The sequence below is a fragment of the Streptomyces sp. NPDC005775 genome (assembly GCF_042871565.1).
In the GTDB taxonomy this organism is placed as follows: domain Bacteria; phylum Actinomycetota; class Actinomycetes; order Streptomycetales; family Streptomycetaceae; genus Streptomyces.
Genome location: NZ_JBIAIU010000011.1, coordinates 1 through 56,635, shown reverse-complemented (window position 1 = coordinate 56,635; position 56,635 = coordinate 1). Strand labels below are relative to the sequence as shown.

Below are 56,635 nucleotides of genomic sequence, written 5' to 3'. Positions count from 1 at the left end.
TGAGCAGCAGTTCGTTGCCGCGCCGGACCAGTTGGAGGTCCTTCTTGACGGCGCCGGGCAGGGGCAGGCACCAGACGAGTACGCCGTCGGCGCCGTCCTGTCCGCCGTGGGCGCCGGTCTCCTCGATCCACCAGGCGTCCTCGGCCCGGCCCGTGTCCCGGCTGTCCGGGGTCAGGGCCGGCACGTCGTCCGCGAGAGGCGCGAGGTCCTCGGGGCCCTGCGGATCGCGGCCCAGGTGGGGCACGAGCAGCGGCGGGGCCTCGGCGGACCGTTCCTCGTGCCAGTGTTCGAGGCACTTGTCCTGCTGCGCGGAGAGCGCGGCGAACCAGGGGTCGGACGAGTGCCGGGGCAGCACCTTGTTGGCCACCAGCGCGTCGACCCTCAGCCCGTGCAGGGCGAGCCCGGTGCGGGCCGCGCGCAGGGCGTCCTCGGCGGCCGGGCCCGGTTCGGCGACGAGCCGGAGGGTCGTCGCGCGGTCCTCGATCAGCGCCTGGACCTCGGCGAGCTCGGCGTCGCGCCGGGCGGCGGCCTCGTACAGCCACTGGGCGGGCATGGGCACACCGGCGAGCTGCGCGAGCATCGGGCGCAGGGCCCGCGCGGCCTGGCGTTCCCGGGGCAGCAGCCGGCGCAGGTAGCGGCGCAGTTGTCCGGGCAGGGCCAGCACGGCGAGGGCGTCGCGCAGCGGCGGCAGGTCGACGACGAGGAGGTCGTAGCCGGCGCGGGACCAGTCGCCCCGCGCGGCGCGGCGCAGGGAGTGCAGCAGGGCGAGTTCGGCGCTGCCCGGGAGTTCGGTGAGTTCCTCGCCGTCCATGCGGTTGCCGCCGAGCAGGTCGAGCATGCCGGACAACTGGTCCTGGAGCGCGAGCAGTTCGCTGCGGAAGTGGGCGCCGGAGTCGATCCGGACGGACCACAGCCCGTCGGTGACCCCGGTGGGTTCGGTGGCCGACGGGAAGCCGGGTATGGCGTCGGCGGTGATCAGCAGGGTGCGCGCGCCGCCGCGGGCGCCGGCCAGTGCGGTGGCCGCCGCGACGGTGCTGCGGCCGGCGCCGCCGAGGCCGGTGACCAGGACCGTACGCACCGGGTCAGTCCTTCGGGACGGACTCGACACGCTTCTTGAGACCGGCCAGGGCGCGGTCGATGATGACCTTCTCCGCCTTGCGCTTGATCATGCCGAGCATCGGGATCTTGACGTCGACGGTCAGCCGGTAGGTGACCTCCGTGCGGTCGCCGTCACCGAGCGGCGCGAGGGCGTACGAGCCGTCGATGGCGCGCAGCATCTGGGACTTCACCAGGGTCCAGCTGACCTCGTAGTCGCCGGTCCAGGTGTAGGCGAGGGTGTGGTCGTCCTTGATCGCTCCGGCGTCCAGGACGAGGCGGACCTTCTCGGCGCGGCCGCGGTCGTCGGTGCCGAGCACCTCGGCCTCCTTGACCTCGCCGGTCCATTCCGGGTAGCGGTCGAAGTCGGCGATCACACCCATGACGTCGGCCGGCGCCGCCTCGATCGTGATGCTCGAGCTGGTGTGTTCAGCCATCGCTGTGGCCCTCCAGTGCGGTGTACCGGTCGGTCGGCAGAGGCCTGCCGCCAGAAGGCTATCGCGTGAGCGTCGCGCCTCGTCCCAGGCCCCGGGCGAGCGCGGCCCCGGTCACCACTCCAGCGCCCAGGGCCGGCCGGTCGAGGCGAAGTGGCCGACGTTCACGCACTCGGTGTCGCCGATCCGCATCCGGCGTACCAGCGGCTGGTGGACGTGGCCGAACACGGCGTACCGGGGGCGGGTGCGGCGGATGGCGGCGAGCAGCGCCCGGCTGCCGCGCTCGAAGCGGCGCGCCACGGTGTCGTACGTCAGCTCCGGGACCTCGGGCGGGATGTGCGTGCAGAGCACGTCGACTTCGCCGACCGCCTCGATCTTGGCCGCGTACTCCTCGTCGCTGATCTCGTACGGGGTGCGCATCGGGGTCCGCAGGCCGCCGCCGACGAAGCCGAAGACGCGGCCGCCGATCTCGACCCGGTCGCCGTCCAGGACGGTGGTTCCGGGGCCCGCGTACTCGGGCCACAGGCCGGGGATGTCGACGTTGCCGTAGGTGGCGTACGTCGGAGTGGGCAGCGCGGCGAACATCTCGGCGTACTGCTTGCGTACCGCACCGATGATCGCGGCGTTGCGGTCCATCCCCGCCCACAGCTCCCGGCCGAAGTCCCGGGCCTCCTCGAAGCGGCGTTCGGTGCGCAGGGCGACGATCCGGTCGGCGTTCTCGACGCCGAAGAGATCGGGGAAGATGCCGCGCGAGTGGTCCGCGTAGTCGAGGAAGAGCACCAGGTCACCCAGGCAGATGAGGGCGTCGGCGCCGTCCCCGGCGCGGGCCAGCGCCTCGGTGTTCCCGTGCACGTCGCTGACCACGTGGACACGGGTGCGCTGTCCGGCGGACGCGCCCCGGCTGTTCCGTCCTGCTCGCATGACGATCACCCTAGGACCCCGGCGTCCAGGTGGGTAGAGCCACCCGGACCTGCGGTTACCTCCGGGTGTGCGAAGAGGTGCACTATCGTGCGGCTGAGGCCCACCGATATGTGTGACGCATGAGACATCTGGCCTGAACCCCCTATCCGGAACCGAGTACCGGTGGGTAACGTCCGGGCAGTCCAGTCGTGCTCACCCCACTGAGCACCCCCGATCTTGGACCGCAGCCGGTGCGTCACACAGAGCCGTGGCACCGGAGCCCGATGAGGAGCAGCAGTCTTGCGCGAGTTCAGCCTTCCGGCCCTGTACGAGGTCCCCTCGGACGGCAACCTGACGGATCTCATCCGCCGCAATGCCGCTCAGCATGCCGACGTCGCGGTGATGAGCCGCAAAGTGGCCGGCGCCTGGACGGACGTCACCGCCGCCCAGTTCCTGACCGAGGTCAGAGCCGCCGCCAAGGGGCTGATCGCCGCCGGTGTCGAGCCCGGCGACCGGGTCGCCCTGATGTCCCGCACCCGCTACGAGTGGGTGCAGCTGGACTTCGCGATCTGGAGCGCGGGGGCCGTCACCGTGCCGGTGTACGAGACGAGCTCCCCCGAGCAGGTGCAGTGGATACTCGGCGACTCCGGCGCGGTCGCGGTCCTGGTGGAGAGCGACGCGCACGCGGAGGCCGTGGCCTCGGTGCGCGACCGGCTGCCGGAACTGCGTCATGTCTGGCAGATCGACAAGGGCGCGGTCGACGCGCTGACGGCGTCGGGTGCGGAGATCTCGGAGGAGACCGTCGATCTGCGCAGCGTGAGCGCCAAGGCCGACGATCCGGCCACCATCGTCTACACCTCGGGCACCACCGGCCGCCCCAAGGGCTGTGTGCTGACGCACCGCAGCTTCTTCGCGGAGTGCGGCAACGTGGTGGAGCGGCTGAAGCCGCTGTTCCGTACGGGCGAGTGCTCCGTGCTGCTGTTCCTGCCCGCCGCGCACGTCTTCGGCCGGCTGGTCGAGGTCGCTTCCGTGATGGCACCGATCAAGCTCGGCTGCGTACCGGACATCAAGAACCTCACCGATGAACTGGCCGCGTTCCGGCCGACGCTGATACTCGGAGTGCCGCGGGTCTTCGAGAAGGTCTACAACTCGGCCCGTGCCAAGGCCCAGGCCGACGGCAAGGGCAAGATCTTCGACAAGGCCGCGACCACCGCGATCGCCTACAGCCGCGCGCTGAGCACCCCGCAGGGCCCGTCCATGGGCCTGAAGTTCAAGCACAGGGTCTTCGACCGGCTGGTCTACAGCAAGCTGCGGGCCGTGCTCGGCGGACGCGGTGAGTACGCGATCTCCGGCGGCGCCCCGCTGGGCGAGCGGCTCGGCCACTTCTACCGCGGTATCGGCTTCACCGTCCTGGAGGGCTACGGCCTGACCGAGACGTGTGCGGCCACCGCCTTCAACCCGTGGGACCGGCAGAAGATCGGTACGGTCGGCCAGCCGCTGCCCGGCTCCGTCGTGCGCATCGCCGACGACGGCGAGGTGCTGCTGCACGGCGAGCACCTGTTCGCCGGCTACTGGAACAACGAGACGGCCACGGCCGAGGCGCTGGCCGACGGCTGGTTCCACACCGGCGACATCGGCACCCTCGACGAGGACGGCTACCTCGCCATCACCGGCCGCAAGAAGGAGATCATCGTCACGGCGGGCGGCAAGAACGTCGCTCCCGCCGTCATCGAGGACCGCATCCGCGGGCACGCCCTGGTGGCGGAGTGCATGGTGGTCGGCGACGGCCGCCCGTTCGTGGGCGCGCTGGTGACGCTGGACGAGGAGTTCCTGGGCCACTGGGCCGAGGAGCACGGCAAGCCCGTCGGCTCGACCGCCCTGTCGCTGCGCGAGGACCCGGAGCTGCTGGCCGAGGTGCAGCGCGCGATCGACGACGGCAACGCCGCCGTGTCCAAGGCCGAGTCCGTACGCAAGTTCCGCATCCTGGCCGCCCAGTTCACCGAGGAGGCGGGCCACATCACGCCGTCGCTGAAGCTGAAGCGGAACGTGGTGGCGAAGGACTTCGCGGACGAGGTGGAGTCGATCTACCGCGGCTGACCGTCCGCATGCCGCGAGGGGCCCGTGCACACCGTGCGGGCCCCTCGCGCGTACCCGTCAGAGCAGTTCCCGCAGCCGTTCCGCCAGCAGGTCCCAGCGCCACTTCTCCTCGACCCAGGCCCGGCCCCGCTCCCCCATGCGCCGGCGCAGCTCCGCGTCGCCGAGCAGCGCGATGATCCGCTCCGCCGACTCCTCGGCCGAGCCGCCGCGCACCACCCATCCGGTCTCGCCGTCGAGCACGGCGTCCGGGGCTCCGCCCGAGTCGCCCGCCACGACCGGCAGCCCGGTCGCGGACGCCTCCAGGTAGACGATGCCGAGGCCCTCCACGTCGAGCCCGCCGCGCCGGGTGCGGCACGGCATCGCGAAGACGTCACCGGCCCCGTAGTGCGCGGGCAGCTCCTCCCACGGCACCGCCCCGGTGAACCGCACCGAGTCCCGCACCCCGGTCTCGGCGGCCAGCTTCTTCAACGCGTCGGCGTACGGTCCGCCGCCGACGATCAGCAGGACGGCGTCCGGCACCGCGGCCAGGATCGCGGGCATCGCGAGGATCAGGGTGTCCTGGCCCTTGCGGGGCACCAGCCGGGACACACAGACGACGACGGGCCGGTCCGTGAGCCCGAGCCCGGCCCGGACGCGGTCGCCGCCGGAGTCCGGGTGGAAGGTCTTCTCGTCGACGCCCGGCGGCAGCTGGACCATGCGCTCGGCGGCGGCCGGGGTGAGCGCGGCGGCGATCCGGGAGCGGGTGTACTCGCCGAGGTAGGTGATCGTGTCCGTGCCCTCGCCGATCCGCCGCAGCAGTTGCCGGGAGGCGGGCAGCTGGGCCCAGCCGGCCTCGTGCCCATGGGTGGTGGCGACCAGCCGGCGGGCGCCTGCCCGGCGCAACGCCGGTGCCATCAGCCCGAGCGGGGCGGCGGCGCCGAACCAGACGGAGGAACAGCCGTGGGTGCGCAGCAGCTGAGCGGCACGCCGGGTCACCCGCGGGGTCGGCAGCAGCATCGTCGTACGGTCGCGGACGACGGTGAAGGGCTGGTCGGCGTCGAAGGCGGCGGTGGCCGCCGCTCCCTCGGCGCCGCGCTTCCAGGTGGAGGCGTAGACGACGACCTGTTCCGGGTCCAGCCGGAGCGCCATGTTGTGCAGGAACGCCTGGATGCCACCGGGGCGGGGCGGGAAGTCATTGGTCACGATCAAGGTCTTGTCCATCGCCGCCGACAGTACCGGGCGGCCCTGCTTGATGGCTCCCGCAGGGACCGGACGGGCATCATGGCTCCTCGTACGACGAACGGAACGGACGAGGGCGGGTCATGACGGGTTCGAGCGGCACACGGCCGGCAGCCTTCACGGTGTGGGCGCTCACCAGGGCCCTGCTCCTGCTCTGGGTCACGAAGGTCATCACACCGCCGGGGCTCGACGTGACGAGCGATGTGTCGGTGATCTACCACGGCTGGTACGACGTGCTGAGGTCGGGCAGCTACCCACAGTCCGACCTCACCTGGCAGTACCCGCCCGTCGCGGCGCTCGCGATCCTCTCCCCCGCCCTGCTGCCCTTCCTGGACTACGCGTCGGCCTTCTTCGTCCTGGCGTTCCTGTGCGACGCGCTGGTGCTGGGCCTGCTGCTGTACGCGGGCCGGGGCGCCGCCCGGCGGACCACCGGAGCGTGGGTGTGGGTGGCGGGGGTGCCCCTGCTGGGCACGACCGCGTACGCCCGGTACGACGTGATGGTGACGGCCGTCGCGGTGGCGGCGCTCCTGGCGGGGATCCGGCATCCGCGGGTGCTGGGGGCGCTGGCGGCGTTCGGGGCGCTGCTGAAGGTGTGGCCGGTGCTGCTGCTCGCCGGGACCGCCCGCGGCCGACGGACCCGCCTGGCGTGGACGACGGCGGGCGGGGTGGCGCTCGGGCTGCTGGTGCTGTGCACCGCGGCGGCGCCCGGCGCGCTGGCGTTCCTGGGCTTCCAGCGGGACCGGGGCACCGAGGTCGAGTCGCTGGGGGCGCTGGTCTTCCACGTGGCGCGGCAGTTCGGCTGGCAGGGCCGGGTGGAGCTGCACTACGGCTCGCTGGAGTTCCTGGGGCCGCACGTGCCGCTGGTGAGCACCCTCGCGCTGGGGCTGAGCGTGGCCGCGTTCGGCTGGCTGCTGGTGTGGCGGCTGCGGGCGAGGACGTTCGGGGTGAGTACGACGGCGGACGCGGCGTTCACCGCCGTGCTGCTGTTCACCACCACGAGCCGGGTGATCAGCCCCCAGTACATGCTGTGGCTGGTCGGTCTGGCCGCGGTGTGCCTGGTCTTCCGGGAGAGCCGCATGGCCTGGCCGGCGGCCCTGGTGCTGGTGGCGACCGGCGTCACCCAGCTGGAGTTCCCGCTCGGCTTCGGTCATGTGGTGACCAGCGACGCGACGGGCGTGGCCCTGATGTTCCTGCGCAACGGGCTACTGGTCGCGGCGTCCCTGCTCGCGTGCGCGCGGCTGTGGCGGGACACGGTGCGCACCCCGGCCGACGGCGTTCCCGCGGCGGGTACGGGATCCGCCGGGCGCCCGCTCAGCCGAGCCGGCTCACCAGATACTCCCGCCAGCGCACCGTGAAGTCCTGCTCGGTGGTGCCGAGCACCTCGTGCAGGGCCTGCTCCACCGCCCCGTCCCGCCCCGAGTGCCCCCCGACGGCCCGGTAGAAGGCGAACAGCTTCTGCTCGCCCCAGCGCTCGGCGATGAGCTCGCAGGCCAGCCAGCCGCCCTCGTACGCCCTCGCGAGCCGGTCCGCGTCGCCCGCGAAGCCGAAGTCCTCGTCGGTGGGCAGTGCGGCGGGCAGGTCGCCGCCTCGGACGGCGTCACCCAGTTCGGGGGCGACCTCGGCGGCGGTGCGCCCGCCGCCCCGGTAGGCGGCCCAGTCCGCGAAGCCCTCGGAGAGCCAGGCCGGGGTGGCGGCGGAGGTGTCGGTGCGGGTGGCCACATGGGTGGTCTCGTGGGTGAGGACGACGCGCTGTCCGAAGGCGCCGAGCATGGCGTACGCCTCGGGGTTGACGATCACCCGGTCGGCGGGGGCCTTGCCCGAGCCACCGGTCTCGCCGGTCGTGACGGCCGCTATGCCCCGGTAGTTCGCGGCGGGCGATCCGAGCAGCTCGGCCATGTCCGTCACGGTGCCGGGCACCAGCACCACCACGCGCCCGGCCCAGTGTTCCGGCCAGGCCGCGGAGACGTCGGGCACGGCCCGGTCCGCGGTGGCGGCGATCCCCTCGAGCTCGTCCCGGGACCGGCCGACGCCCAGCACCAGGCTGTACGCGCCGCGCACCACGTCGACGTCGCCCTGCTCCCAGAGCTGTTCGCCCCCGCCGTCCGCGGCCCGGTCGGCGGTCAGGTACCAGCGGCCGTCGGCGGGGTCGCGCTCCAGGTCGAGCACCCGGTCGACGGAGACGGGCGCGCTGTCGTACCCCTCGATCCGGTACCCGAGCCGTACGTCGGCGGTGGCCCGGTCGGCGCCGTGCGCGGCGAGGTCCGTCACCCGGTACGTCCAGGTGTCGAGCGGCACGTCCGCGAGATGGGCGAACTCCTTGCGCTGCGCCCCCCGCAGCGCGGTGGCGTCCGGGTCCACGACCGCGACGTAGGCCTCCGCGTCGTGGTGCAGCACGGCGGCGGCCCGGCGGTCCAGTGTGGCCCGGATGTCGCGGGCCGTGGTGCCGGGGGCCTTGTCGGCCGGGGCCGTACAGGCGGCCGCGCACAGGAGCGCGGCGAGCACGGCGCCCGCCGCCCGCCTTCGTCCGCCGCGCGCCCGCCCCGCGGTGCGCCCCTGATCAGCCACATGACCGAGGGTACGGTCAGACCCGGGTGACCGAGGAGACGGGCATCATGCCGACGGGGTCGTAGCGGACCGGGGCGCCCGGGTACGGGGCGTGGATCACCTGGCCGTTGCCCACGTACATCCCGATGTGACTGGCGTCCGCGCGGTAGGCGACGAGGTCGCCCGGACGGGCCTCCGCGAGCGGCACCATCCGGCCGGCGTACCGCTGGGCCTGCGAGGTCCGCGGCAGGCTCACCCCGGCCTGGGCGTACGCCCACTGCATCAGCCCGGAGCAGTCGAATCCGGAAGGCCCGCTCGCACCCCAGACGTACGGGAGGCCGAGCGCCCGCTGGACGGCCATGACGGCGGCCGCCGCCCGGGCCGACCCCGCCGGCAGTCCGGCCACCGGCCCGGCGGCCCCACCGTCGCGGCCGGAGCGCGAGGCCCGGTCGAAGGCGGACCGCTCGGCCCCGGGCAGCTCCTCCAGCAGGTCCCTGGCCTGGTGGAGCTTGCGCTCGATGGTGCGCTTGTGGCGGCTGACGGCCGCCCGGTCGCGCTCCAGGCCGGCGAGCGAGCGAGCCGCCTCCGCACGGGTCTGGGCGAGCGCCTGCTGGGCCTTGCGCAGGCCGGCCAGGGCCGTGGCACGACGGTGATCGGCCCGGTCCAGGGTGGCGGCCCGGTCGAGGTAGCTGTCGGGGTCGGAGGAGAGCAGCAGCGCGAGCGAGGGGTCGATCCCGCCGGCCCGGTACTGCTCACGGGCGGCCGTGCCGATCTCCGTACGCATCCGGTTGACGCGCTCCTGGCCCCGGGCCGCCCGGTCCTGGGCCCGGCGCACCTCACCGCGCAGCCGTGCGACGCTCTCACCGGCCCTGTTGTACTGCTCGGTCGCCTGTTCGGCCTCGGTGAAGAGGCGGTCGACCCGGGCTCCGGCGGTCCGCGGCGTGTCCTGCGGCTCGGCGTTCGCGGTGGCTCCGCCGAACGCCGCGGCGGCGGTCGCCGCCGCGGCCGACAGGACGGTCACCCGGGCACTCCGGCTCGTGCCGGGCTGTGTGGGACGGCGATGGGACACCACAGGACGCCGCACTCCCTTCCGCTGTACGCAACGCGCGCAGCCCCTGCCACCCGGGGCGGGCGGACCGACGCACGGGAGCTGCACAGCAGGCAGACAGTAGTCGCGTGATCACGCAGCGGACAAAGACCACGCCGGTCGGGCGGGGGGCACACACAGTGACGCCCCGCCGGTGACCTGTGGTCTCCGGCGGGGCGGCTGTCAGTACGGGGCGCGGGAATTCGCCCGTTCGGGCGTGGTCAGATGCGCACCGCGCCGTAGAAGCTGCCGATGGTGCTCATCGACTCGTAGCGGACGAAGGCGCCCGAGTGCGGGGCGTGCAGCACGGTGCCGTTGCCGGCGTAGAGGCCCACGTGCTGGTTGCCGTTGAAGAAGACGAGGTCGCCCGGCTTCAGCTGGCTCTGGCCGATCCGGGTGCCCTGGTTGATCTGGGTGTACGTGGTGCGGGTGATGTTGGCACCGGCCTGGCCGTAGGCCCACATGGTCAGGCCCGAGCAGTCGTAGGAACCGGGGCCGGACTGGCCGGGGGCATACGGCTTGCCGATCTGGCTGGCGGCCGCCTGCAGCGCGGCCGCTCCCAGGCCGGAGGCGGGGGCCTCGTTGCCGAGGTCCACCCGGGTACCGGCGTCGCGGCTGGCGCGCTGGTCGTCCGCGCGCATCTTGTCGCGCTCGGCCTGGGTGAGGGTGTTGAGCAGTTCGCGCGCCTCGGCGAGCTTGGCCTGCTGCTTCTTCTTCTTCTCGCCGAGCGTCTTGCGGACGTCCGCGAGGTCGCTCAGCTTGTCCTGCGCCTCCTTGCGCTCCTGCGCGAGGGACCGCTGCTTCTCCTGGATCTTCGACAGCGACTCGGCCTGCTTGGCCGTCAACTGGTCGAGCGCGGAGGCCTGGTCGAGGAAGCTGTCCGGGTCGGACGCGAGGAAGAGCTGCACGGAGGGGTCGATGCCTCCGGAGCGGTACTGCGCGGCGGCCAGGGAACCGAGGCCGGAACGGAGGTTGTTGAGCTCCTGCTGACCGCGGGCGACCTTGTCCTGGATCGCGTCGATCTGCTTCTGGAGCTTGTCCTGCTTCTCCTTGGCCAGGCTGTGCTGCTCGGTGGCGCTCTCCGCCTCCTCGTACAGCTTGTCGACCTTCTCCTTGACCTCGCTCTTGGTCGGCTTGGGGTCGGCGTGGGCCGCCTGGGAGGTCAGGGCCACGGCCGCGGCGGCGGTCGCGGTGAGCACGGTCACGCGGGCGCGGCTCGGTTGCTTGGGACGACGGTGGGACCCCACGAAGGCGAGCTCCTTCTTCCTCGAGCCGCCTACCGGGCTCCGGAGGAGGTGAACTCCCCCAGCTCCGTGCACGTCACGGCCTCGGCGGTTCCTTCACTGCCACCCCGGGTGGGTGATCAACCGTGCGAAGGTTCGAGGCCCGACCTTAGTGACCATCTTGTGATCAGTTCAAATCCTCACGGGCAAAATCTCGTCACAGGAGGTACTTCTTTGCCCACACCGCACAGGGTGTAGCGGTGACTTGACGGTCCGTTCCCTGATTTCCGGCAAGTCACACCAACACACCTTAGACGCGCGAAAGCCGCTTCAGGAGCAAGACGGACGCAACGGGCCTGGCCCCCGCCTTCGCCACCCCGTCGGCCACTTCGCGGTCGGTCGAGACCACCACCACGGGCCGCCCGGGCGGTTCGGCACGGGCCAGTTGACGGATGACCTCGTCCGCGGTGACACCCGGCTTGCTGAACAGCACCCGCACCCCGCGCGGCGGCGCGAGCAGTACCGGCGCGGCAAGTTCGGCGCCGTCGAAGACACAGGTCATCTCGGCGCCCGTCTGGGCCGCGAGCAAGGACAGCCCGCCCAGCAGCCGCAGCCGCTGCTTCTCCAGCGGCATCTGCGGATAGCCGGTCTTGGTGACGTTGTAGCCGTCCACGATCAGATGGGCCTGCGGCAGCGCGAGCAGTTGGTCGAGCAGCGCCGGATCGGTCTCCGAAAGGGCCCTGGCGGCGATGTCCTTGGGTGACATCCGGCCGGGCTCGACCGCGTCCACACTGTCCGCGGGACGCATCGAGGAGGGCGGCAGCGCCAGTTCGCGGCGCAGTCCCCCGGCGGCTTCGAGCACGGTGTCGAGCAGCAGCCGCAGCCGCATGTCCTCGACCGAGCGTCCTTCCCTGGCGGCCCTGCGGCCCGCCTCGACGGACGCCTCCGCCTCTCCGAGCCTCGTCCGCAGTCTCCGGGTCTCGCTCTCCGCCGCGGACACCTGAGCGGCCGCCTCGGCCCGCAGGGCATCGCTCTCGGCCCTGCCGCGGCGCATCGCCGCCTCGCCGCGCTTCACCTCGTTGGCCGCGCTGCGCAGCTTGCGCTGGAGCGAGTCGGCCTCCTTGCGCGCGGCGTCCAGCTCGGCGCGGAGCCGCTCCGTCTCGCTCTTCGTCTGGGCGCGGGCGCGGACGAGTTCCTCGCGCAGCCGTTCCAGTTCGAGCCTGATCTCCTCGTCGGCCCGCTCGGCGCCGGCCCGCTCGGCCTCCTCGCCCGCGGCGGCGACCAGCTTGACCCAGCCGGCCGGCCTCAGCACATAGGCAGCGGCGGCCACGTCCATGGGATCCGCGGCGGCGGGCGGGGAGCCCGCCACCAGCGCGGCGGCCAGCTCCGGCTGGGCCTCCTTCAGCCGTTCGCCGATGCGGCGGCGGAAGGACGCGTCGCCCTCCAGCGCGGCCGCCATCGCGTTCCCCGCGAACTTGGCGCGCCGGGACGGCGTGAAGCGGGCGTACTGCCGGAGCTGGGCGGGGAGTTCGGTGACCGTGAGGCCGCCGAACGCGTCCGAGACCAGCGCGACGACCCGGCGCCGCACGCCTTCGGGCAGCGGGCGGTCGAGCACCTCCACGGCGTCGCCGGCCTCATCGGCCGGCGTGGCACCGCCATCGGGCTGCTCCACCTTCCGTCACCTCATTTTTGTGTCCGCACGGCCCCGTCAGGAGTCGGCACCCGGCCTGTCGACTAGTTCGATCTGGTCCACCGCGTTGCACCAACGACAGCGCACCGACTCGATGGTCTCACTGACCACCTCGCGTTCTTCGACGCTGGACTCACCGGCCAGGTCGAGGTGCACGTACTCGACGACCTTGGACGAGCGCGTCACGTCGAACCTCGTCAGGTTTCCGCAGAGCGTGCAGCGCCAGCGAGTTCCGTCGGTCGGCTGGGGAACCGTCGTCATCGTTGTGTCCTCTTATCTCGAGCCGTGAGCTGCCGGACAAGGATCGCGCGGTGCGCCGTCGAACTGCGGATGCCCTCCGTCAACCCTACGGCCTCGGTGCTTCCCACCGGCACGGCGAGGCGGTCTGTCCTGTTCCCTCCGCTTGCGTCATGCTCTGTTCATGATCGATCGACGGGCTGCGGCCGGCAGGATCCTGCGGGCGGCGACTTCGGGCGGGCCTCCGGTGACGTACGCCCTCATCGCCCTGTGCTGCGTGGTCTTCGTGATCAGCCCGCTGTCGGGGTTCAACCCGGTCTACGGCACCGCCGACGCCCTGCTCGCGGCCCAGGCCGGGTACTTCGAGCGCTGGGGCGTGATCCCGAGCGAACTGTGGGACGGGTCGGCGCACGCCGTGCTCACCCCGCTCACCGCCCTGTTCGTGCACGGCAGCTGGCTCCACCTGCTCGGCAACATACTGTTCCTGTACGTGTTCGGGGCGATGGCCGAGGAGCGCATGGGCCACACCGAGTTCGCGTTCTTCTACCTCGGCTGCGGTTATCTCGCCCTGCTCGCCTACGCGGCCGCGCACTCCACCTCCGACCAGACCCTCGTCGGCGCGTCGGGGGCGATCTCGGCGGTCCTGGGCGCCTTCCTCTACCTCTTCCCCCGGGCCCGGGTCACCAGCCTGTTCCCGTTCCTGCTGTTCCTGCCGCTGCGCTTCCCCGCGTGGATCGTGCTGGTCTTCTGGTTCGTCCTGCAGTGGCTGGCGGCCGAGGGCGCCGGAAGCGGCCCCGGGGTGGCCTACCTCGCTCACGTGGTCGGCTTCGCCACGGGCTTCCTCTACGCCTGGGGGCGGTATCGGCGTGACGCCGGACCCGTGCCCCGGGCGCGAGCCCGGCATGATCCCGACGCGAGGCTCTAGAGTGAAGTCTCCAGCCACGGCCACCGAGGGAGAAAGCCAGCCGTGATCACCGCGATCGTGCTCATCAAAACCAGCGTGGACCGGATTCCCGAGATCGCCGAGGCCATCGCCGCGCTGGACAGCGTCAGCGAGGTCTTCTCGGTCACCGGTACCTACGACCTGATCGCCATGGTCCGGGTGTCCAAGCACGACGACCTCGCCGATGTCATCCCCGGCCGGATCAGCAAGATCCCCGGCGTCGAGGGAACCGACACCCACGTGGCGTTCCGTACGTACTCGCAGCACGACCTGGAGGCGGCCTTCGCCATCGGGCTGGACGCGTAGCCACGTCAACACGTTCGGCCGGGTACGGACAGCTGTCCGTACCCGGCCGAACGTGTTGAGGAGCCTCAGACCCGGGTGGCCGTACCCCGGTCGGGGACGCAACGGCCGCCCTCGGTGCGGTACTTCCACTGGGCGCCCTCGCTGACGAGCTCCTTGACCGCGCGCAGGAAGCGCTCGATGTGCTCGTCCGGCGTACCGGCGCCGAAGCTGACCCGGATCGCGTTGAGGGACTTCTGGCCCGGCTCGGCCTCCGGCGCGCCGCACTCGCCGACGTCCTGAGGGTCGCTGCCGAGCAGGGTGCGCACGAGGGGGTGGGCGCAGAACAGTCCGTCGCGGACCCCGATGCCGTACTCGGCCGAGAGCGCGGCGGCGAAGTGCGAGCTGTTCCAGCCCTCCACCACGAAGGAGATGACGCCGACCCGCGGGGCGTCGTCGCCGAACAGCGAGAGCACCTTGACCGCGGGGACCTCGGCGAGTCCTGCGCGGACGTCGGCGACGAGCCGCTGCTCCCGGGCGACCAGGCTGTCGAACCCGGCCTCGGTGAGCGCCTTGCAGGCGGAGGCGATGGAGTAGACGCCGATGACGTTGGGCGAGCCGGCCTCGTGGCGGGCGGCGGTGGTGTGCCATTCGACGTCCACCCCGCCGTCGGCGCGCCGGGCGACCTGGCGGGAGGCGCCGCCGCCGGCCAGGTAGGGCTCGGCCGCGGTCAGCCAGTCGGAGCGGCCGGCGAGGACGCCGGAGCCGAAGGGCGCGTACAGCTTGTGACCGGAGAAGGCGACCCAGTCGACGTCCAGCTCGGCGATGTCGACGGGGTGGTGCGGGGCGAGCTGGGCGGCGTCCAGCACGATCCGGGCGCCGTGGGCGTGCGCGGCGGCCGCGAGCTCCTTGACGGGCCACAGCTCGCCGGTGACGTTGGACGCGCCGGTGACGCAGACCAGGGCGGGGCCGTAGGGGTCACGGCCGGCGAGCGCCCGCTCCAGGGTCTCGACGGCCTGGGCGGGGGTGCGCGGGGCGTTCAGGTACGTCACCCGGGCGTCGCGCCAGGGCAGCAGCGAGGCGTGGTGCTCGGTCTCGAAGACGAACACCTGGCAGTCGGCGGGCAGAGCGGCGGCGAGCAGGTTGAGCGAGTCGGTCGTGGACCGGGTGAAGACCACCTGGTCGTCGGCGCGGCAGCCGAGGAACTCCGCCACGGTCTCGCGGCTGCTCTCGAAGAGGTCCGTGGAGAGCTGCGAGAGGTAGCCGGCACCGCGGTGGACGCTGCCGTAGTACGGCGCGTACGCGGCCACGTCGTCCCACACCCGCTGCAGGGCCGGGGCGCTGGCGGCGTAGTCCAGCGCGGCGTAGGTGACCTCACCGCCGGTGACCAGCGGAACCGTTACATCCTTGCCCAGAACCGGCAGCGGGGTACAAATCGACTGGTCGGTGGCAGCAGTGAGGACAGACATGACGAACTCCCGTAACAGGCAGGCGAATCCCGCGTGCCCGCGGATACGCGACAGCACGGAGGGAAGAAAGAAGGGTGTGCGGAGAAGGGCCGAAAAGCCCTAGCGCATTCGCGTGCTCACAAGAGGCTCCCTGAGGACCAGGACCCCACGGGTGGACATCTCACGATGTCGAGGGGTCCGCGCTTGCCGCAGACCTCGCTGCCTGCGGCCTGGTCTTCACCCGGGGCACCCCGCCACGGACGGAGGGTTGCCGGACAGCGGGCCGGGGCCGTAGTCGCTGTCACTCATGACCTGCGCAGCATCTTGCCACACCTGCGAAAAGGCGCAAGGCGCGGTCCATGATCTGGACCGCGCCCTGCCTCGTCTTCCGTGCGCCCCGCCTCAGGCGTTGCTGGCCACGACCCATCTCTCCAGCGTCCGGCCCGCCGCGCCCGAGTCGATGGACTCGGCGGCCTTCGCGATCCCCGCGGTGAGCTGCTCGGCGAGCGTGCCCTGCCCCGGGTCGAGCGCGACGAGCGCCGCCGCCGAGTTGAGCAGGACGGCGTCCCGTACGGGCCCCGTCTCCCCCGCGAGCAGCCGGCGGGCCACATCGGCGTTGTACGAGGCGTCGGCGCCGCGCAGCGCGTCCACCGGCACCAGGTCCAGGCCGACGTCGCGCGGGTCGAAGGCCTCCTCGCGCACCGCGCCGTCCTTGGCGATCCAGACCCGGGAGGTCGCGGTGGTGGTCAGCTCGTCCAGACCGTCGTCGCCCCGGAAGACCAGGGCCGAGTTGCCACGCTCGGCGAGGACGCCCGCGACGATGGGCGCCATCCGCAGGTCGGCGACGCCGATCGCCTGCGCGCGCACCTTGGCCGGATTGGTGAGCGGCCCGAGGATGTTGAAGGTGGTCGGCGCGCCGAGCTCCGCCCGGGCCTTCGCCGCGTACCTCAGGGCGGGGTGGAACTTCACGGCGAAGCAGAACGTGATGCCCGCTTCCTCGGCGACCTCGACGACGCGCTGCGGGGGCAGTTCCAGATTGACGCCGAGCTTCCCCAGGACGTCGGAGGAACCACTGGCCGACGACGAGGCGCGGTTGCCGTGCTTGACGACCTTGGCGCCCGTCCCGGCCACGACGATCGCCGACATGGTGGAGATGTTGACCGTCTTGGCCATGTCTCCGCCGGTGCCCACGATGTCGACCGTACGGCCGGGCACATGGATGGTCGTGGCGTGCTCGTACATCGCGCGGACCAGACCGGAGACCTCCGTGACCGTCTCGCCCTTGGCGCGCAGCGCCACGGCGAAGCCGGCGATCTGCACGTCGGTCGCCTCGCCGCTCATGATGCGGTCCATCGCCCAGGCGGTGTCGTCCTCCGTCAGGTCCTGGCCGCGCAGCAGGGGGGTCAGCACGCCGGGCCAGGTACGAGCCGCCACGCTGTCGCCGCCTGCCGGGGTCACAACGTTCATGGTCCGCTCCTGGGGTCCACAGCCGATAAAGGGGATGGGACCACCCTATCGAGCCCCGGGGACAGCGAAGAGCCCCGTCCATCGGATGGACGGGGCTCCTGCTGTGGCGATCAGTTCAGGTGATCAGTGGTGGCCGTGGCCGCTGGTGATCTCCTTGTACTCCTCGGCGGTGGGCTTGGGGATCTGCGTGTGCTCGCCGTAGAAGCCCTTGCTGAGCTTGGCCCGCAGCTTCTGCACCGGGGAGATCTTGCGCTTGACGCCGTTCTCGTCGACCTCGGGGCCGAGTTCGACCGGCTTGTACTGCTCGTGCGCGGTGAGCGTGTGCAGCTGCGCGGGTGCGAGCGGCTCGTGCACCTCGACGAACTCACCGTGCGGCAGGCGCTTGATGAGACCGGACTCACGCCCGTGCAGCACCTTCTCCTTGTCCCGGCGCTGAAGGCCGAGACAGATCCGCTTGGTGATGACGAACGCGATGACCGGTGCGACGAAGAACGCGATCCGCACGAACCAGGTGATCGAGTTGATCGACAGGTGGAAGTGCGTGGCCCAGAGGTCGTTCCCACCGCCCATCAGCAGCACCATGTACCAGGTGATCCACGCGACACCGAAGGCGGTACGGGTCGGGACGTTGCGCGGACGGTCCAGGATGTGGTGCTCGCGCTTGTCCCCGGTGACCCAGGACTCGATGAACGGGTAGACCGCGATCGCGGCCAGGACCAGCGGGAAGATCACCAGCGGGACGAACACGCCCAGGACCAGGGTGTGGCCCCAGAGGTTGATCTCCCAGCCCGGCATCACACGGATCAGGCCCTCGGAGAAGCCCATGTACCAGTCGGGCTGCGCACCGGTGGACACCTGGTCCGGACGGTACGGCCCGATGGCCCAGATGGGGTTGATCGAGGCGATGCCCGCGATGATCGCGATGACACCGAAGACGAGGAAGAAGAAGCCTCCCGCCTTCGCCATGTAGACCGGCAGCAGCGGCATGCCGACGACGTTCTTGTTCGTCCGGCCGGGACCCGCGAACTGCGTGTGCTTGTGGTAGAAGACCAGGATCAGGTGGGCCACCAGCAGTCCGAGCATGATGCCCGGCAGCAGCAGGATGTGCACCGAGTAGAACCTGGCGACGAAGTCCCCGCCAGGGAACTCCCCACCGAAGAGGAACATCGACAGGTACGTACCGACGATCGGTACGGACAGGATCGCGCCCTCCATGAAGCGGACACCGGTGCCGGAGAGCAGGTCGTCCGGGAGCGAGTAACCGGTGAAACCGGTGAACATGCCCAGGACGAACAGCAGGAAGCCGAACAGCCAGTTGATCTCACGCGGCTTGCGGAAGGCACCCGTGAAGAAGACACGCATCATGTGCACGAACATGCCGGCCAGGAAGATCAGCGCGGCCCAGTGGTGGATCTGCCGGACCAGCAGACCGCCACGGACGTCGAAGCTGATGTTCAGGGTCGAGGCGTAGGCCTCGGACATCCGGATGCCCTGCATGGGCTCGTACGGGCCGTGGTACACGACCTCGTTCATGCTCGGGTGGAAGAACAGCGTCAGGTACACACCCGTGAGGATGATGATGATGAAGCTGTAGAGGCAGATCTCACCGAGCATGAAGGACCAGTGGTCCGGGAAGATCTTGCGCATGTTGGCCTTGGCCAGGGAGTAGATCCCCAGTCGGCCGTCCGCCCAGTCGGCAACCTTCTCACCGGCGGGCGCTTTGCGCTTCGTATCGGTCGCAGTACTCATCCGCGCTCCCAGAATGCAGGACCGACGGGCTCTTCGAAGTCACCGAGCGCCTCGAGGTTGCCCTCGCTGTTCACGCCGATCCGCAGCTGCGGAAGGGCGTGACCGGCCGGACCGAAGATGACGCGGGCGCCGTCGGAGAGGTCGAAGGTGGACTGGTGGCACGGGCAGAGCACGTGGTGCGTCTGCTGCTCGTACAGGCTGATCGGGCAGCCGACGTGGGTGCAGATCTTCGAGAAGGCCACGATTCCCTCGTGGGCCCACTCGCGCTCGCGCTTGTCCTTGATGTTGTCCGGCTCGATGCGGACGATCATCAGAGCGGCCTTGGCGATCTGCTTCTGGAAGTCGTGCGCGTCCTCCTCCAGGCCCTCGGGCATGGCGAAGGTCAGCGAACCGACGATGACGTCCTCGGGACGCAGCGGCTCCATCGTGTTCATGTTGACGAGCTGCTTGCCCTTGGCCCACAGGGTCGAGCGGAGCTTCTTCTCCGGCAGCGGACCGAGGTCGCGCAGCAGCACCACACCGGCGAGCGGCACCAGGGCCAGCGCGCCGAACATGGTGTTACGGATCAGCTTGCGCCGGCCGAACGCGGACTCCTCGGCGCCTGCCGCGAAGTCGGCCAGAACCTTCGCCTTGACCTCGGGCTCGGCCGCGATCGCGTGACGGTCGTCCGCGACCTCGACGTCCGACATCAGGGTGCGCGCCCAGTGGACGGCACCCGCGCCGATCGCGAAGAGCGCCACGCCCAGGGTCAGCCCCAGGGAGAAGTTGAGCGCACTCACATGACCGAACGGGAAGATGTAGACGATCTTGTCGACCGGGAAGATGACGTAGGAGGCGATGAAGCCCACCGTCGCCAGCATGGACAGCGTGAACATGAACGCGACCGCGCGCTCGGACCGCTTGGCGGCCCGTTCGTCGATGTCCTGGATGCGCGGCCTGTGGGCCGGCAGCCCCGGGTCGGCGAACGGGTCGCCCGCACCCTCTACCGCGCCGTGCGCGGCGTCCTGCTCTGCGGGCAGGTTCTCTTCTGGAATCTCTTGGCTACTCATGACTTCTTGGCCTTAGCGGTGTGGGCCGCGACCCAGATGGCAACTGCGATCAGTGCGCCCAGACCGAAGATCCAGCCGAACAGGCCTTCGCTGACCGGACCGAGGCCACCCAGCTTGAGGCCACCCGGGCTCTCGGCCTGCGCGCTGTTCACGGTCTGGATGTACTTGATGATGTCCTTCTTCTGCTGCTCGGGCATCGTCGAGTCAGGGAAGGACGGCATGCTCTGCGGGCCGGTCTGCATGGCCTCGTAGATGTGCTTCGGGCTTGTGCCTTCGAGGTTGGGGGCGTACTTGCCGTTCGTCAGGGCACCGCCCTCGCCCGTGAAGTTGTGACACTGGGCGCAGTTGGTACGGAACAGGTCGCCGCCCTTGGCCACGTCCGCGCCCTCGGGGCTGACCTGGCTCTTGGTCGGGACGATCGGACCGGCGCCGAGCGACGCGACGTACGCCGCGAGCTGGTCGATCTCGGCCTGGTTGTAGATGACCTTCTTCTTCGGTACCTGGGCGCCCGGCTGCTGCGCCGGCATACGGCCGGTACCGACCTGGAAGTCCACGGCGGCCGAGCCCACGCCGACAAGCTGGGGCCCGTCGGTGGTGCCCTCACCGCCGGTTCCGTGGCAGCTGGCGCAACCGACGGAGTACAGCTTCTTGCCCTCGTCGATGGCGAGGGACTGGGCGGTTTCGTCGGCCTGCGCCTTACTCGCGGGCGCAAACGCGGCGTACAGCCCCCCAGTAGCCGCAAGCGCGAGGAGTAGTACGACGACCGCCGCCAACGGATGGCGTCGTCGTGCGGAGAGCTTTTTCACGGATTACCCCGGTGTCAGGATCTTCTGCGTCGATGATGTGGGTCGGGTACGAGCCCGGTTACTTGATCATGTAGATCGTGGCGAACAGGCCGATCCACACGACATCGACGAAGTGCCAGTAATAGGACACGACGATGGCTGCGGTCGCCTGTTCATGGGTGAACCTCTTGGCTGCGTATGTCCTGCCCAGAACGAGCAGGAAGGCGATGAGACCGCCTGTCACGTGCAGACCGTGGAAGCCGGTGGTCAGGTAGAACACCGAGCCGTACGGATCCGAGGACAGCGAGAGGCCGTCCTTCTTCACCAGCTCCGTGTACTCGAAGACCTGGCCTCCGATGAAGATCGAACCCATCACGAAAGTGATCACGAACCAGGCGCGGAGCTTCTTCACATCGCCCCGCTCCGCGGCGAAGACGCCGAGCTGGCAGGTGAGTGAGGAGAGCACCAGGATCGTGGTGTTCGTCGCCGAGAACGGGAAGTTCAGGGCTGACGCCATTTCCTTCCAGTGATCCGGTCCGGTCACCGATCGCAGGGTGAAGTACATCGCGAAGAGGGCCGCGAAGAACATCAGCTCGGAACTCAACCAGATGATGGTTCCGACGCTGGTGAGGTTCGGCCGATTGACCGACGGGTGCGCGTGCCCGGTTTCTACTGTCGTTGCTGTCGCCACGACCGACATTATGTCGGTCGCTTATCCCGCCCTCACTCCGGGGGGTGCCGTTCGGTGTGTCAGAGGGGTATGTCCTCCCCGAACGGCCCATGGATCGGCTGCCCCGGTCGGTGCTGACAGCCCGTCGGTCGGAGTACGATCCGCGCATCGGTCCATGCCCCGACAGCCCCGAAGACACAGACGTCACGGAGGAACAATGCAGCCGACGGCCACGGTCCTGGTCTACAGCGACAACGCACACACCCGTGAGCAGGTGAGGCTGGCAGCCGGGCGCAGGCCTGCTGCGGACGTACCGCAGGTGGAGTTCCTGGAGTGCGCCACCCTGCCCGCCGTCCTGGACGCGCTGGGGCACGGGGGCGTCGACGTCTGCGTGTTGGACGGCGAGACGGCCCCCGCGGGCGGCATGGGCGTCTGCCGGCAGATCAAGGACGAGATCTTCCGCTGCCCGCCCGTGCTGCTCCTGATGGGCCGCCCCCAGGACGCCTGGCTGGCCACCTGGAGCCGCGCGGAGGCCGCGGTGACCCTTCCGGTCGAGCCGGTCGAGTTCGCGGACGCCCTGGCCGCCCTGCTGCGCAGCCGGCTGTCCGTGGGGGCCTGAGGCCCCTCGCTCACGCCTCCGCTCCGGGGTGCGGCGCACCCGGCCGTCAGACCCTGGGGCGCAGCCGCGCCGCCCGGACCGTGTCGACGCGGTCCGGCGTGGCGTCGTTGCTGAGGGCGCTGCCCTTCTGCCACTTGGCCCAGGAGAGGTTCCAGTCGCCGTAGCCGTTGTCGAACGGGGTCATGGTCTCGCCCTCACTGCCGACGACCGTGACGATGTCACCCTCGCGGACGGTGTTGAAGAACCACTCGGCCTCGCTGGTGCTCATGCCCGTGCAGCCGTGGCTGACGTTCGCGTACCCCTGCGATCCGGTGGACCACGGGGCCGCGTGCACGTACTCACCGCTCCAGGTGACCCGCGTCGCGTAGTAGACCGGCAGGTCGTACGAGTCCGCCGAGCCCTCCGCGATGCCGATGGACTCCCCGCGCATACGTACGTAGTACTCCTTGCCCAGCACGACCTTGACGCCGTTGCGGGTGGAGAAGCCCGGCTTGCCGGTCGTCACCGGAATGGTGTTGATCACTTCTCCGTTGCGCTTGACCGTCATGGAGTGCTCCGAGGCGTCGGTGATGGCCTCGATGCGGTCTCCGATAGTGATCTTCAACGCTTTCGCGGGAGCGCCGTACAGCGCGTTGGTCACCTTGATGCCCGTCAGACCGCTGCTGACCTCGACGGTGGCCTTCGCCGGCCAGTAGTCCCGCGGCCGGTAGTGCAGCGTCTTGTCGTCGACCCAGTACCAGGAGCCGGTCACCGCGGGCGTCGAGCGCACCTTCAGGGCGCGCTCCACGGTGGCGCGTGAGGCCTTGTCGGTGACCGGAGCGCTGAGTTGCGCCGTGACGGGCTGTCCGACGCCGTAGGTGCCCGCCTGCGGGCCGAAGGTGACCTGCAGGAGCTTCTTGGCCGCGGCGGTCCCGAAGGAGAGCGTACGGCTGCCTGGGGCGCCGTCGTCGTCCTCCATGCTGACCTTGACGGTGTACCGCGTTCCCGCGGCGAGCGGGGCGGTGGAGTGCCAGCGGTGGCCGTCGGCGGCGAGTTCGCCCGCCAGGTGGCGCCCCTCGGTGTCCACGGCCGTCACATCGGTGATCCGGCCGTCGTCACTGTCGACGGTGACTTCGAGGGGCTTGTCCGGGTCGACCTTCTCACCGCCGTCGGGGGCGTTGGAGGAGATCTCGTCCGCCGCGTCGTACGGCTGTGCCGAGAGCGGATGGCTGTCGGAATCCCCGCAGGCGGTCGCCCCCGCGACCAGGGTCGCGACCAGCAGAGCGCAGCTCATGACGGGACGGGTACGCGGCGTGTGGTTCATGAACCCACGCTAAGAAGATTCATCCGTTTCAGCGCGCCGGGTGACTGCAAACGGGGGGCCCGCACTTCTCGGAGAAGTGCGGGCCCCCCGTCAGGTGGAGCGGTGTCACGGGTGGAGCGGTGTCACTGGGTGCGGTTCTCACCGCGGTAGTACTCGAAGACCCAGCCGAACAGACCGATCAGGAGCATCGGGGCCGAGAAGAAGAGCAGCCACCAGCCGAAGACGACTCCCATGAAGGCGAGCGCGCCGCCGATCGCCAGGGAGAGCGGCTGCCAGCTGTGCGGGGAGAAGAACCCCACGTCGCCGGCCTCGTCCGCCACATCGGCTTCCTTGTTGTCCTGCGCCAGCGCGTCGACCCGCCGGGCCGTGAAGGCCAGGTAGAAGCCGATCATGAGGCTCAGGCCGAAGGCCAGGACGAGGGCGGTGGTGCCGACCGGCTCCTTGGACCACACGCCGTAGGTGATGGCGACGACGAGGATGAACACCGCCAGACCGAGGAACATCTTGCCCTGGATCTTCACTTGCCCGCCTCCTTGCCGCCCGCGAGGGCCTTGTCACCCTCGGAGAGGTGATCCAGCTGCTCGAGCGCGGTGATCTCGGGGTGGTGCAGGTCGAACGCCGGGGATTCGGAACGGATCCGGGGCAGCGTGATGAAGTTGTGCCGCGGCGGCGGGCAGGAGGTCGCCCACTCCAGCGAACGGCCGTAACCCCACGGGTCGTCGACCTCGATCTTCTTGCCGTACTTGGCGGTCTTCCACACGTTGTAGAGGAACGGCAGGATCGACAGGCCGAGCAGGAACGAGGAGATCGTCGAGATCGTGTTCAGCGCGGTGAAACCGTCCGCGGCCAGGTAGTCCGCGTAACGACGCGGCATGCCCTCGGCGCCCAGCCAGTGCTGCACCAGGAACGTGCCGTGGAAACCGATGAACAGCGTCCAGAAGGTGATCTTCCCGAGCCGCTCGTCCAGCATCTTGCCGGTGAACTTCGGCCACCAGAAGTGGAATCCGGAGAACATCGCGAACACCACGGTGCCGAAGACGACGTAGTGGAAGTGCGCGACCACGAAGTACGAGTCCGAGACGTGGAAGTCCATCGGCGGCGAGGCCAGGATGACGCCGGTCAGACCACCGAAGGTGAAGGTGATCAGGAAGCCGACCGCCCAGAGCATCGGTGTCTCGAAGGACAGCGAGCCCTTCCACATCGTGCCGATCCAGTTGAAGAACTTCACCCCGGTGGGCACCGCGATGAGGAACGTCATGAAGGAGAAGAACGGCAGGAGCACGCCTCCGGTGACGTACATGTGGTGCGCCCACACGGTCACGGAAAGGCCGGCGATGGAAATCGTCGCGGCCACGAGGCCGATGTATCCGAACATCGGCTTGCGGCTGAACACCGGGATCACTTCCGAAATGATCCCGAAGAAGGGCAAGGCGATGATGTACACCTCTGGATGGCCGAAGAACCAGAAGAGGTGTTGCCATAGCAATGCGCCGCCGTTGGACGCGTCGAAGACATGCGCACCGAATTTTCGGTCCGCCTCCAGCGCGAAGAGCGCCGCCGCGAGCACCGGGAAGGCCAGCAGGACCAGAACACCGGTCAGCAGGACGTTCCAGACGAAGATCGGCATGCGGAACATCGTCATGCCGGGTGCGCGCATGCAGATGATCGTAGTGATGAAGTTGACCGAACCGAGGATCGTGCCGAAGCCGGAGAAGGCCAGACCCATGATCCACATGTCGGCGCCGACACCCGGCGAACGGACCGCGTCCGACAGCGGGGAGTAGGCGAACCAGCCGAAGTCGGCCGCGCCCTGCGGGGTGAGGAAGCCGGCCACCGCGAGGATCGAGCCGAAGAGGTACAGCCAGTACGCGAACATGTTCAGCCGCGGGAACGCCACATCGGGCGCGCCGATCTGCAGCGGCATGATCCAGTTCGCGAATCCGGCGAACAGCGGCGTCGCGAACATCAGCAGCATGATCGTGCCGTGCATCGTGAACGCCTGGTTGAACTGCTCGTTCGACATGATCTGCGTGCCCGGACGGGCCAGCTCGGCGCGCATGAAGAGCGCCATCAGTCCGCCGATGCAGAAGAACGCGAACGACGTGACCAGGTACATCGTGCCGATCGTCTTGTGGTCAGTGGTGGTCAGCCACTTGATGACGACGTTTCCCGGCTGCTTGCGCCGGACCGGCAGCTCGTCCTCGTACGAGTCGTCTGCTGCCGCGGCACCCTGAGGTTCATTGAGGATGCTCACAGTTTGTTCGTCTCCGCATTCCTGGCCGGGTCGGTCTGCTCGATGCCGGCCGGCAAGTAGCCCGTCTGGCCCTTCTTCGCGAGCTCCTTGAGGTGCGCCTGGTAGCGCTCCGGGGAGACGACCTTGACGTTGAAGAGCATCCGGGAGTGGTCGACGCCGCAGAGCTCGGCGCACTTGCCCATGAAGGTGCCCTCCTGGTTGGGAGTCACCTCGAAGGCGTTGGTGTGGCCCGGAATGACGTCCTGCTTCATGAGGAACGGCACCACCCAGAAGGAGTGGATGACGTCACGCGAAGTCAGGATGAAGCGGACCTTCTCACCCTTGGGCAGCCACAGGGTCGGACCGGGGTTGCCGGTCTGCGGGTTCCGGTCTCCCGGGATGCCGGCGTCGTAGACACCGTCCGCACCCTTGGGGAAGTCCTTGCGGAACCTGTCCGGGATGGCGCCGAGCTCCTTGGGGACCTCGTTGCCCGTGGCGGCGGAGCCGTCCACGTTCTCGATGTAGTTGAAGCCCCAGCTCCACTGGTAGCCGACCACGTTGACGGTGTGGGCGGGCTTCGGGGAGAGGGTGAGGAGCTTCGTCTCGTCTCGCGCGGTGAAGTAGAACAACACCGAGACGATGATCAGGGGGACCACGGTGTACAGCGCCTCGATGGGCATGTTGTACCGGGTCTGCGGAGGTACCTCCACCTTGGTGCGGCTGCGCCGGTGGAAGAAGACACTCCACAGGATCAGGCCCCACACCAGCACGCCCGTGGCGAGCGCTGCCGCCCACGAGCCCTGCCAGAGGGAAAGGATCCGTGGGGCCTCTTCCGTTACCGGCGTAGGCATACCAAGGCGGGGGAAGTCCTTGTATGTGCAACCGGTTGCGGTCGCCAGGATCAGGCCCGCAGTCAGCACCTGCGGCAGCTTCCGCCGCATCGGGCGCCGCGACGAGCGGTCGGAGCCGTTGGGACTCACGTAGCGCCTTCCCGAGAGTCTCGCCCGCACGGTCGGCGCGCCCGTCTCGCTGGTCGGTCGCCGGCCCTGACGCGGGCAGGGGTTTGGATGTTTATGCGGACCAAACCCTACTGGACGCTATTTGGGGTCGCGCGGGGAGGGTGCCCAACGCGCCGCCCGACTCCCCGAAGGGGTGGAATCGGGGGCTCCGGGCGCCATCTGACGCCCCCTCTCCCGGCCGGCGGGGCAGCCGGGTCCGGGCTCCTGGCCGGGGCCGGGCTAGCGTGGCCGGGTGCCCTACTTCGACGCCGCGTCCGCCGCCCCCCTCCACCCCGTCGCCCGCCAGGCGCTGCTTGCCGCACTGGACGAGGGCTGGGCCGACCCGGCCCGCCTCCACCGCGAGGGACGACGGGCCAGGCTGCTGCTGGACGCGGCCCGGGAGACGGCCGCGGAGGCCGTCGGCTGCCGCCCCGACGAGCTGACTTTCACCTCGTCGGGCACGCGCGCGATCCACTCCGGAATTTCCGGAGCTCTCGCGGGGCGTCGGCGTGTCGGCCGCCATCTGGTGGTGTCGGCGGTCGAACACTCTTCGGTGCTCCATTCGGCCGCCGCCCACGAGAGCGGAGGCGGATCGTTCACCGAGGTTCCGGTGGACGGCACGGGCGCGGTGAGCGCCCGGGCGTACGCGAACGCGCTGCGGGAGGACACCGCGCTGGCCTGTCTGCAGTCCGCCAACCACGAGGTGGGCACCGAGCAGCCGGTGGCCGAGGTGGCCGGGCTCTGCCGGGCGGCAGGTGTGCCGCTGCTGGTCGACGCCGCGCAGTCGCTCGGGTGGGGGCCGGTGCCGGCCGGCTGGTCGCTGCTGACGGCGAGCGCCCACAAGTGGGGCGGACCGGCCGGGGTCGGGCTCCTGGCGGTGCGCAAGGGCGTCCGGTTCGCCGTGCAAGGGCCCACGGACGAACGCGAGTCGGGGCGGGCCGTCGGCTTCGAGGACATTCCGGCGATCGTGGCCGCCGCGGCGTCCTTGCGGGCGGTGCGGGCGGAGGCGGCCGGGGAGTCGGTGCGGCTGCGCGCCCTGGTCGACCGGATCCGGAGCCGGGTGGCGGCGCTGGTGCCCGATGTGGAGGTGGTGGGCGATCCGGTGCGGCGGCTGCCGCATCTGGTCACCTTCTCCTGTCTCTATGTCGACGGAGAGACCCTGCTGCACGAGCTGGACCGGTCCGGCTTCTCCGTATCGTCCGGTTCGTCCTGCACCAGCAGCACGCTGACACCGAGCCATGTGCTCAAGGCGATGGGGGTGCTTTCGGAGGGCAATGTCCGCGTGTCACTGCCGGCGGGCACGTCCGGTGAGGACGTCGACCGCTTCCTGGAGGTGCTGCCCCCGGCGGTGGCGGGCGTACGGGAGAAGCTGGGCGCCCCCGCGGCGACCGCCCCCTCCCCCGCACCGGCGCCCTCGCTGGTCGTCGACGCGCTGGGGAGGCGCTGCCCGATTCCGGTGATCGAACTAGCAAAGGTGATCGGGGAGGTACCGGTGGGCGGAACGGTGACGGTGCTCTCCGACGACGAGGCGGCGCGCCTGGACATTCCGGCCTGGTGTGCGATGCGCGAGCAGGAGTACGTGGGTGAGGAGCCGGCGGACCGGGGCTCGGCCTATGTGGTCCGCCGACTGTCCTGAGACCCCTTACGCGAGGTGCGTGCGCACCTCGGCGGCGGCCTCGTGCCCGTACGCCTTGGTGAAGCGGTCCATGAAGTGGTTGCGGTGCAGGGTGTACTCCTGCGTGCCGACCGTCTCGATGACCAGGGTGGCGAGCATGCAGCCGACCTGCGCGGCCCGCTCCAGGCCGACGCCCCAGGCGAGGCCCGAGAGGAATCCGGCACGGAAGGCGTCGCCGACCCCGGTCGGGTCGGCCTTGACGTTCTCCTCCGGGCAGCCGACCTCGATCGGCTCCTCGCCGACGCGCTCGATCCGCACGCCCTGGGCGCCGAGGGTGGTGACCCGGTGGCCGACCTTGGCGAGGATCTCGGCGTCGGTCCAGCCGGTCTTGGACTCGATGAGCCCCTTCTCGTACTCGTTGGAGAAGAGGTACGTGGCGCCGTCGAGCAGGATGCGGATCTCGTCGCCGTCCATCCGCGCGATCTGCTGCGAGAAGTCCGCGGCGAACGGGATGTTCCGCGAGCGGCACTCCTCGGTGTGGCGGAGCATGCCCTCGGGGTCGTCGGCGCCGATGGAGACGAGGTCGAGGCCGCCCACACGGTTGGCGACGGCCTTCAGCTCGATCAGGCGGGCCTCGCTCATGGCGCCCGTGTAGAAGGAGCCGATCTGGTTGTGGTCGGCGTCCGTCGTGCAGACGAAGCGGGCGGTGTGCAGGACCTCGGAGATCCGGACCGAGCCCGTGTCGACGCCGTGGCGGTCGAGCCAGGCCCGGTACTCGTCGAAGTCGGAGCCCGCGGCGCCGACCAGGATCGGACGGGTGCCGAGCAGGCCCATGCCGAAGCAGATGTTGGCGGCGACACCTCCCCGGCGCACGTCCAGGTTGTCGACCAGGAAGGAGAGCGAGACCGTGTGCAGCTGATCGGCGACCAGCTGGTCGGCGAATCGGCCGGGGAAGGTCATGAGGTGGTCGGTGGCGATGGAGCCGGTGACTGCGATACGCACGGGAAGACTGCTCCTGCGGAGGTCGAGGGGAACGGTGACTCCATTCCCGGGACGGCGTGACAGAGAAGGGTGCCCGGAAACCGGGCCTTCTCACGCTACCGGTTCCCGCAGTCAGGCGAAGGGGGGAAAACTACCCGATAGTAGGGCTTTCCTCCTGAGCGCGGGGGTGCCTACGGTGCCGATATGTCGAACAACATCGCTTCGCGCGAGTCCGAGACCGGTCTGGCCGAGTTGCGCGGAGACTGCGCACGAATGGCCCCGCACTGGGTGGTACCCACGACGATCACTCCCACCCCTGTGACGCCGTCCCTCATTCACGGCGTGACCGTGCCTCCCGCCTCGGCCCGGCTGATCGACGCGATGGCGGAGTACGGCGACTGAGCGTCGGGCTCCGCCGGACTGCCCCTGGCCGCACCGGCCGCCTCAGGAGGGAACCGTGCGCGTCCGCGCCCCGTCCCAACGGTGTCCGCACCAGCGGGACGGGCCGAAGGGCCCCTGGCGTACGAGGCGAAGGAGTGAACCGGTGAGCACCGAGCGACCCGACAACGAAGTGACCCGCCCCCGGCGGCGGTCTCCCCTCGCCGTGGCCTCGGTGGCGGCGGCCGTGCTCCTGGCCGGTGGCGGCGGCGCGTACTGGGCGGCGACCGCGGCGGACGGCGGCAACGGCAAGGACAGCGCCGCGGAGGGTTCCGGCGCCGCTCCCCCGCCGCTCTCCCTGGACGAGCGCGCGGGAGGACCGGCCACGCCCTCCCCCCGGCCCTCGGCCCCGCCGCAGGGCATCGCCCCGGGTGAGCCCGATCCGCATGGCGGAAGGCTGGTCTACCGCGCTTCCGGCGCCCTGCCGGACGGCCCGGACAAGGCGGCCGTCCAGCGCGCCACCGGAACGGTCTCGGCGTCCGAGGTCGCCCGGCTGGCCGAGGCGCTGGGCGTGCGGGGCACTCCGCAGGCCGAGGGCACGTCCTGGAAGGTGGGCTCGGACGGGGACGGTTCGGGGCCGGTGCTCCGGGTGACCAAGCAGGCACCCGGGACCTGGACGTTCGCCCGGCACGGCTCCGGTGGCACGGACAACTGCGCGAAGGGTGCGGTCTGTTCGGGCAAACCCGTGGCGCCCGGCGGCTCCGGATCGCCGGTGAGCGAAAAGGCGGCGAAGGCCGCCGCGGTGCCGGTGCTGAAGGCGGTGGGCCAGGACGACGCCGCCCTCGACGCCCGCCAGCTGATGGGCTCCGTCCGGGTGGTGAACGCCGACCCCGTGGTGGGCGGACTGCCGACGTACGGCTGGGCCACCGGCATCCAGGTCGGCCCGGAGGGTGAAGTGGTCGGCGGAAGCGGGCAGTTGAAGGGCCTGGAGAAGGGCGCCGAGTATCCGGTGATCGGCGCGGCCGAGGCGCTGAAGCAGCTGAACGCCGCACAGCCGCCGAGCGGCGCGAAGACCGGCGACTGCGCCACCCCCGCACCCCTGGAGAACGGCGAGAAGCCGTCCCGCATGAGCTGCGGCAAGCGGACGGGCGCCGAGCCGCCCGCCACGACGGTGACGGTCGACAGGGCGACCTTCGGCCTGGCGGCCCGTTACGTGGACGGGAAGCAGCTGCTCGTGCCGTCCTGGATCTTCACGGTCCGGCCGGGCGCCGGCGGCACGGGCGACACCGTCACCCAGGTCGCGGTGGATCCGGCGTACCTGACGAAGGACGCCCCCTCGGAGAAGACCCCGGACAGCGACGGAACGACGAAGGCCGGTCGCGTCCTGTCCTACAGCGCCGACGGCCGGACGCTCTCGGTGACGTTCTGGGGCGGCGCCTGCAGTACGTACGCGGCGAGCGCGAGCGAGGACGCCGACACGGTGCGGGTGTCCGTCACGGAGTCGAAGCCGAAGGCGGGCAAGGCGTGCATCATGATCGCCAAGGAGCTCACCCGTACGGTCACGCTGGAGGCGCCCCTGGGTGAGCGGAACGTGGTCGACGCGGCGTCGGGCACCGTGGTGCCGCGCGGCTGACGCGCCACGCACACCGCAACGGCCCGCGCACACGACAACGGCGGAGGCCCCGGATCTGGATCCGGGGCCTCCGCCGTACTTCGCCGCTGACGCTGCGCGCTTCAGCTGTCGCGCTCTTACCTGTCGCGCTCTAGCTGAAGGAGTCGCCGCAGGCGCAGGATCCCGTCGCGTTCGGGTTGTCGATCGTGAAGCCCTGCTTCTCGATGGTGTCGACGAAGTCGACGGAGGCGCCGCCCAGGTACGGGGCGCTCATCCGGTCGGTGACGACCTTGACGCCGTCGAAGTCCTTCACGACATCGCCGTCCAGCGAACGCTCGTCGAAGAAGAGCTGGTAACGCAGGCCCGAGCAGCCGCCGGGCTGGACGGCGACGCGCAGCGCCAGGTCGTCGCGGCCTTCCTGCTCCAGCAGGCCCTTGACCTTGGCTGCGGCGGCGTCGGACAGGAGGATGCCGTCGCTCACGGTGGTGGTCTCGTCCGATACGGACATCTGCTTCTCTCCCGGGTTGTACGGAGACTGCTTGCCGACGTTGCAACCGTCGAGGCCGCGGATTCATTCCGGGCCGAGCGCTTGCCTGTTCCATTCATGCTCGCACACCGCCCCCTCGGGCGGATGCGTCACATCGACGCTATCGGCATCGTCAAAGTGACGTGAAGCGGATATGATAGATAACGTCAATTCGACGAAAAGGCTTCCTCCGCAGAGAAGAAAGGGTGCGTGACGTGACCACGGCCCACCCCGTCCAGGACCTCGACGTCCAGCCGACTCCCCTCGCCCTGCTCCTGCTCGGCCGCGACGCCGACCCCAAGAGCGAGCGTGGCGTCGAATGCCCCGGCGACCTGCCCTCCCCGTCCGACCCGGACCTGGTGGAGCGCGCCCGCGCGGCCAAGGAGAAGCTGGGGGAGAAGGTCTTCGTCCTCGGGCACCACTACCAGCGCGACGAGGTCATCCAGTTCGCGGATGTGACCGGAGACTCATTCAAGCTCGCCCGGGACGCCGCGGCCCGGCCGGAGGCCGAGTACATCGTCTTCTGCGGTGTGCACTTCATGGCGGAGTCCGCGGACATCCTGACCACCGACGACCAGAAGGTCGTGCTGCCGGACCTGGCGGCGGGCTGCTCGATGGCCGACATGGCCACCGCCGAACAGGTCGCCGAGTGCTGGGACGTGCTGACCGATGCCGGCGTCGCCGACCAGGTCGTGCCCGTCTCGTACATGAACTCCTCCGCGGACATCAAGGCCTTCACCGGCCGCCACGGCGGCACGATCTGCACCTCGTCGAACGCGAAGCGGGCCCTGGAGTGGGCCTTCGAGCAGGGTGAGAAGGTCCTCTTCCTTCCGGACCAGCACCTGGGCCGGAACACGGCCGTGCGGGACATGGGGATGACGCTGGAGGACTGCGTCCTCTACAACCCGCACAAGCCCAACGGCGGTCTCACCGCCGAGGAGCTGCGCAACGCGAAGATGATCCTGTGGCGCGGTCACTGCTCGGTGCACGGGCGCTTCTCGGTGGAGTCCGTCAACGACGTGCGGGCCCGCATACCCGGCGTCAACGTGCTGGTGCACCCGGAGTGCAAGCACGAGGTCGTCGCGGCCGCGGACTACGTCGGCTCGACGGAGTACATCATCAAGGCGCTGGAGGCGGCCCCGGCCGGCTCCAAGTGGGCGATCGGCACCGAGCTGAACCTGGTGCGGCGCCTGGCCAACCGCTTCGCGGCCGAGGACAAGGAGATCGTCTTCCTCGACAAGACGGTCTGCTTCTGCTCGACGATGAACCGGATCGACCTGCCGCACCTGGTGTGGACGCTGGAGTCGCTGGCCGAGGGGAACCTGGTCAACCGGATCGAGGTCGACCCGGAGACGGAGAAGTACGCGAAGCTGGCGCTGGAGCGGATGCTGGCGCTGCCGTAGGCGTACCGCACGCGGGAAGGCCCCGGCACCTCGATGCGAGGTGCCGGGGCCTTCCTGTGTGAACGGTCAGGCCTTCGCGGGCTCCGGTTCCGTCTCGGAGGTGGTCTCCTCCGAGGCCCCCGGGGCCGGAACGCCGGCCTTGGCGGCTCGCTTCGCGGCCTTCTTCTTCGCGCGGCGCTCCTTGAAGAGCTCCACCATCGAATACAGCGTCGGCACGAGAAGCAGGGTCAGCAGCGTCGAGCTGATCAGACCGCCGATGACCACGACGGCCAGCGGCTGCGAGATGAATCCGCCCTCGCCGGTGACGCCGAGCGCCATCGGGAGAAGGGCGAAGATCGTCGCCAGCGCCGTCATCAGGATCGGGCGCAGACGGTGGCGGCCGCCCTCGACGACTGCCTCGACGACGCCCATGCCCTGGGCGCGGTACTGGTTGATCAGGTCGATCAGCACGATCGCGTTCGTCACCACGATGCCGATGAGCATCAGCATGCCGATCATCGCCGCGACGCCCATCGGGGTGCCCGTGATGAGGAGCAGGCCGATCGCGCCGGTGGCCGCGAACGGGATGGAGACCAGCAGGATCAGCGGCTGGATGAGCGAGCGGAAGGTCGCGACCAGCAGCATGAAGACGATCGCGATGGCCGCCAGCATGGCCAGGCCGAGCTTCACGAAGGCGTCGTCCTGGTCCTCGGTGACGCCGCCGATGGTGGCGGTGGCGCCGTCCGGGAGGTCCAGCGCCTTGAGCTTGGCCTGGAGGTCGGTGCCGACCGCGCCGGTGTTGTCACCGATGGGCTTGGCGGTGATGGTCGCGGCGCGCTGACCGTCGATCCGGGTCATGGAGACCGGTCCGGGGACCAGCTTCACATCGGCGATGGAGCCGAGCTTGACCGGACCGAGCGGGAGGTTCTTGAGCTCCTCCATCGTGGTGGCCGGGTGGGCGGACTTGATGACGACGTCGCGCTCGGTGTCGTCCATGATCGCCTTGCCGGACGGGGTGCCCCGCACCGCACCGGCGACGGCCGCGCCCAGCGTGGCCTGGGTGAAGCCCGCGTCGGCTGCCTTGGCGTTGGCGGTGACCGAGATCCGGGGGATGCTCTGCGCGAGGTCGCTCTGGACGTCGGTGACGTCCTTGACCTTCGCGACCTCGGCGCGCACCTGTTCGGATGCCTTCTTCAGCGTGTCCGCGTCGGCTGCCTTGACCACGACGTTCAGGTCCTGGCTTCCGAAACCGCCGCCCGCGGCGATGGTGGTGTCACCGATGCCGTCGAGCTTGCCCAGGGCCTCGTCGATGCGGTCCTGGGCGGCCTCGTAGTCCCCGGAGTCCTTCAGGGTGACCTGGTAGGAGGCCTGGTTGGCTCCCGTGCCGCCGCCGAAGGCGGCCATGAAGCCGGACGAGCCGACGGTGACCTGGTAGTCCTTGACGCCCTTGTCGTCGGCGAGGACCTTCTCGACCTTCTTGGCCGCCTCGTCGGCGGCCGCCAGGCTGGTGCCCGGGGTGAGCTCCTGCTTGAGGGACAGGACTTCCTGCTCGCCCTGGTCGAAGAAGTTCGTCTTCAACAGCGGGACCATGCCGAAGGTGCCGAACAGCACGGCGACGGCGATGACGATGCTGGTGATGCGGCGACGGGTGGCGAAGCGCAGCACCGGGACGTAGATCCGCTGGAGCCTGCTGCGGGTTTCCTTCTCCTCCGCCTCGCGGCGGGCCTTGTCCGGGTCCTCGGCGCTGCCCTTGGGGGCGCGCAGGAACCAGTACGAGAGGACGGGCACGACGGTCAGCGAGACGATCAGGGACGCCAGCAGGGCCGCCGTGACCGTCAGCGAGAACGAGCCGAAGAGCTGGCCGACCATGCCACCGACGAGACCGATCGGCAGGAAGACGGCGACCGTGGTGAGCGTCGAGGCCGTGACCGCGCCGGCCACTTCCTTCACCGCGGTGATGATCGCGGACTGGCGCTCCTCGCCGTAGCCGAGGTGGCGCTTGATGTTCTCCAGGACGACGATCGAGTCGTCGACGACCCGGCCGATCGCGATGGTCAACGCGCCCAGGGTCAGCATGTTGAGCGACAGGTCACGGGTCCAGAGCACGATCAGAGCGAGGACCACGGAGAGCGGGATGGAGACCGCGGTGACCAGGGTCGAGCGCAGTGAGGCCAGGAAGACCAGAATCACGATGACCGCGAAGAGCAGGCCGAGCGCGCCCTCGGTGGTGAGGCCCGAGATCGCCTTGGAGACGGCGGGGCCCTGGTCGGACACGACGGTCAGCTCGGCGCCGGCACCGAGGTCCTTGCGCAGGTCGGGGAGCTTGTCCTTGACGGCGTCCGAGATGGCGACGGCGCTGCCGTCCTTGTCCATCGTCGCCATGACGGCGAGGCTCGGCTTGCCGTTCGTACGGGTGATGGAGACCGCGGTGGAGGGCTCCTGCTTCACCGTCGCGATGTCACCGACCCGCACCGGCTTGCCGGGCTTGCCCGTCTCCGGGTTCTGCCCGGTGACCCGCAGGTCCTCGATCTGCTTCAGGGAGGTGAACGCCCCGCCGACCTGCACGGTGCGGCTCTTGCCCGCCTCGGAGAAGGAACCCGCCGGGACGGTCGCGCCGCCGGCCTGGAGCGCCTGGGCGAGCGAGCCCGCGTTCAGGCCGGCCGCCGCGAGCTTCCTGTCGTCGGGGGTGAGGGAGACCTGGAGGTCCTGCACACCGTCGACGGTGACCTGGCCGACGCCCTCGATGTCCTCCAGGGCGGGAACGACGGTGCGGTCCAGCTGGTCGGCCAGCGCTTGCTGGTCCTTGTCGGAGGTGACGGCGAGGACGACGGTCGGGATGTCGTCGGTCGAGCCGGCGATGACCTGCGGGTCCACGTCCTCGGGCAGTTGGGCGCGGGCGCGGTTCACCGCCTGCTGGATGTCCGCGACGAGCTGCTTGGTGCCCTCGTCGCCGAAGTCGAACGTCGCCATGATGACGGCGTTGCCCTCGCTGGCGGTCGAGGTCATGCCGGTGACGCCGTCAACGGCCTTGATCGAATTCTCGAGCGGTTCGACGACCTGCTTCTCGACCACATCGGGGGACGCGCCCTGGTAGGGGGCGAGCACCGACACCATCGGGAGTTCGATGGTGGGCAGCAGTTGCTGCTTGAGCTGCGGGATCGCGATCGCTCCGAACACGAGCGCGACGATCGAGATCAGCCCGATCAGGGCCCTTTGCGCGAGGCTGAATCTGGACAGCCAGGACATGGGTGGGGTCTCTCTTCTGTGGCTTACGCGGCAGGTGGGCGGGTAACTCGGGGACAGACCCGGCCCACCTATACGATCGCCCACGGACCGAGCCGGAAGCGTCGGCCCCAAGGTCGCTTTCTTACGCCGCGCATACCGCAGCTGGAGTACGCCGCGACTGCACCCTCACTCCACCCGTGGGCGCACCAGGCCCGATTCGTACGCGATTACCACCAATTGGGCCCGGTCCCGGGCCCCCAGCTTCGCCATCGCCCTGTTCACATGCGTCTTGACGGTGAGCGGGCTGACCACCAGGCGCTCGGCGATCTCGTCGTTGGACAGCCCGCCCGCGACCAGCACCAGCACCTCGCGCTCCCGGGTGGTGAGGGCCTCCAGACGCGCGGAGTACTCGGCGGCGCCCGGCCCGCCGTCGGCCGAAGTGCCGCCCTGCGCGAGGAACGTGGCGATCAGGCCCTTGGTGGCGGCCGGCGACAGCAGCGCCTCGCCGCCTGCCGCGATCCGGATGGCGTTGAGGAGCTCCTCCGGTTCCGCTCCCTTTCCGAGGAAGCCCGAGGCGCCGGCCCGCAGTGACTGCACCACGTACTCGTCCACCTCGAAGGTGGTGAGCATGACCACGCGGACGTCCGCGAGTTCCGGATCGGCGCTGATCATCCTGGTCGCGGTGAGCCCGTCCGTGCCGGGCATCCGGATGTCCATCAGCACCACGTCGGCGCGGGTCGAGCGGGCCAGCTCCACGGCCTGCGCCCCGTCCGCGGCCTCGCCGACCACCTGCATGTCGGGTTCCGAGTCGACCAGCACCCGGAACGCGCTGCGCAGCAGTGCCTGGTCGTCGACGAGCAGCACCTTGATGGCCGGTGTCATGCGTTCTCCCCCGTCCGGCCCGCCGCGCCCGGCTGATCCGGCTCCTGCGCACGGGTTTTGAGGGGCAGGATCGCATGGACGCGGAAACCGCCGCCGTATCGGGGGCCGGCGGTGAGGGTGCCGCCCAGGGCGGTGACCCGCTCCCTCATGCCCAGGAGGCCGTGGCCGCCGCCGACGACATCGCCGGTGCCGCCCGCCGTCCCCCGTCCGTTGTCCAGCACCATGACCTCGGCCGTCGCCCCGACCCGTACGACGCTGATCTCGGCCTTCGCCCCGGGGCCCGCGTGCTTGCGCACATTGGTCAGCGCCTCCTGGATCACCCGGTACGCGGCCAGGTCGACGGCCGCGGGCAGCGGCGGGCCCTCCTTCGCCGCGCAGGCCACCTCGACGGGCAGCCCGGCCCGCCGCACGGTCTCCACGAGCTCGTCCAGGACCGCGAGGCCGGGGGCGGGCTCGGTCGGCGCGGTGGGGTCGCCGGACTGGCGCAGCAGCCCCACGGTGGCCCGCAACTCGTTGAGCGCGGAGCGGCTCGCCTCCCGGACGTGGGCGAGCGCCTCCTTGGCCTGGTCGGGCCGCCGGTCCATGACGTGGGCCGCGACCCCGGCCTGCACGTTGACCAGGGCGATGTGATGGGCGACGACGTCGTGCAGGTCACGGGCGATGCGCAGCCGCTCCTCGGCCACCCGGCGCCGGGCCTCCTCCTCACGGGTCCGCTCCGCCCGTTCGGCGCGCTCCCTGATCGCACCGATGAACGCGCGCCGTGAGCGGACCGCGTCCCCCGCCGCGCCCGCCATCCCGGTCCAGGCGAAGATCCCGAGGTTCTCCTGGCTGTACCAGGGGGCCGCCCCGAAGAACATCGCGGCCGCGGTAAGTACGGCCATGGTGAGCAGCCCGACCCGCCAGGTCGTCGGCCGGTCGGTCCGGGCGGCGACGGTGTAGAGCGCGATGACGGCGCTCATCACCACGGGGGCCGGCGGATCGGCCGTCAGCAGTTCGACGACGGCCAGCACACCGGTGGCGGCGAGCACGGCCATCGGCCGGTGGCGGCGCCAGATCAGGGCGAGGGCGCTCAGCGCCATCAGGAACACGCTGCCGACCGCGGGCGCGCGGGTGCCGAAGGTGGGTCCGTGGTGTACGCCCGGGCCGGCGAACGACCCGACGACCATCGCCACGTACACGGCCAGGGCGAGCGCACCGTCCAGCGCGAGGGGGTGGTCGCGCAGCCAGTCGCGGATGCGCAGAACCCCGGTTCCGAGGGTGGTCACGTCAAGCTACGTTACGGCGTGTCGCAAGGTGATCAGTGCGGGTGACCGCGGAACCGGTGCCGGGGGCCGACACCGCGCGGTGCCCCGTACGCACGCGACCGTGCCCCGGGGGCCGGCAGGACCGGTCCACGGGGCACGGGGGCGCGAGTGCTGGAGCTGTCGGTTGTCAGCCGGTCAGCCGGGAATCAGTCCGTCGTCGCTGAGCATGGCGCGGACCTCTTCGAGGGTCGCGTCGGGCGACGGCAGGATCAGCTCGGACGGCTCCAGGGAGTCGTCCGGCAAGGGCGTGCCGAGTTCGCGCACCCTCGCCAGGAGCGCGTGGAGCGTGGTGCGGAAGCCGGGTCCGTCACCGCGCTCCATTTCGGCGAGCAGGTCGTCGTCGAGCTTGTCGAGCTCGGCGAGATGGCTGTCGGCCAGGGATGCCTGGCCCTCCCCCATGATCCGTACGATCATGACGCTGCCTTAATTCTTGTCGAACTTGTGCGGGGACTGGGAACGGTCCTGCTGCTGGGCGGCATCCTGCGGGCCGCCCTCGATGGCCTGCTGCGAGGTGGAGCCGCCGGCCAGTTCGGCCTTCATGCGCTGCAGCTCCAGCTCTACATCCGTACCACCGGAGATCCGGTCCAGCTCGGCGGCGATGTCGTCCTTCGCCGTGCCGGTCGGGTCGTCCAGGGCGCCGGAGGCGAGCAGCTCGTCGATCGCACCGGCACGCGCCTGCAGCTGCTGGGTCTTGTCCTCGGCGCGCTGAATGGCCAGGCCGACGTCGCCCATCTCCTCGGAGATGCCCGAGAAGGCCTCGCCGATCCGGGTCTGCGCCTGCGCGGCCGTGTAGGTGGCCTTGATGGTCTCCTTCTTCGTACGGAAGGCGTCGACCTTGGCCTGCAGCCGCTGGGCCGCCAGGGTGAGTTTCTCCTCCTCGCCCTGCAGCGTGGTGTGCTGCGTCTCCAGGTCGGTGACCTGCTGCTGGAGGGCCGCGCGGCGGGACAGCGCCTCGCGGGCCAGGTCCTCGCGACCGAGCGCGAGCGCCTTGCGGCCCTGGTCCTCCAGCTTGGACGACTGGCCCTGCAGCTGGTTCAGCTGCAGCTCCAGGCGCTTGCGCGACGTCGCCACATCGGCGACACCGCGGCGCACCTTCTGAAGCAGCTCCAGCTGCTTCTGGTACGAGTAATCGAGGGTCTCGCGCGGATCCTCGGCCCGGTCAAGGGCCTTGTTTGCCTTCGCGCGGAAGATCATCCCCATACGCTTCATGACACCGCTCATGGGCTTCGCGCGCCCCCTTCTGACTCAGCTTCTGACGCAGCTTCTGACGCAACCGGTCTCCAGCACTCCAACAGAACCCACAGTACGGGCCCTGCCTCTATTACCGCACTGTTCGAGCGACGATGGGGTCCTCCCCAAGGACGACTGCGACCGGTGACCGCTCCGGCCCAGGGAGTAGGTGACGGTCGGGGAAACCGGTGGGTGACGATCGGGAAACCCGTGACGGCGCCCGTATCGTCCCGCTCGTACACCAGCGAGGACGCAGGCCGTTGCCGGATCGTTCCCGGCCGGCCTGGGGTCGTGGCGATCGACCCCGTACCCTTGGGCCTTGTGTTCCGTAGCCGCTCCAAGGAAGAGAAGGCCCCCACCGACAAGGTGACGGCGGACCTCTCCAAGACGTCCCGCGACCCGCAGGCTCCCAAGGGTCGCCCCACCCCCAAGCGCAGCGACGCCCAGTCGCAGCGCCGCCGTGCCTCCAGTGGTGCGCCGACCGACCGCAAGGAGGCCATGAAGCGCCAGCGCGAAGCGCGCCGCGTCGACATGGCCAAGCAGCGTGAGGCGCTCGCCAGTGGTGACGAGCGCTATCTGCCGGCCCGCGACAAGGGGCCGGTGCGCCGCTTCGTCCGCGACTTCGTGGACTCGCGCTTCTGCATCGCGGAGTACTTCCTGCCGCTCGCCGTGGTCATCCTGGTCCTCAGTGTGATCCAGGTGCAGGGCATTCAGAACATCTCGCTGCTGCTCTGGCTCGGCGTGATCGTGCTGATCGTGGTCGACTCGATCGGGCTCACGTTCCGTCTGCGCAAGCAGCTGAACGAGCGGTTCCCCGATACGCCGAAGCGCGGCGCGGTGGCCTACGGGCTGATGCGTACGCTCCAGATGCGTCGGCTCAGGCTGCCGAAGCCGCAGGTCAAGCGCGGAGAGCGGCCCTGAGTACGGATCTCTCCGGTTCGGTCGGCGGTGTGTCCGCAGGCCGGCCGGCGGGTGCTGTCTCCGGTTTCTCGGGGGCCGCGTCGGCATGGCTGAAGGGGCTCGGCGGACTGCGCAACACCGTGCGCCAGGAGTTGGTCGCCCGGCAGCTGGACGAACAGATAGCGGCCCGCTTCCCGGTCGGGCAGCGGCTGCGGATCCTCGACGTCGGCATGGGCCAGGGCACGCAGGCCCTGCGCCTGGCCCGGGCCGGCCACACCGTCACCGGTCTCGAATCCGCGCCCGAGATGCTGCGGGTCGCCCGCGAGGCGCTGGGGGGCGAGCCGGCGGGCATCCGTGAGCGGGTCCGGTTCATCGAGGGCAACGGACAGGACACCGGGGTCCACTTCCTGCCCGGCAGCTTCGACGTGGTGCTCTGCCACGGCGTGCTGATGTATGTCCAGGAGCCGGACGCCATGGTGGCCGGTCTGGCCAGGATGCTGGCTCCGGGCGGGCTGCTGTCGCTCCTCGTACGGAACGCCGACGCGCTGGCGATGCGGCCCGGGATCGCCGGGGACTGGGACGCGACGCTGGCCGCGTTCGACACGGACCGGTACACCAACCGCCTCGGGCTCTCCGTCCGCGCGGACCGGCTCGACGCCCTCACCTCCACACTCGCGGGGATCGCCGCACCGCTGCACGCCTGGTACGGGGTGCGGGTCTTCACGGACAACGTGGGCAACGACGTGGAGCTGCCGCCGGCGGCGGAGCTCGAGCGGGTACTGGCGGCTGAGGACCGGGCGGGGCGGACGGATCCGTACCGCGGGGTGGCCGCGCTGCTGCACCTGTGCGGGGTGCGCGGGTAACGCCGGCCCGACGTGATGACGGGCCGGTGTCCGCCGTCCCCCGCCGGGCAGGTGCGCTTTTCCCCCCGACGGGTGAAGCCAACAGGCCGCCGACCGGGCTAAAAGCAATAATCCGGACATGGATGCCTTTGACCCCCGCAGCCGTGTGCGCCGGCTGCTGCTGCCCCTGTCCGCAGGTGTCTGCGCGATCGCGCTGGTGAGCGGTTGCTCCGACTCTGGTTCCCACGCCTCGAACGCCGCCGCGACGAAGTCCGGATCGGCCCAGCAGGGCTCGGCCTCGAAGGCCACCGGCGATCTGCAGAGCGAGTACCAGACCGTCATCAACAACGTGCTTCCGTCGGTGGTGCAGATCGACGCGTCCAACAGTCTGGGTTCGGGCATCGTCTACGACGCCAAGGGCCACATCGTCACGAACGCCCACGTCGTCGGCGAGGAGAAGACCTTCAAGGTCACGGTGGCCAACGGCGAGAAGGTGATGAGCGCCGCGCTGGTCGCCGCCTATCCCGAGCAGGACCTGGCCGTCATCAAGCTGGACGACGTCCCGGACGGGCTGAAGCCCGCGAAGTTCGGCGACTCGGAGAAGGTCGAGGTCGGTCAGATCGTGCTGGCGATGGGCTCGCCGCTCGGGCTGTCCAGCAGCGTCACCCAGGGCATCGTCTCCGCGCTCGGCCGCACCGTGAGCGAGAGCCGCGCGGGCGGCGGGACGGGCGCGACCATCGCGAACATGGTGCAGACCTCGGCCGCGATCAACCCGGGCAACAGCGGGGGTGCGCTGGTGAACCTGAACAGCGAGGTCATCGGCATCCCGACGCTGGCGGCCACGGACCCCCAGATGGGTGACAGCGCGGCACCGGGCATCGGCTTCGCGATCCCCGTCTCGATGGTGAAGACCGTCGCCGACCAGATCATCAAGAGCGGCAAGGTCACCGACTCCGGCCGGGCGGCCCTGAACATCACCGGCCGTACCGTCGTGAACGACAGCTACAAGCCGGCGGGAGTCGCGATCGTCAGCGTGGCGAAGGACGGCGCGGCGCAGAAGGCGGGACTGCGGGCCGGCGACATCATCACGAAGGTCGGCGACGCGCCCGTCACCACGATCACGTCCCTGTCGGAGGCGCTGGCCTCGGACAAGCCGGGCGAGAAGGTCACCGTGACGTATCTGCGCAGCGATGCGAAGAAGACGGCCGAGGTCACACTCGGCGAGATCTAGAACGCGTGGTCCGGAACGACCGCCGGGCGGGCCCTCGCGGGCCCGCCCGGCGGTCGTCGCGACTCAGGCCTCCTCGGCGGTCGTCGCGACTCAGGCCTCCTCGGCGGCCGCTTCGCTCTGCTCGGCCTGCTCGGCCTGCTCGGCACGGAGGCTCATCGGGCCGTAGATCTTCGTCGTGTCGTCGAAGAGCGTCACCTGGTCCGCCCCGCCGTCGAGCAGTTCCTTCCAGAACTCACCGATCCAGGACTCCGCGTCGCCCTGCGTCGTGAATTCCTCCGGCTGCAGGGCCGGCTCCGTCTCCGTACCGTCGGACTTCTCGAACCGCCACGTCCACGCCATGTCCGCCTCCTGGGTCACTTTGTTCCGTCCCGCAGCCTAGTGCTTACGACCAGTGACGGAAGAGGCCCGTGCGCCCCCGGCCACCCCCACGTCGCGCATCCGGTGCGGGGACGCGGGAGGATCGGAGCGTGGAACTGACTCTGCTCGGCACCGGAGCCCCCGACGGGCTGCCGCGGCCCGACTGCCCCTGCGCCGCCTGCGCCACCGCCCGCGGGGTGCGGGCGCGGGCCGCGACCGCCCTGCTGGTCGACGACGCGCTCCTGCTCGATCTCACCCCCGGAGCGGTGTTCGCCGCTGCCCGCGCGGGGCACTCGCTCACCGGCGTACGGCAGGTGCTGCTCACCCATCCGCACGACGGGCCCGCCGTCGAACTGCCCGCCGGGCTGCCCCCGGCGGGCCGGGTGCCGGACGGGCGGGTACTGACACTGATCAGCGGACACCGGGTGCGGGCCGTGTCGATGGACGCGCCCGGCACCGGGTACGAGGTCACGTCGCCGGACGGCGAGCGGCTGCTCTACCTGCCGCCCGGGGCCGCACCGGCGGGCCTCACCGACCGGATGGCGGAGCCGTACGACATGGTCGTGGGCGATGTCGTGGGGCGGCCCGACGCGGTGGCCCGGCTGCGGGCCGTCGAGGCGATCGGGCCCGCCACCGAGCTGATCGCCGTCCATCTGGACCATGACGCCCCGCCCGGCCCCGAACTCGACCGCCGGCTCGCCGCGGCCGGAGCCCGGGCAGTGCCGGACGGCACCACCTTGACGCTCGGCTCGTACGCGGCACCGGAGCTGCCGCGGCGCACCCTGGTGACCGGCGGCGCCCGGTCCGGGAAGTCGGTCGAGGCCGAGCGCCGGCTGGAGACGTATCCCGAGGTCGTGTACGTCGCGACCGGCGGCGGCCGGGAGGGCGACACGGAGTGGGCGGCCCGGATCGGGCTGCACCGGGAGCGCAGACCGGCGGCCTGGCGCACCGAGGAGACGTGCGAGCTGGAGGATCTGCTGGCGTCGGACGGGCCGCCGCTGCTGATCGACTGCCTGTCGCTCTGGCTGACGGACGCGATGGACCGGGTGGACGCCTGGAACGACGCGGCCTGGGCAGGCGGTGGTGAGAGCGCACTGCACAAGCGGACCGCCGCACTCGTCGCCGCCGTGCGCGGGACGCGGCGCACCGTCGTCGCGGTGACCAACGAGACCGGTTCCGGCGTCGTGCCCGCGACCGCCTCGGGGCGGCGCTTCAGGGACGAGCTCGGGCGGCTGAACGCCGCGGTCGCCGACGAGTGCGAACAGGTGCTGCTGGTGGTGGCCGGGCAGGCGCTGACGCTGCGCGGATGACGGGACGGCCGCCGGGGAGCGGAGAGGACGAGGAGGAGTGACATGGCGCGTGTGCGGCCGATGCTGGACGGGGTGCCGGAGACCCTGTTGTGGACGTTGTACAACCGGGCGTACGAGGCGGGCCGGCCCTATCCGGTGCTGGACGACCCGACGGCACTGCGGCTGCTGACGGACCTGGACTACCCGTTCGAGGAACGGTTCGGGCTGCCCGACCCGTTCCACTCGCAGGCGCAGGCGCTGCGCTCGCGCTGCTTCGACCTGGCCGTGCAGGATTACCTCGCCGACCGCCCGGAGGCCACCGTCGTCGCGCTCGGCGACGGTCTGGAGACCGGCTTCTGGCGGGTCGACAACGGCCGGCTGAACTGGCTGAGCGTCGAGCTGCCGGAGGTCGCCGCGCTGCGCCGCACCCTGCTGCCGCCCTCGGAACGGCTGCGGACACTGTCCGGATCGGCGACCGATCTGTCGTGGCTGGACGAGATCGAGGACCCGGAGGGCCGGGGCGTCGTCATCACGGCACAGGGGCTGCTCATGTATCTGCGGCCCGCCGAGGTGCGCGCGATCCTGGCGGCCTGCGCCGAACGGCTGCCGGGCGCGGTCCTCGTCCTGGACTCGACGGCGCGGTGGCTCGCGAAGGGCACGGTGGCGGGCACCTCGAAGGTCGGTGACATGACGATCCCGCCGATGCGCTGGGCGATGGACCCGGGTGAGCGCGGGAAGCTGCGCAGCGCCCATCCGGGGATCACGGAGGTGCGGGCGCTGCACCTGCCGCGTGGGCGGGGCGCGATGGGTGAGCTGATCCGGCTCCAGAACCTGCTCCCCGGGCTGCGCACCCTCACGCCCGCGATCACCCAACTGCGGTTCGGGGACCGGACGGCGCACTGAGGGGGGCCGGAAATCGCGGCAGGTACTGTTCGACGGGGGGCCCGGCTCCCCGGCCCACACCACGTATCGACCCGCGAGGCAGACCCCCGTGAATCTGGACGACTTCTCCGACCTGATCGAACGCCCCGACGGGGGTGTACGGCGAGATGCCGAGGAACGCAGGGAGCGGTTCATCGTGCCGCCGGGCGCCCTGGGCCGCCTCGACGAGCTGGGCGAATGGCTCTCGGCCGCCCAGCAGGCCGTGCCGGTCAGGCCGATCGAGCAGGCCCGCGTGGTGCTGTTCGCCGGCGACCACGGGGTGGCGGAGCTGGACGTCTCCGGCCGTGCCGCCGGCAGCGCGCACGAGCTGGTGCGCGCCACGCTGGACGGTGCGACGCCGCTCGCCGTGCTGGCCCGCCGCTTCTCCGTGCCGGTGCGGATCGTCGACGCCGGTCTGGACTGCGAGCCGGACCTGCTGCCGGAAGCGATCGTGCGGACCCGGGTGCGGCGCGGCAGCGGCCGGATCGACGTCGAGGACGCCATGACGGTCGAGGAGGCCGAGCGGGCGGTGCGCCTCGGCATGGCGATCGCCGACGAGGAGGCCGACTCGGGTACCGATCTGGTGGTGCTCGGTGATCTGAGCGTCGGCGGTACGACGGCCGCCGCGACGCTGATCGCGGCGCTGTGCGGCACCGACGCGTCGGTGGTCACCGGGCGCGGCGGCGCGGGGATCGACGACCTGGCCTGGATGCGCAAGTGCGCGGCGATCCGGGACGCGCTGCGCCGGGCCCGGCCGGTGCTGGGCGACCAGCTGGAGCTGCTGGCGACGGTGGGCGGCGCGGACCTGGCCGCGATGACCGGCTTCCTGCTGCAGTGCGCGGTGCGCCGGCTGCCGGTGATCCTGGACGGCGTGGTCTCGGCGGCGTGTGCGCTGGTGGGCCAGCGGGCCGCGTTCCGGGCGCCGGACTGGTGGCTCGCGGGCCAGGTGAGCGGGGAACCGGCGCAGGCGAAGGCGCTGGACCGGATGGCGCTCAACCCGCTGCTGGACCACGGCGTCATCGTCGGTGAGGGGAGCGGGGCGCTGCTCGCGCTTCCGTTCGTCCAGGCCGCGGCGGCCCTGGCGGCGGAGCTGCCCGAGCGCGCGCCGGAAGCCGACGAGGAGGACGCGGAGGAGGACGGACAGGACGACGGGGAGATGTCCGCCGACGAGGGGACCGCCCCGGCCGGGGAGTGACGAGCGGCACCTGACCCATCGGGCTGCGGCCGTCCGGCACCGGCCGCAGCGCGGCCCCTTTCCTGAAGCGCGATGCCCCATATGATCGCTTTTCATGGGAGAGGTCCGATTGGCCAGCGAGGAATCCGGGCAGTCCGCGGTCCGGCCGCAGAACCCCGGACGGGCGCAGAGCACCGACCGGTCGCGACGCGGCGCGGCCTTCGCCATCTGGTACCTGCGCGTCGTGTCGTTCATCAATTTCCTCAGCGCCGTCTGGGTCACGTTCGGCCAGGACCTGCGACGTCACAACACCGAGAACTACTTCACGCCCTATCTGCTCACCGCGGGCTTCTCCTCAGGGGTCGTCGCGCTGTTCCTCGCGGTCACGATGCGGCGGCGCAAACGGGCGGCATGGATCGTCAACACGGTGCTGAGCGGCCTCACACTGCTGCTCTTCGCGGCGGTGATCGGCTTCCCCGAGATCCGCCGCTACCCGCAGAACTGGATCTCGCTGGCGCTGACCGCCGCCTTCGTCCTGGCACTCGCGCTGGGCCGGCGGGAGTTCTACGCGAAGGGTGACCGGTCCAACCCGAAGCTGGCCGCGCTGGTGGCCGTCGGCGGGCTGCTGGCCACCTCGCTGATCGCCGCCGCTCTGGTCACGCTCACCAACACGGCGCACGACGGCTCCCGTTCGACGTTCCTGGACCGCTGGCGCTACGGCGCGCTGCGCCTGGTCTCCGTCGCCGCCGACGACTCCCGCTTCCCCGGCATCACGACGCCGGGCTGGGTGAACGTCGCCATCAACATCCTGTCCACGCTGCTGCTCATCGCCGTCGTGTACGCGGCCTTCCGGTCCCGCCGCGCGGTCGACCCGATCACTCCCGGGGACGAGGCGGCGCTGCGCGCCCTGCTCGACAAGCACGGCGAACGGGACTCCCTCGGCTACTTCGCGCTGCGCCGCGAGAAGAGCGTCGTCTGGTCACCCACCGGGAAGGCCGCCGTCGCCTACCGGGTGGTCGGCGGGGTCTCGCTGGCCTCCGGCGACCCGATCGGCGACCCCGAGGCATGGCCCGGGGCGATCGGTCCCTGGCTGGCCGAGGCACGCGCGCACGGCTGGATTCCGGCGGCGATGGGGGTGAGCGAGGAGGGCGGCACGGTCTACGCCCGGCACGGCCTCGACGCCCTGGAGCTGGGCGACGAGGCGATCGTGGAGACCGCCGATTTCACCCTGGAGGGGCGGGCGATGCGGACCGTCCGCCAGGCGTACAACCGGGTGAAGCGGGCCGGTTACGAGGTGACGGTGCGCCGGCACGCGGACATCCCCGAGGGGGAGATGGCCGAACTGGTGCGGAGGGCCGACGACTGGCGCGACGGCGCGACCGAACGCGGCTTCTCGATGGCGCTGGGCCGGCTCGGCGACCCGGCCGACGGGCAGTGCGTGATGCTCGAATGCCGTGACGTCTCCCCCGCCGGGGACGGCGGGGCCGGTGAGCTGCGCGCCGTTCTGAGCTTCGTCCCCTGGGGCCCGCACGGCCTCTCGCTGGACCTGATGCGCCGTGACCGGGACTCCGAGAACGGTCTGATGGAGTTCATGGTCATCGAACTCCTGCAACGGGCCGGCAAGATCGGCGTCACCCAGGTGTCGCTGAACTTCGCGATGTTCCGTTCCGTCTTCGAGCGCGGATCGCGGCTCGGCGCCGGACCGGTGCTCAGGCTGTGGCGTTCGCTGCTCAGCTTCTTCTCGCGGTGGTGGCAGATCGAGTCGCTGTACCGCGCCAACGCCAAGTACCGGCCGATCTGGGAACCGCGCTACCTGCTCTTCGAGAAGAGCGCGGACCTGCCGCGCATCGGCATCGCGGCGGGCCGAGCCGAAGGGTTCCTCGAGGCGCCCGGACTGCCCAAGTGGCTGCACCGCTCGAAGCTCGGACCGCGTGGATGACCCGGTCGCACCCGCTCGGCCGGGCGGCCCGCCGGGAGTGGGGCCCGCTGTGGACGGCCGTACGCACGGCACTCGCCACCGAGCGGCTGCGGGCCGTCCCCCTGACGCTGGGCGCGGTCTGTCTGACGGCGCTGCTCCAGGTGGTGCAGAACAGCTCCTGGGGCTACGGGCCGGTGCAGGCGCTCGGGGCGGTGCGGGCCGAGGATCCGGTGTGGGCGGCTCTGCTGCGTACCCCGCTGTCCCTGTTCGTCCCCGCGCTCGACCTGCCGGTGTGGGGCGCGCTGGCACAGGTGCTGCTGGTGTTCGGGGTCGCGGAGATCTGCCTGGGCCGGTGGCGGACGCTGCTGATCGCGTACGGGGCGACGGTGGCCGGAACGCTGTACGCGCGGATCGGCGTCGCCATCGGGCCCGACGGGTTCCTGGGCCTGCCGGGCTCCGACGCCCGGATCGTCGACACCGGCCCCTCGGCGGCCGTGGTCGCCCTGGCGGTCTGCGTCTGCTGGGCCTACCGGGCCCGGTTCACCGCGGGGCTGGTGATCGCGGCGATGGTGGTGGAGATCGTGGTGAAGGACAACCTGGCGGGCAAGGAGCACCTGGCGGCCATCGTGGCGGCGCTGGTGCTGTGCGCGGTTCCGGGGCTGCGCGGGTGGCGCCGTCAGGGTTTGGGCGAAGGGGGCGGAACGCGGTCGGGCGCACCGCCGATCAGGTCCTGAAACTTACGGCGCGGTCCGGCCCAGCGGACGTCGTGGTGGTACGCGCGCAGGACCGAGCGGGAGCGGGCCCGGTGCCGGTTGCGGTAGAACCGCTTGGCCCACATCGAGGTCGGCCTGGCCAGCCGGACCGCCCCGACCAGGGCCACGAACGGGACCAGCGTGCCGACCACCGCCATCCGCGCCTTGCCCTTGAACAGTGCGATCAGTACGAAGCAGAAGTTGACGACGAGGGTGAGGACGACGCCGAGACGGCCCTGTTGCTGATCGTCGCTCAGGTCGTCCACGCCGAGCGGCGAGAACCCTCCGAGCACCAGCAGGACGAGCGCGGCGGTGAGGACCACGACCTCCACGCTCTGGCGGCCCTGCTCGGTCCAGTACACGTCGTCCATGTGCAGGATCAGCGCGAACTCGTCCAGCACCAGGCCCGCGCCCATCCCGAAGACGACCGCGAAGGCCCCGGCCGCGAACCCGTTCTTGCCGCTGGCCACCGCGCCGAACCCGCCGACCACGCTCAGCACCACACCCGGCACCACATGGTGGACATGGACCCCGCCCGGTGTGATGTTGCCGAACGGCCCCTTGCCGGCCCGGATCATCCGGGTGATGACCCGGGTGACGGCGAACGTCAGCACGAAGGCGGCCAGCGCCAGGAGCAGGGGCAGTTTCCCCGGCTCGACGATGTTGCGGTCGAACCAGTGACCCATCCCACCCACTCCCGATAAGTCGCTTCTACTCCGCTATGTGACGTTCCGGACAATCTATCGGCCGCGCCCACCGATTAGCCTGCGCGCCGTGACCTCCCTGAACAGCCACGGCCTGCGTTTCGCCTTCGGCACCCTCACCGTGCTCCCCGTCCGCGTCACCCGCTGGGACCGCGAGACCGCCCGCGCCGGGATGCTGTGCGCCCCGTCGGCCGGCCTCGTCGTGGGGGTGCTCGCGGCGGTGCCCGGCGGCCTGTTGCTGCTGTTCGGGTCGGGTCCGCTGCTCGCGGCGGTCGCCTCCGCCGCGGTCCCCGCGGCCCTCACCCGGGGGCTGCACCTGGACGGTCTCGCGGACACCGCCGACGGCCTGGGCAGCGGCAAGCCGGCCGACGACGCGCTGCGGATCATGAAGCAGTCGGACATTGGGCCGTTCGGTGTGATCACCCTGCTGTTCGTCCTGCTCGCCCAGGTGGCGGTCCTCCAGCAGTTGTACGCGCAGGGCTGGGCGCAGGGGGCGGTGGCCGCCGTCGCGTCCGGTGTCGTCGCCCGGCTCGCGCTCACGCTGGCCTCCCGGCGCGGCGTTCCGGCGGCCCGCCCGGAGGGGCTCGGCGCCGCGGTCGCGGGTACGGTCCCGGGCGCCGGCGCGGTGGCCGTCGCAGCCCTGACCGTGGCGGCCTGCGCGGGCGCCGGCGCGCTGCTGGGCGGGTACGGGGCCCTGCGCTACGCGCTCGCCGCCCTGGCTGCCCTTGCGGCGGCCCAGCTGCTGCTGCGGCACTGTGTGCGGCGGTTCGGCGGGGTGACCGGTGATGTGTTCGGCGCGCTGGCGGAGACGGCCGCGACGGTGACCCTGATGGGGCTGGCCCTCGGCTGAGCCGCCGTACGGCGCCGCGTCAGGCACCCGCCGCCGGGCACCGCTCCCGCCAGACGCCGAGCTCGTACTTCTTGAGCAGCGAACTCAGCCCGAGGCGCCGGGACTGTGCGCAGAACCGCCCCACCGGCAGCTCGTACTCCACGTGGAAGACCGCCTTGCCCGCCTCGACGAACGGGGAGAGCTCCTCACACTCCTCGTACTGGGCGCACTGTTCGTTGACCGCGAAGTCGAAGTCCCCCACCAGCTCGGGGATCTGCGGCAGGTCGTTCTTCAGGCCGACGGCGAGGTGGTGGCGGTGGGCGATGCGGGCGATCAGCCGGTTGTAGGTCAGCTGGTGGGCGGCGGTCAGCGGGAAGCCGCTCGGGTTGCGGTAGCCGTCCATGTTGTCGGGCTCCACCGCGTCGAAGCCCTTCTTCGCGCACATGGAGATCCGGCTCTCCATCAGCGGCTCCAGGACGTCGGTGCGCCGGATGTCGAGCCAGCGCTCGCCCTTCCAGCCGTTGCCCTTGCCGAGGACCGCGGTGGGGAACCGCGCCGCGTCCGGGCGGAACTCCTCCCAGGCGCCGGTGGACAGGTAGCAGATGACCTTGCGCCCCTTGCGGTGCAGCTCCGTCACCCGGTCCGCGTCGTGGTCGAAGCCGTCGATGTCGTACACCGGGGCGTCCACCGTCGTGTCCAGCCGCCCGGAGAGCTGCCACTGCCAGTCGGTGCCCGGCTCCGGCTGCCAGCGCGCCGCGGCGGGCCGTCCGGACGGAGACGGTGACGGGGCGGACCGGGGCGCCGCCGTGCAGCCGGCCAGCAACACCAACAGAATCAGTACGGTGACGGGCAGGGCCGCCGGCCTGCCGGTCACCCGGGCGGCCATCCGGTCGTCCATCGTTCTCCCCTGCTCACAGGACGTCCGCCAACGCCTGTGCGGTCGGGGTCCGTTCCGCCGGAATGATCGTTCCGGTACGACAACCGTACGGCCGTCGCGGCGCACTGACGGCCCGCCGCCGTACTGGGGCAGCAAAGGCGCGCGTAGGCTCATTCCCGGCACATCGCGGCGGCGTCTACGATGCGCCGGGCACGGTCGGCCACCCCCTCGACCAGCGCAGACCGAAAAAGAACTCAACGGAAGCGAGATTTCACCACCGTGACTGCTCTCACTCTCAGCACTGCCGGTGCCGCGACGCTGCGCGCCGACGCGCTCGTCGTCGGCGTCGCCAAGGCCGCCGGCTCCAAGTCCGGGGACCTGGTCCTCGCGCCGGGCGCCGAGGCCGTGGACAAGGCGTTCGACGGGAAGCTCGCCACCGTCCTGGCGACCCTGGGCGCCTGTGGTGCCGAGGGCGAACTGACCAAGCTCCCCGCACCCGACGGCCTGAAGGTCGCGGTCGTCATCGCGGCCGGACTCGGCCCGGTCCCGGAGGACGGCGCGTACGACGCCGAGGCGCTGCGCCGCGCCGCCGGCACGGCCGCCCGCTCGCTCGCCGGCTCGAAGAAGGCCGGCTTCGCGCTGCCCGTCGACTCCGTCGAGGACGCCGAGGCCATCGCGGAGGGCGCCCTGCTCGGCGCGTACGCCTTCACCGCCTACCAGGGCGGCGACGACAAGGTCGCGCCCAAGGGCGCCAAGGCGGCCGGCCCGAAGCTGCCGCTCGGTGAGGTCGCCATCCTCGGCGCCAAGCCGCGCGACAAGGCGTTCAAGGCCGCCGCCGAGCGCGCCGTCGCGCTGGCCGAGGAGATCAACCGCGCCCGCGACCTGGTCAACACCCCGCCGAACGACCTGTACCCCGAGTCCTTCGCCGCCGTGGCCACCGCCGCGGGCAAGGAGCACGGCATCAAGGTGCAGGTCCTCGACGAGAAGGCGCTCGTCAAGGGCGGCTTCGGCGGTCTGCTCGGCGTCGGCCAGGGCGCGGCCCGCGGCCCGCGCCTGGTGAAGCTCGCCTACACGCACCCCAAGGCGGAGAAGACCCTGGCCCTCGTGGGCAAGGGCATCACCTACGACTCGGGCGGCATCTCGCTGAAGCCGGCCGGCCACAACGAGACGATGAAGTGCGACATGGCCGGCGCCGCCGCCGTGTTCGCGACCGTCGTCGCGGCCGCCCGTCTGGGCCTGCGGGTCAACGTCACCGGCTGGCTGGCGCTCGCGGAGAACATGCCGTCGGGCAACGCCACCCGCCCCGGTGACGTGCTGCGCATGTACAGCGGCAAGACCGTCGAGGTCCTCAACACGGACGCCGAGGGCCGGCTCGTCCTCGCCGACGCGCTGACCCGCGCCTCCGAGGAGAACCCGGACGCGATCGTCGACGTGGCGACCCTGACCGGTGCGATGGTGCTGGCCCTGGGCAACCGCACCTTCGGCATCATGGCGAACGACGACGCCTTCCGTACCTCGATCCACGAGATCGCCGAAGAGGTCGGCGAGGCCTCCTGGCCGATGCCGCTCCCGGCGGACCTGCGCAAGGGCATGGACTCCCCGACCGCCGACATCGCCAACATGGGCGAGCGGATGGGCGGCGGCCTGGTGGCCGGTCTGTTCCTGCAGGAGTTCGTGGGCGAGGGCATCGCCTGGGCGCACCTGGACATCGCGGGCCCGGCCTTCCACGAGAGCGCCCCGTACGGCTACACGCCGAAGGGCGGCACCGGATCGGCGGTCCGCACCCTGCTGAAGCTGGCGGAGCGCACCGCGGCCGGAGACCTCGGCTGAGGCAGCGTCCGTCGTACGGCCCCGGGCATACGTCCGGGGCCGTACGTGTTGCACCCACGGCACCGCGGCCGGGGCCGGGCAGGTTTCGCTCTCGACGAAATCGCTACGTCCCTACGCGGCGGTAACACCCTGGGACGGACGATCATCCGTCTCAGACACGGGCCCCGCGTCCCGCCCACCGTCAACAAGTGCGAAGATGGGTTCTCGGCAGGACAGGGCCCCCACCACAGGGCCGAAAGACAAAAGCGGCCGAACACCAGCCGACCGGCCGGTCACACCCCGATGACGGGGCCCGGCGTACGGCGCACATGCATGGAGGACGTGACGTGGCGAACGACGCCAGCACCGTTTTCGACCTAGTGATCCTCGGCGGTGGTAGCGGCGGTTATGCCGCGGCCCTGCGCGGAGCGCAGCTGGGCCTGGACGTCGCCCTGATCGAGAAGGGCAAGGTCGGCGGCACCTGCCTGCACAACGGCTGCATCCCCACGAAGGCCCTGCTGCACGCCGGTGAGATCGCGGACCAGGCGCGCGAGGCCGACCAGTTCGGTGTCAAGGCCACCTTCGAGGGCATCGACATGGCGGCCGTCCACAAGTACAAGGACGACGTGATCTCGGGCCTGTACAAGGGCCTGCAGGGTCTCATCGCCTCCCGCAAGGTGCACTACATCGAGGGTGAGGGACGTCTGTCCTCCGCCACCTCGGTGGATGTGAACGGCCAGCGCGTCCAGGGCCGCCACGTGCTCCTGGCGACCGGCTCCGTGCCGAAGTCGCTCCCGGGTCTGGAGATCGACGGCAACCGCGTCATCTCCTCGGACCACGCGCTGAAGCTGGACCGCGTGCCGAAGTCGGCGATCGTGCTGGGCGGTGGCGTCATCGGCGTCGAGTTCGCCTCGGCGTGGAAGTCCTTCGGCACCGACGTCACCATCGTCGAGGGCCTGAAGCACCTGGTCCCGGTCGAGGACGAGAACAGCTCGAAGCTTCTTGAGCGCGCTTTCCGCAAGCGCGGCATCAAGTTCAACCTCGGTACGTTCTTCCAGGGTGTCGAGTACACCCAGGACGGCGTCCGGGTCACCCTCGCCGACGGCAAGACCTTCGAGGCGGAGCTGCTCCTCGTCGCGATCGGCCGCGGCCCGGTCTCGCAGGGCCTCGGTTACGAGGAGGCCGGTGTCGCGATGGACCGCGGCTACGTCCTCGTCGACGAGTACATGCAGACGAACGTCCCGACGATCTCGGCCGTGGGCGACCTCGTCCCGACCCTTCAGCTGGCGCACGTCGGCTTCGCCGAGGGCATCCTCGTGGCGGAGCGTCTGGCCGGCATGAAGACCGTCCCGATCGACTACGACGGTGTGCCGAAGGTGACGTACTGCCACCCCGAGGTCGCCTCCGTCGGCATCACCGAGGCCAAGGCCAAGGAGCTCTACGGCGCGGACAAGGTCGTCGCGCTGAAGTACAACCTCGCGGGCAACGGCAAGAGCAAGATCCTGAAGACCGCGGGCGAGATCAAGCTCGTCCAGGTCAAGGACGGTGCCGTGGTCGGCGTCCACATGGTGGGTGACCGTATGGGCGAGCAGGTCGGCGAAGCCCAGCTGATCTACAACTGGGAGGCGCTGCCGGCCGAGGTCGCGCAGCTCATCCACGCCCACCCGACGCAGAACGAGGCGATGGGCGAGGCGCACCTGGCCCTCGCCGGCAAGCCGCTGCACTCCCACGACTGATCAGTCGACCGGGCGCGACGACCGACCACTTCCGCATTTTCGTTAGGAGCAACTGAAACCATGTCGGTTTCCGTAACCCTTCCGGCGCTCGGCGAGAGCGTCACCGAGGGCACTGTCACCCGCTGGCTGAAGGCCGAGGGCGAGCGCGTCGAGGCCGACGAGCCGCTGCTCGAGGTGTCGACCGACAAGGTCGACACCGAGATCCCGGCCCCCGCCTCCGGCATCCTGGCCTCCATCAAGGTCGCCGAGGACGAGACCGTCGAGGTCGGCGCCGAGCTGGCCGTCATCGACGACGGCAGCGGCGCCCCCGCGGCCGCCGAGGCTCCCGCCGCCGAGCCCGAGGCGGCTCCGGCCGCCGCCGAGGCCCCCGCCGCCGAGGCCCCCGCCGCCGAGGCCCCCGCCGCAGAGGCTCCCGCCGCCCCGGCTCCGGCCCCTGCGGCCGAGGCTCGGGCCGCCGCCCCCGCCGGTGGTGCCTCCGGCACCGACGTCACCCTTCCGGCGCTCGGCGAGAGCGTCACCGAGGGCACCGTCACCCGCTGGCTGAAGGAGGTCGGCGAGGAGGTCACGGAGGACGAGCCCCTCCTCGAGGTCTCCACGGACAAGGTCGACACCGAGATCCCGGCCCCGGTCTCCGGCGTGCTGCTGGAGATCGTCGTCGCCGAGGACGAGACCGCCGAGGTCGGCGCCAAGCTGGCCGTCATCGGTGCTCCCGGTGCCGCCCCGGCCGCGGCTCCGGCTGCCGCCGCTCCGGCTCCGGCCGCCGCCCCGGAGCCCGCTGCGGCCCCGGCTCCGGCCGCTGCCCCGGCTCCCGCTGCGGCCCCGGCTCCGGCCGCTCCCGCACCGGCTGCTTCGGCTCCGGCGGCTCCGGCTCCGGCCGCTCCCGCACCGGCTGCTCCGGCTCCTGCGGCTCCGGCTCCGGCGGCTCCCGCCGCTCCGGCACCGGCCGCTCCGGCGCCCAAGGCTGCCGCGCCGGCCCCGGCCGCGACCTCCGGTGACGACGGCGCGTACGTCACGCCGCTGGTCCGCAAGCTCGCCGCCGAGAACGGCGTCGACCTGGGCGCGGTCAAGGGCACCGGCGTCGGTGGCCGTATCCGCAAGCAGGACGTCGCCGCCGCAGCGGAGGCCGCCAAGGCCGCCGCTGCCGCTCCGGCTCCGGCCGCCGCTGCCCCGGCAGCCAAGGCCGCGCCGAAGCTCGAGGCCTCCCCGCTGCGCGGTCAGACGGTCAAGATGACCCGCATGCGCAAGGTCATCGGCGACAACATGATGAAGGCGCTGCACTCGCAGGCCCAGCTGACCACGGTCGTCGAGGTCGACGTCACGAAGCTGATGAAGCTGCGCAACAAGGCGAAGGACGCGTTCGCGGCCCGTGAGGGCGTCAAGCTCTCGCCGATGCCGTTCTACGTCAAGGCCGCCGCCCAGGCGCTGAAGGCCCACCCGGTCGTCAACGCCCGGATCAACGAGGACGAAGGCACGATCACGTACTTCGACTCGGAGAACATCGGCATCGCCGTGGACGCCGAGAAGGGCCTGATGACCCCGGTCATCAAGGGCGCGGGCGACCTCAACATCGCCGGTATCGCGAAGAAGACCGCCGAGCTGGCCGGCAAGGCCCGCGGTGGCGGCCTGACGCCGGACGACATGTCCGGTGCCACCTTCACCATCAGCAACACCGGCTCGCGCGGTGCGCTGTTCGACACCGTCATCGTGCCGCCGAACCAGGCAGCCATCCTGGGCATCGGCGCCACCGTCAAGCGTCCGGCGGTCATCGAGACCGAGGAGGGCACCGTCATCGGTGTCCGCGACATGACGTACCTCTCGCTCTCCTACGACCACCGTCTGGTGGACGGCGCGGACGCCGCCCGTTACCTGACCTCGGTCAAGGCGATCCTGGAGGCCGGTGAGTTCGAGGTCGAGCTCGGCCTCTGAGCACGGCAGTTGTAACCAGCCTCACCAGCGGCGCCCCCCCCCCCCCCCCCCCCCCCCCGGGGGGCCCCCCCCGGGGGGGGACACCCCCCCCCCCCCCCCCCCCCCGGGCGGGGCGGCCCCCCCCCCCGGGCCCCCCCCCCCCCCCCCCCACCCCCCCCCCCCCC

At 70.9% G+C, this 56,635-nt stretch carries 49 protein-coding genes, 1 pseudogene and 1 riboswitch (1 of these 51 cut by a window edge); of the genes and pseudogenes, 21 read left to right on the top strand and 29 right to left on the bottom strand.

The window, feature by feature from the left end:
• The 3 genes from ACFYPA_RS24600 to ACFYPA_RS24590 form a co-directional block, all read right to left on the bottom strand.
• Window positions 1-1,078 carry the 5' portion of an ArsA family ATPase gene (locus tag ACFYPA_RS24600; RefSeq protein WP_389134199.1) on the bottom strand. 137 nt of this gene lie to the left of the window's left edge, so the window shows 1,078 of its 1,215 coding nt (coding positions 1-1,078); it begins with the start codon at window positions 1,076-1,078; the stop codon falls past the left edge of the window.
• Between the two features lie 4 nt (window positions 1,079-1,082).
• Window positions 1,083-1,532 carry an SRPBCC family protein gene (locus ACFYPA_RS24595; protein ID WP_359085086.1) on the bottom strand — a complete coding sequence of 150 codons (450 nt, stop codon included), beginning with the start codon at window positions 1,530-1,532 and terminating at the stop codon, window positions 1,083-1,085.
• 111 nt (window positions 1,533-1,643) lie between these two features.
• Window positions 1,644-2,450, bottom strand: coding sequence for a metallophosphoesterase (locus ACFYPA_RS24590; protein WP_359085085.1), 807 nt, complete (start codon window positions 2,448-2,450; stop codon window positions 1,644-1,646).
• Between the two features lie 279 nt (window positions 2,451-2,729).
• Here ACFYPA_RS24590 and ACFYPA_RS24585 point away from each other — a divergent pair, with 279 nt between their 5' ends.
• Complete coding sequence (locus ACFYPA_RS24585; protein ID WP_389134197.1) at window positions 2,730-4,526, top strand: AMP-dependent synthetase/ligase; 1,797 nt, start codon at window positions 2,730-2,732, stop codon at window positions 4,524-4,526.
• 57 nt (window positions 4,527-4,583) lie between these two features.
• On the opposite strand, the gene ACFYPA_RS24580 is transcribed toward ACFYPA_RS24585, so the two are convergent.
• The gene (locus ACFYPA_RS24580) at window positions 4,584-5,726 is read right to left on the bottom strand and encodes a glycosyltransferase family 4 protein (RefSeq protein WP_359350175.1); all 1,143 of its coding nucleotides are present in this window, start codon (window positions 5,724-5,726) and stop codon (window positions 4,584-4,586) included.
• A 101-nt stretch (window positions 5,727-5,827) separates the two neighbouring features.
• Between ACFYPA_RS24580 and ACFYPA_RS24575 the strand changes: the two genes are divergently transcribed.
• Window positions 5,828-7,099: a glycosyltransferase 87 family protein gene (locus ACFYPA_RS24575; protein WP_389134195.1), complete on the top strand. Its 1,272-nt coding sequence runs from the start codon at window positions 5,828-5,830 to the stop codon at window positions 7,097-7,099.
• Here ACFYPA_RS24575 and ACFYPA_RS24570 read toward each other — a convergent pair.
• The 5 genes from ACFYPA_RS24570 to ACFYPA_RS24550 all read right to left on the bottom strand — a co-directional run bounded on the left by ACFYPA_RS24570 (window position 7,056) and on the right by ACFYPA_RS24550 (window position 12,549).
• Entirely contained in the window at window positions 7,056-8,309 is a 1,254-nt protein-coding gene (locus ACFYPA_RS24570; protein ID WP_389134194.1) for a hypothetical protein, read from the bottom strand. The genes ACFYPA_RS24575 and ACFYPA_RS24570 overlap by 44 nt on opposite strands.
• 16 nt (window positions 8,310-8,325) lie before the next feature.
• Complete coding sequence (locus tag ACFYPA_RS24565) at window positions 8,326-9,360, bottom strand: NlpC/P60 family protein (protein WP_359085080.1); 1,035 nt, start codon at window positions 9,358-9,360, stop codon at window positions 8,326-8,328.
• 236 nt (window positions 9,361-9,596) lie between these two features.
• Window positions 9,597-10,622 (bottom strand): NlpC/P60 family protein, encoded by a 1,026-nt coding sequence (locus tag ACFYPA_RS24560; protein ID WP_359085079.1) that lies wholly within the window; start codon window positions 10,620-10,622, stop codon window positions 9,597-9,599.
• 286 nt (window positions 10,623-10,908) lie between these two features.
• Window positions 10,909-12,270 (bottom strand): NYN domain-containing protein, encoded by a 1,362-nt coding sequence (locus ACFYPA_RS24555; protein WP_359085078.1) that lies wholly within the window; start codon window positions 12,268-12,270, stop codon window positions 10,909-10,911.
• A 36-nt stretch (window positions 12,271-12,306) separates the two neighbouring features.
• The gene (locus tag ACFYPA_RS24550; protein WP_014156692.1) at window positions 12,307-12,549 is read right to left on the bottom strand and encodes a hypothetical protein; all 243 of its coding nucleotides are present in this window, start codon (window positions 12,547-12,549) and stop codon (window positions 12,307-12,309) included.
• A gap of 160 nt (window positions 12,550-12,709) precedes the next feature.
• Between ACFYPA_RS24550 and ACFYPA_RS24545 the strand changes: the two are divergent.
• Window positions 12,710-13,496 (top strand): annotated as a pseudogene (locus ACFYPA_RS24545) (rhomboid family intramembrane serine protease).
• A complete protein-coding gene (locus tag ACFYPA_RS24540; RefSeq protein WP_136328375.1) occupies window positions 13,493-13,774 on the top strand; it encodes an Lrp/AsnC family transcriptional regulator in 282 nt (93 codons plus the stop codon). Before ACFYPA_RS24545 ends, ACFYPA_RS24540 begins: the two are co-directional and overlap by 4 nt.
• 65 nt (window positions 13,775-13,839) lie before the next feature.
• Here ACFYPA_RS24540 and ACFYPA_RS24535 read toward each other — a convergent pair whose 3' ends face one another.
• The 6 genes from ACFYPA_RS24535 to ACFYPA_RS24510 form a co-directional block, all read right to left on the bottom strand.
• Window positions 13,840-15,219 carry an aminotransferase class V-fold PLP-dependent enzyme gene (locus tag ACFYPA_RS24535; RefSeq protein WP_359314558.1) on the bottom strand — a complete coding sequence of 460 codons (1,380 nt, stop codon included), beginning with the start codon at window positions 15,217-15,219 and terminating at the stop codon, window positions 13,840-13,842.
• A 174-nt stretch (window positions 15,220-15,393) separates the two neighbouring features.
• Window positions 15,394-15,511: riboswitch (SAM riboswitch) on the bottom strand.
• A gap of 89 nt (window positions 15,512-15,600) precedes the next feature.
• Window positions 15,601-16,665 (bottom strand): anthranilate phosphoribosyltransferase, encoded by a 1,065-nt coding sequence (trpD, locus tag ACFYPA_RS24530; RefSeq protein ID WP_359085076.1) that lies wholly within the window; start codon window positions 16,663-16,665, stop codon window positions 15,601-15,603.
• Between the two features lie 123 nt (window positions 16,666-16,788).
• Complete coding sequence (locus ACFYPA_RS24525) at window positions 16,789-18,414, bottom strand: cytochrome bc complex cytochrome b subunit (RefSeq protein ID WP_359085075.1); 1,626 nt, start codon at window positions 18,412-18,414, stop codon at window positions 16,789-16,791.
• A complete protein-coding gene (locus ACFYPA_RS24520) occupies window positions 18,411-19,463 on the bottom strand; it encodes a Rieske 2Fe-2S domain-containing protein (protein ID WP_359085074.1) in 1,053 nt (350 codons plus the stop codon). The genes ACFYPA_RS24525 and ACFYPA_RS24520 overlap by 4 nt, the downstream gene beginning before the upstream one ends.
• Window positions 19,460-20,269, bottom strand: a complete 810-nt coding sequence (locus ACFYPA_RS24515) for a c-type cytochrome (RefSeq protein WP_359085073.1) — start codon at window positions 20,267-20,269, stop codon at window positions 19,460-19,462. Before ACFYPA_RS24515 ends, ACFYPA_RS24520 begins: the two co-directional genes overlap by 4 nt.
• 58 nt (window positions 20,270-20,327) lie before the next feature.
• Window positions 20,328-20,948 (bottom strand): heme-copper oxidase subunit III, encoded by a 621-nt coding sequence (locus ACFYPA_RS24510; protein ID WP_164399455.1) that lies wholly within the window; start codon window positions 20,946-20,948, stop codon window positions 20,328-20,330.
• A 187-nt stretch (window positions 20,949-21,135) separates the two neighbouring features.
• Here ACFYPA_RS24510 and ACFYPA_RS24505 point away from each other — a divergent pair, with 187 nt between their 5' ends.
• Window positions 21,136-21,537, top strand: a complete 402-nt coding sequence (locus ACFYPA_RS24505; protein WP_359085072.1) for a hypothetical protein — start codon at window positions 21,136-21,138, stop codon at window positions 21,535-21,537.
• A 46-nt stretch (window positions 21,538-21,583) separates the two neighbouring features.
• On the opposite strand, the gene ACFYPA_RS24500 is transcribed toward ACFYPA_RS24505, so the two are convergent.
• The 4 genes from ACFYPA_RS24500 to coxB form a co-directional block, all read right to left on the bottom strand.
• Entirely contained in the window at window positions 21,584-22,840 is a 1,257-nt protein-coding gene (locus ACFYPA_RS24500; protein ID WP_359085071.1) for an Ig-like domain-containing protein, read from the bottom strand.
• Between the two features lie 122 nt (window positions 22,841-22,962).
• Entirely contained in the window at window positions 22,963-23,361 is a 399-nt protein-coding gene (locus tag ACFYPA_RS24495; RefSeq protein ID WP_359085070.1) for a cytochrome c oxidase subunit 4, read from the bottom strand.
• Entirely contained in the window at window positions 23,358-25,094 is a 1,737-nt protein-coding gene (gene ctaD / locus ACFYPA_RS24490) for a cytochrome c oxidase subunit I (protein WP_359085069.1), read from the bottom strand. Before ctaD ends, ACFYPA_RS24495 begins: the two co-directional genes overlap by 4 nt.
• Window positions 25,091-26,053: a cytochrome c oxidase subunit II gene (coxB, locus tag ACFYPA_RS24485; protein WP_359085068.1), complete on the bottom strand. Its 963-nt coding sequence runs from the start codon at window positions 26,051-26,053 to the stop codon at window positions 25,091-25,093. The genes ctaD and coxB overlap by 4 nt, the downstream gene beginning before the upstream one ends.
• Before the next feature lie 271 nt (window positions 26,054-26,324).
• Here coxB and ACFYPA_RS24480 point away from each other — a divergent pair, with 271 nt between their 5' ends.
• On the top strand, window positions 26,325-27,707 hold the full coding sequence (locus ACFYPA_RS24480) for a cysteine desulfurase/sulfurtransferase TusA family protein (RefSeq protein ID WP_389134187.1): 1,383 nt from the start codon (window positions 26,325-26,327) through the stop codon (window positions 27,705-27,707).
• 6 nt (window positions 27,708-27,713) lie between these two features.
• Here ACFYPA_RS24480 and ACFYPA_RS24475 read toward each other — a convergent pair whose 3' ends face one another.
• Window positions 27,714-28,688 carry a carbohydrate kinase family protein gene (locus ACFYPA_RS24475; RefSeq protein WP_359085066.1) on the bottom strand — a complete coding sequence of 325 codons (975 nt, stop codon included), beginning with the start codon at window positions 28,686-28,688 and terminating at the stop codon, window positions 27,714-27,716.
• A gap of 183 nt (window positions 28,689-28,871) precedes the next feature.
• Between ACFYPA_RS24475 and ACFYPA_RS24470 the strand changes: the two genes are divergently transcribed.
• Window positions 28,872-29,069 carry a hypothetical protein gene (locus ACFYPA_RS24470; protein WP_359085065.1) on the top strand — a complete coding sequence of 66 codons (198 nt, stop codon included), beginning with the start codon at window positions 28,872-28,874 and terminating at the stop codon, window positions 29,067-29,069.
• Between the two features lie 142 nt (window positions 29,070-29,211).
• Window positions 29,212-30,678: a hypothetical protein gene (locus tag ACFYPA_RS24465; RefSeq protein WP_389134184.1), complete on the top strand. Its 1,467-nt coding sequence runs from the start codon at window positions 29,212-29,214 to the stop codon at window positions 30,676-30,678.
• 130 nt (window positions 30,679-30,808) lie between these two features.
• Here ACFYPA_RS24465 and ACFYPA_RS24460 read toward each other — a convergent pair whose 3' ends face one another.
• Window positions 30,809-31,165, bottom strand: a complete 357-nt coding sequence (locus tag ACFYPA_RS24460; RefSeq protein WP_030970782.1) for an iron-sulfur cluster assembly accessory protein — start codon at window positions 31,163-31,165, stop codon at window positions 30,809-30,811.
• Window positions 31,166-31,389: 224 nt separating this feature from the next.
• On the opposite strand from ACFYPA_RS24460, the gene nadA reads away from it, so the two are divergent.
• Window positions 31,390-32,586, top strand: coding sequence for a quinolinate synthase NadA (nadA, locus tag ACFYPA_RS24455; protein ID WP_359085063.1), 1,197 nt, complete (start codon window positions 31,390-31,392; stop codon window positions 32,584-32,586).
• Between the two features lie 66 nt (window positions 32,587-32,652).
• Here the strand turns inward: nadA and ACFYPA_RS24450 are convergent, their stop codons facing one another.
• From ACFYPA_RS24450 to ACFYPA_RS24430, 5 genes are all read right to left on the bottom strand, one after another.
• Window positions 32,653-35,811: an efflux RND transporter permease subunit gene (locus tag ACFYPA_RS24450; RefSeq protein WP_389134181.1), complete on the bottom strand. Its 3,159-nt coding sequence runs from the start codon at window positions 35,809-35,811 to the stop codon at window positions 32,653-32,655.
• A 165-nt stretch (window positions 35,812-35,976) separates the two neighbouring features.
• Complete coding sequence (locus tag ACFYPA_RS24445; protein WP_359085061.1) at window positions 35,977-36,672, bottom strand: response regulator transcription factor; 696 nt, start codon at window positions 36,670-36,672, stop codon at window positions 35,977-35,979.
• Complete coding sequence (locus ACFYPA_RS24440; RefSeq protein WP_359085060.1) at window positions 36,669-37,937, bottom strand: histidine kinase; 1,269 nt, start codon at window positions 37,935-37,937, stop codon at window positions 36,669-36,671. The genes ACFYPA_RS24445 and ACFYPA_RS24440 overlap by 4 nt, the downstream gene beginning before the upstream one ends.
• Window positions 37,938-38,111: 174 nt before the next feature.
• The gene (locus ACFYPA_RS24435; RefSeq protein ID WP_359085059.1) at window positions 38,112-38,390 is read right to left on the bottom strand and encodes a hypothetical protein; all 279 of its coding nucleotides are present in this window, start codon (window positions 38,388-38,390) and stop codon (window positions 38,112-38,114) included.
• A gap of 9 nt (window positions 38,391-38,399) precedes the next feature.
• Window positions 38,400-39,185 carry a PspA/IM30 family protein gene (locus tag ACFYPA_RS24430; RefSeq protein WP_359085058.1) on the bottom strand — a complete coding sequence of 262 codons (786 nt, stop codon included), beginning with the start codon at window positions 39,183-39,185 and terminating at the stop codon, window positions 38,400-38,402.
• Window positions 39,186-39,527: 342 nt separating this feature from the next.
• Here ACFYPA_RS24430 and ACFYPA_RS24425 point away from each other — a divergent pair, with 342 nt between their 5' ends.
• From ACFYPA_RS24425 to ACFYPA_RS24415, 3 genes are all read left to right on the top strand, one after another.
• Complete coding sequence (locus tag ACFYPA_RS24425; protein WP_359085057.1) at window positions 39,528-40,127, top strand: DUF3043 domain-containing protein; 600 nt, start codon at window positions 39,528-39,530, stop codon at window positions 40,125-40,127.
• 89 nt (window positions 40,128-40,216) lie between these two features.
• Window positions 40,217-40,969: a methyltransferase domain-containing protein gene (locus ACFYPA_RS24420; RefSeq protein WP_359085137.1), complete on the top strand. Its 753-nt coding sequence runs from the start codon at window positions 40,217-40,219 to the stop codon at window positions 40,967-40,969.
• Between the two features lie 118 nt (window positions 40,970-41,087).
• On the top strand, window positions 41,088-42,179 hold the full coding sequence (locus ACFYPA_RS24415) for a trypsin-like peptidase domain-containing protein (protein WP_359314542.1): 1,092 nt from the start codon (window positions 41,088-41,090) through the stop codon (window positions 42,177-42,179).
• Between the two features lie 90 nt (window positions 42,180-42,269).
• On the opposite strand, the gene ACFYPA_RS24410 is transcribed toward ACFYPA_RS24415, so the two are convergent.
• Window positions 42,270-42,518: a hypothetical protein gene (locus ACFYPA_RS24410; RefSeq protein ID WP_359314539.1), complete on the bottom strand. Its 249-nt coding sequence runs from the start codon at window positions 42,516-42,518 to the stop codon at window positions 42,270-42,272.
• Window positions 42,519-42,646: 128 nt separating this feature from the next.
• On the opposite strand from ACFYPA_RS24410, the gene ACFYPA_RS24405 reads away from it, so the two are divergent.
• From ACFYPA_RS24405 to ACFYPA_RS24385, 5 genes are all read left to right on the top strand, one after another.
• Window positions 42,647-43,846, top strand: coding sequence for a bifunctional adenosylcobinamide kinase/adenosylcobinamide-phosphate guanylyltransferase (locus ACFYPA_RS24405; RefSeq protein ID WP_359314536.1), 1,200 nt, complete (start codon window positions 42,647-42,649; stop codon window positions 43,844-43,846).
• Between the two features lie 42 nt (window positions 43,847-43,888).
• On the top strand, window positions 43,889-44,728 hold the full coding sequence (locus ACFYPA_RS24400; RefSeq protein WP_359314533.1) for a class I SAM-dependent methyltransferase: 840 nt from the start codon (window positions 43,889-43,891) through the stop codon (window positions 44,726-44,728).
• Window positions 44,729-44,816: 88 nt separating this feature from the next.
• Window positions 44,817-45,941, top strand: coding sequence for a nicotinate-nucleotide--dimethylbenzimidazole phosphoribosyltransferase (gene cobT / locus ACFYPA_RS24395; protein WP_389134176.1), 1,125 nt, complete (start codon window positions 44,817-44,819; stop codon window positions 45,939-45,941).
• A gap of 94 nt (window positions 45,942-46,035) precedes the next feature.
• A complete protein-coding gene (locus ACFYPA_RS24390) occupies window positions 46,036-47,859 on the top strand; it encodes a phosphatidylglycerol lysyltransferase domain-containing protein (protein WP_389134174.1) in 1,824 nt (607 codons plus the stop codon).
• Window positions 47,856-48,572 (top strand): hypothetical protein, encoded by a 717-nt coding sequence (locus ACFYPA_RS24385; RefSeq protein ID WP_389134171.1) that lies wholly within the window; start codon window positions 47,856-47,858, stop codon window positions 48,570-48,572. Before ACFYPA_RS24390 ends, ACFYPA_RS24385 begins: the two co-directional genes overlap by 4 nt.
• Here ACFYPA_RS24385 and ACFYPA_RS24380 read toward each other — a convergent pair.
• On the bottom strand, window positions 48,515-49,276 hold the full coding sequence (locus tag ACFYPA_RS24380) for a hypothetical protein (RefSeq protein WP_359085049.1): 762 nt from the start codon (window positions 49,274-49,276) through the stop codon (window positions 48,515-48,517). The genes ACFYPA_RS24385 and ACFYPA_RS24380 overlap by 58 nt on opposite strands.
• Before the next feature lie 88 nt (window positions 49,277-49,364).
• Here ACFYPA_RS24380 and ACFYPA_RS24375 point away from each other — a divergent pair, with 88 nt between their 5' ends.
• Window positions 49,365-50,144 carry an adenosylcobinamide-GDP ribazoletransferase gene (locus ACFYPA_RS24375; RefSeq protein ID WP_389134168.1) on the top strand — a complete coding sequence of 260 codons (780 nt, stop codon included), beginning with the start codon at window positions 49,365-49,367 and terminating at the stop codon, window positions 50,142-50,144.
• A gap of 19 nt (window positions 50,145-50,163) precedes the next feature.
• Here the strand turns inward: ACFYPA_RS24375 and ACFYPA_RS24370 are convergent, their stop codons facing one another.
• Window positions 50,164-51,021: an endo alpha-1,4 polygalactosaminidase gene (locus ACFYPA_RS24370; RefSeq protein WP_389134165.1), complete on the bottom strand. Its 858-nt coding sequence runs from the start codon at window positions 51,019-51,021 to the stop codon at window positions 50,164-50,166.
• Window positions 51,022-51,279: 258 nt separating this feature from the next.
• On the opposite strand from ACFYPA_RS24370, the gene ACFYPA_RS24365 reads away from it, so the two are divergent.
• The 3 genes from ACFYPA_RS24365 to sucB all read left to right on the top strand — a co-directional run bounded on the left by ACFYPA_RS24365 (window position 51,280) and on the right by sucB (window position 56,471).
• Window positions 51,280-52,830: a leucyl aminopeptidase gene (locus tag ACFYPA_RS24365; RefSeq protein WP_359085046.1), complete on the top strand. Its 1,551-nt coding sequence runs from the start codon at window positions 51,280-51,282 to the stop codon at window positions 52,828-52,830.
• A gap of 326 nt (window positions 52,831-53,156) precedes the next feature.
• A complete protein-coding gene (lpdA, locus tag ACFYPA_RS24360; RefSeq protein ID WP_359085045.1) occupies window positions 53,157-54,545 on the top strand; it encodes a dihydrolipoyl dehydrogenase in 1,389 nt (462 codons plus the stop codon).
• A gap of 60 nt (window positions 54,546-54,605) precedes the next feature.
• On the top strand, window positions 54,606-56,471 hold the full coding sequence (gene sucB / locus ACFYPA_RS24355; protein WP_389134162.1) for a 2-oxoglutarate dehydrogenase, E2 component, dihydrolipoamide succinyltransferase: 1,866 nt from the start codon (window positions 54,606-54,608) through the stop codon (window positions 56,469-56,471).
• The last annotated feature ends 164 nt before the right edge of the window (window positions 56,472-56,635 follow it).

What these genes read in the sequence shown, in the direction of transcription:
- ACFYPA_RS24380 (WP_359085049.1), bottom strand. Translation starts at nt 49,276, where the DNA reads ATGGGTCACTGGTTCGACCGCAACATCGTCGAGCCGGGGAAACTGCCC.
- ACFYPA_RS24410 (WP_359314539.1), bottom strand. Translation starts at nt 42,518, where the DNA reads ATGGCGTGGACGTGGCGGTTCGAGAAGTCCGACGGTACGGAGACGGAG.
- ACFYPA_RS24430 (WP_359085058.1), bottom strand. Translation starts at nt 39,185, where the DNA reads ATGAAGCGTATGGGGATGATCTTCCGCGCGAAGGCAAACAAGGCCCTT.
- ACFYPA_RS24520 (WP_359085074.1), bottom strand. Translation starts at nt 19,463, where the DNA reads ATGAGTAGCCAAGAGATTCCAGAAGAGAACCTGCCCGCAGAGCAGGAC.
- ACFYPA_RS24505 (WP_359085072.1), top strand. Translation starts at nt 21,136, where the DNA reads ATGCAGCCGACGGCCACGGTCCTGGTCTACAGCGACAACGCACACACC.
- ACFYPA_RS24390 (WP_389134174.1), top strand. Translation starts at nt 46,036, where the DNA reads ATGGGAGAGGTCCGATTGGCCAGCGAGGAATCCGGGCAGTCCGCGGTC.
- sucB (WP_389134162.1), top strand. Translation starts at nt 54,606, where the DNA reads ATGTCGGTTTCCGTAACCCTTCCGGCGCTCGGCGAGAGCGTCACCGAG.
- ACFYPA_RS24580 (WP_359350175.1), bottom strand. Translation starts at nt 5,726, where the DNA reads ATGGACAAGACCTTGATCGTGACCAATGACTTCCCGCCCCGCCCCGGT.
- ACFYPA_RS24385 (WP_389134171.1), top strand. Translation starts at nt 47,856, where the DNA reads ATGACCCGGTCGCACCCGCTCGGCCGGGCGGCCCGCCGGGAGTGGGGC.
- ACFYPA_RS24370 (WP_389134165.1), bottom strand. Translation starts at nt 51,021, where the DNA reads ATGGACGACCGGATGGCCGCCCGGGTGACCGGCAGGCCGGCGGCCCTG.
- ACFYPA_RS24435 (WP_359085059.1), bottom strand. Translation starts at nt 38,390, where the DNA reads ATGATCGTACGGATCATGGGGGAGGGCCAGGCATCCCTGGCCGACAGC.
- ACFYPA_RS24575 (WP_389134195.1), top strand. Translation starts at nt 5,828, where the DNA reads ATGACGGGTTCGAGCGGCACACGGCCGGCAGCCTTCACGGTGTGGGCG.
- ACFYPA_RS24500 (WP_359085071.1), bottom strand. Translation starts at nt 22,840, where the DNA reads ATGAACCACACGCCGCGTACCCGTCCCGTCATGAGCTGCGCTCTGCTG.
- ACFYPA_RS24460 (WP_030970782.1), bottom strand. Translation starts at nt 31,165, where the DNA reads ATGTCCGTATCGGACGAGACCACCACCGTGAGCGACGGCATCCTCCTG.
- ACFYPA_RS24445 (WP_359085061.1), bottom strand. Translation starts at nt 36,672, where the DNA reads ATGACACCGGCCATCAAGGTGCTGCTCGTCGACGACCAGGCACTGCTG.
- ACFYPA_RS24590 (WP_359085085.1), bottom strand. Translation starts at nt 2,450, where the DNA reads ATGCGAGCAGGACGGAACAGCCGGGGCGCGTCCGCCGGACAGCGCACC.
- ACFYPA_RS24510 (WP_164399455.1), bottom strand. Translation starts at nt 20,948, where the DNA reads ATGTCGGTCGTGGCGACAGCAACGACAGTAGAAACCGGGCACGCGCAC.
- ACFYPA_RS24400 (WP_359314533.1), top strand. Translation starts at nt 43,889, where the DNA reads ATGGCGCGTGTGCGGCCGATGCTGGACGGGGTGCCGGAGACCCTGTTG.
- ACFYPA_RS24525 (WP_359085075.1), bottom strand. Translation starts at nt 18,414, where the DNA reads ATGAGTACTGCGACCGATACGAAGCGCAAAGCGCCCGCCGGTGAGAAG.
- ACFYPA_RS24450 (WP_389134181.1), bottom strand. Translation starts at nt 35,811, where the DNA reads ATGTCCTGGCTGTCCAGATTCAGCCTCGCGCAAAGGGCCCTGATCGGG.
- trpD (WP_359085076.1), bottom strand. Translation starts at nt 16,665, where the DNA reads ATGAACGTTGTGACCCCGGCAGGCGGCGACAGCGTGGCGGCTCGTACC.
- ACFYPA_RS24550 (WP_014156692.1), bottom strand. Translation starts at nt 12,549, where the DNA reads ATGACGACGGTTCCCCAGCCGACCGACGGAACTCGCTGGCGCTGCACG.
- ACFYPA_RS24535 (WP_359314558.1), bottom strand. Translation starts at nt 15,219, where the DNA reads ATGTCTGTCCTCACTGCTGCCACCGACCAGTCGATTTGTACCCCGCTG.
- ACFYPA_RS24415 (WP_359314542.1), top strand. Translation starts at nt 41,088, where the DNA reads ATGGATGCCTTTGACCCCCGCAGCCGTGTGCGCCGGCTGCTGCTGCCC.
- ACFYPA_RS24470 (WP_359085065.1), top strand. Translation starts at nt 28,872, where the DNA reads ATGTCGAACAACATCGCTTCGCGCGAGTCCGAGACCGGTCTGGCCGAG.
- ACFYPA_RS24595 (WP_359085086.1), bottom strand. Translation starts at nt 1,532, where the DNA reads ATGGCTGAACACACCAGCTCGAGCATCACGATCGAGGCGGCGCCGGCC.